Source organism: Motilimonas thetidivivens (assembly GCF_046452435.1).
GTDB lineage: Bacteria > Pseudomonadota > Gammaproteobacteria > Enterobacterales > CBDFNC01 > Motilimonas.
Genome location: NZ_JBKFDK010000009.1, coordinates 56,514 through 114,184, shown reverse-complemented (window position 1 = coordinate 114,184; position 57,671 = coordinate 56,514). Strand labels below are relative to the sequence as shown.

General features: G+C 44.3%; 54 protein-coding genes. 27 read left to right on the top strand and 27 right to left on the bottom strand.

The features are described 5' to 3' along the window. Window positions 1–240: 240 nt before the first annotated feature. Window positions 241–537 (bottom strand): hypothetical protein, encoded by a 297-nt coding sequence (locus tag ACK8OT_RS09105; protein WP_233070028.1) that lies wholly within the window; start codon window positions 535–537, stop codon window positions 241–243. Window positions 538–632: 95 nt separating this feature from the next. Next, window positions 633–1,556 (bottom strand): helix-turn-helix transcriptional regulator, encoded by a 924-nt coding sequence (locus tag ACK8OT_RS09100; protein WP_410196193.1) that lies wholly within the window; start codon window positions 1,554–1,556, stop codon window positions 633–635. 305 nt (window positions 1,557–1,861) lie between these two features. Between ACK8OT_RS09100 and ACK8OT_RS09095 the strand changes: the two genes are divergently transcribed. Next, window positions 1,862–2,272 carry a hypothetical protein gene (locus ACK8OT_RS09095; RefSeq protein ID WP_410196192.1) on the top strand — a complete coding sequence of 137 codons (411 nt, stop codon included), beginning with the start codon at window positions 1,862–1,864 and terminating at the stop codon, window positions 2,270–2,272. 144 nt (window positions 2,273–2,416) lie between these two features. Here the strand turns inward: ACK8OT_RS09095 and ACK8OT_RS09090 are convergent, their stop codons facing one another. From ACK8OT_RS09090 to ACK8OT_RS09080, 3 genes are all read right to left on the bottom strand, one after another. After that, entirely contained in the window at window positions 2,417–4,129 is a 1,713-nt protein-coding gene (locus ACK8OT_RS09090; protein ID WP_410196191.1) for an alpha/beta hydrolase family protein, read from the bottom strand. A gap of 452 nt (window positions 4,130–4,581) precedes the next feature. Continuing rightward, complete coding sequence (locus ACK8OT_RS09085; protein WP_410196190.1) at window positions 4,582–5,205, bottom strand: flavin reductase family protein; 624 nt, start codon at window positions 5,203–5,205, stop codon at window positions 4,582–4,584. Between the two features lie 149 nt (window positions 5,206–5,354). Further along, complete coding sequence (locus ACK8OT_RS09080; RefSeq protein WP_410196189.1) at window positions 5,355–6,197, bottom strand: 23S rRNA (adenine(2030)-N(6))-methyltransferase RlmJ; 843 nt, start codon at window positions 6,195–6,197, stop codon at window positions 5,355–5,357. Window positions 6,198–6,648: 451 nt separating this feature from the next. Here ACK8OT_RS09080 and ACK8OT_RS09075 point away from each other — a divergent pair, with 451 nt between their 5' ends. Beyond that, window positions 6,649–7,161 (top strand): hypothetical protein, encoded by a 513-nt coding sequence (locus ACK8OT_RS09075; RefSeq protein WP_410196188.1) that lies wholly within the window; start codon window positions 6,649–6,651, stop codon window positions 7,159–7,161. A gap of 146 nt (window positions 7,162–7,307) precedes the next feature. On the opposite strand, the gene ACK8OT_RS09070 is transcribed toward ACK8OT_RS09075, so the two are convergent. Together ACK8OT_RS09070 and ACK8OT_RS09065 are read right to left on the bottom strand one after the other, a co-directional pair. Further along, entirely contained in the window at window positions 7,308–7,697 is a 390-nt protein-coding gene (locus ACK8OT_RS09070) for a GFA family protein (RefSeq protein WP_410196187.1), read from the bottom strand. A 49-nt stretch (window positions 7,698–7,746) separates the two neighbouring features. Then, complete coding sequence (locus tag ACK8OT_RS09065; RefSeq protein WP_410196186.1) at window positions 7,747–8,196, bottom strand: hypothetical protein; 450 nt, start codon at window positions 8,194–8,196, stop codon at window positions 7,747–7,749. 145 nt (window positions 8,197–8,341) lie between these two features. Here ACK8OT_RS09065 and ACK8OT_RS09060 point away from each other — a divergent pair, with 145 nt between their 5' ends. The 3 genes from ACK8OT_RS09060 to ACK8OT_RS09050 all read left to right on the top strand — a co-directional run bounded on the left by ACK8OT_RS09060 (window position 8,342) and on the right by ACK8OT_RS09050 (window position 10,472). Next, on the top strand, window positions 8,342–8,731 hold the full coding sequence (locus tag ACK8OT_RS09060; RefSeq protein WP_410196185.1) for a transposase: 390 nt from the start codon (window positions 8,342–8,344) through the stop codon (window positions 8,729–8,731). Window positions 8,732–8,763: 32 nt separating this feature from the next. Beyond that, on the top strand, window positions 8,764–9,756 hold the full coding sequence (locus tag ACK8OT_RS09055) for a transposase (protein WP_410196184.1): 993 nt from the start codon (window positions 8,764–8,766) through the stop codon (window positions 9,754–9,756). Between the two features lie 242 nt (window positions 9,757–9,998). Then, complete coding sequence (locus ACK8OT_RS09050) at window positions 9,999–10,472, top strand: hypothetical protein (RefSeq protein WP_410196183.1); 474 nt, start codon at window positions 9,999–10,001, stop codon at window positions 10,470–10,472. 180 nt (window positions 10,473–10,652) lie between these two features. Here ACK8OT_RS09050 and ACK8OT_RS09045 read toward each other — a convergent pair whose 3' ends face one another. The 3 genes from ACK8OT_RS09045 to ACK8OT_RS09035 form a co-directional block, all read right to left on the bottom strand. Further along, on the bottom strand, window positions 10,653–10,919 hold the full coding sequence (locus ACK8OT_RS09045; RefSeq protein WP_410196182.1) for a hypothetical protein: 267 nt from the start codon (window positions 10,917–10,919) through the stop codon (window positions 10,653–10,655). Between the two features lie 163 nt (window positions 10,920–11,082). After that, window positions 11,083–11,610 carry a metal-dependent hydrolase gene (locus tag ACK8OT_RS09040; protein WP_410196181.1) on the bottom strand — a complete coding sequence of 176 codons (528 nt, stop codon included), beginning with the start codon at window positions 11,608–11,610 and terminating at the stop codon, window positions 11,083–11,085. 45 nt (window positions 11,611–11,655) lie between these two features. Next, the gene (locus tag ACK8OT_RS09035) at window positions 11,656–13,467 is read right to left on the bottom strand and encodes a M3 family oligoendopeptidase (RefSeq protein ID WP_410196180.1); all 1,812 of its coding nucleotides are present in this window, start codon (window positions 13,465–13,467) and stop codon (window positions 11,656–11,658) included. 262 nt (window positions 13,468–13,729) lie between these two features. On the opposite strand from ACK8OT_RS09035, the gene ACK8OT_RS09030 reads away from it, so the two are divergent. Next, window positions 13,730–14,419: an SDR family oxidoreductase gene (locus ACK8OT_RS09030; protein WP_410196179.1), complete on the top strand. Its 690-nt coding sequence runs from the start codon at window positions 13,730–13,732 to the stop codon at window positions 14,417–14,419. A 3-nt stretch (window positions 14,420–14,422) separates the two neighbouring features. On the opposite strand, the gene ACK8OT_RS09025 is transcribed toward ACK8OT_RS09030, so the two are convergent. Then, window positions 14,423–15,625, bottom strand: coding sequence for a putative manganese transporter (locus tag ACK8OT_RS09025; protein ID WP_410196178.1), 1,203 nt, complete (start codon window positions 15,623–15,625; stop codon window positions 14,423–14,425). 89 nt (window positions 15,626–15,714) lie between these two features. On the opposite strand from ACK8OT_RS09025, the gene ACK8OT_RS09020 reads away from it, so the two are divergent. Then, window positions 15,715–16,293: a pentapeptide repeat-containing protein gene (locus ACK8OT_RS09020; protein WP_410196177.1), complete on the top strand. Its 579-nt coding sequence runs from the start codon at window positions 15,715–15,717 to the stop codon at window positions 16,291–16,293. A gap of 198 nt (window positions 16,294–16,491) precedes the next feature. Then, window positions 16,492–17,460 (top strand): Wadjet anti-phage system protein JetD domain-containing protein, encoded by a 969-nt coding sequence (locus ACK8OT_RS09015; protein WP_410196176.1) that lies wholly within the window; start codon window positions 16,492–16,494, stop codon window positions 17,458–17,460. A gap of 3 nt (window positions 17,461–17,463) precedes the next feature. Here the strand turns inward: ACK8OT_RS09015 and ACK8OT_RS09010 are convergent, their stop codons facing one another. Together ACK8OT_RS09010 and ACK8OT_RS09005 are read right to left on the bottom strand one after the other, a co-directional pair. Further along, window positions 17,464–18,231 carry a hypothetical protein gene (locus tag ACK8OT_RS09010; protein ID WP_410196175.1) on the bottom strand — a complete coding sequence of 256 codons (768 nt, stop codon included), beginning with the start codon at window positions 18,229–18,231 and terminating at the stop codon, window positions 17,464–17,466. 65 nt (window positions 18,232–18,296) lie between these two features. Next, on the bottom strand, window positions 18,297–18,986 hold the full coding sequence (locus tag ACK8OT_RS09005; RefSeq protein ID WP_410196174.1) for a sensor histidine kinase: 690 nt from the start codon (window positions 18,984–18,986) through the stop codon (window positions 18,297–18,299). Window positions 18,987–19,118: 132 nt separating this feature from the next. Here ACK8OT_RS09005 and cysB point away from each other — a divergent pair, with 132 nt between their 5' ends. Beyond that, entirely contained in the window at window positions 19,119–20,093 is a 975-nt protein-coding gene (gene cysB / locus ACK8OT_RS09000; RefSeq protein ID WP_410196173.1) for an HTH-type transcriptional regulator CysB, read from the top strand. Window positions 20,094–20,128: 35 nt separating this feature from the next. Here the strand turns inward: cysB and ACK8OT_RS08995 are convergent, their stop codons facing one another. Beyond that, window positions 20,129–20,665, bottom strand: a complete 537-nt coding sequence (locus ACK8OT_RS08995; protein ID WP_410196172.1) for a CoA pyrophosphatase — start codon at window positions 20,663–20,665, stop codon at window positions 20,129–20,131. A gap of 15 nt (window positions 20,666–20,680) precedes the next feature. Next, window positions 20,681–22,117: an aminodeoxychorismate synthase component I gene (gene pabB, locus ACK8OT_RS08990; protein WP_410196171.1), complete on the bottom strand. Its 1,437-nt coding sequence runs from the start codon at window positions 22,115–22,117 to the stop codon at window positions 20,681–20,683. A 391-nt stretch (window positions 22,118–22,508) separates the two neighbouring features. Here pabB and ACK8OT_RS08985 point away from each other — a divergent pair, with 391 nt between their 5' ends. From ACK8OT_RS08985 to pssA, 5 genes are all read left to right on the top strand, one after another. Further along, entirely contained in the window at window positions 22,509–24,029 is a 1,521-nt protein-coding gene (locus tag ACK8OT_RS08985; RefSeq protein WP_410196170.1) for a fumarate hydratase, read from the top strand. A 245-nt stretch (window positions 24,030–24,274) separates the two neighbouring features. Next, window positions 24,275–25,465, top strand: a complete 1,191-nt coding sequence (locus tag ACK8OT_RS08980; protein WP_410196169.1) for an amino acid aminotransferase — start codon at window positions 24,275–24,277, stop codon at window positions 25,463–25,465. 583 nt (window positions 25,466–26,048) lie between these two features. Further along, complete coding sequence (locus tag ACK8OT_RS08975) at window positions 26,049–28,454, top strand: glycoside hydrolase family 94 protein (RefSeq protein WP_410196168.1); 2,406 nt, start codon at window positions 26,049–26,051, stop codon at window positions 28,452–28,454. A gap of 99 nt (window positions 28,455–28,553) precedes the next feature. Then, entirely contained in the window at window positions 28,554–29,966 is a 1,413-nt protein-coding gene (locus ACK8OT_RS08970) for a phosphoglucomutase/phosphomannomutase family protein (protein WP_410196167.1), read from the top strand. 225 nt (window positions 29,967–30,191) lie between these two features. Continuing rightward, window positions 30,192–31,550 (top strand): CDP-diacylglycerol--serine O-phosphatidyltransferase, encoded by a 1,359-nt coding sequence (gene pssA / locus ACK8OT_RS08965; protein WP_410196166.1) that lies wholly within the window; start codon window positions 30,192–30,194, stop codon window positions 31,548–31,550. A 60-nt stretch (window positions 31,551–31,610) separates the two neighbouring features. On the opposite strand, the gene ACK8OT_RS08960 is transcribed toward pssA, so the two are convergent. From ACK8OT_RS08960 to ACK8OT_RS08935, 6 genes are all read right to left on the bottom strand, one after another. Continuing rightward, on the bottom strand, window positions 31,611–32,810 hold the full coding sequence (locus ACK8OT_RS08960) for a Bcr/CflA family multidrug efflux MFS transporter (protein ID WP_410196165.1): 1,200 nt from the start codon (window positions 32,808–32,810) through the stop codon (window positions 31,611–31,613). 129 nt (window positions 32,811–32,939) lie between these two features. Then, on the bottom strand, window positions 32,940–33,698 hold the full coding sequence (locus tag ACK8OT_RS08955; protein WP_410196164.1) for an iron ABC transporter ATP-binding protein: 759 nt from the start codon (window positions 33,696–33,698) through the stop codon (window positions 32,940–32,942). A 2-nt stretch (window positions 33,699–33,700) separates the two neighbouring features. After that, window positions 33,701–34,651, bottom strand: coding sequence for an iron chelate uptake ABC transporter family permease subunit (locus ACK8OT_RS08950; protein WP_410196163.1), 951 nt, complete (start codon window positions 34,649–34,651; stop codon window positions 33,701–33,703). Next, window positions 34,644–35,591 carry an ABC transporter permease gene (locus ACK8OT_RS08945; RefSeq protein WP_410196162.1) on the bottom strand — a complete coding sequence of 316 codons (948 nt, stop codon included), beginning with the start codon at window positions 35,589–35,591 and terminating at the stop codon, window positions 34,644–34,646. Before ACK8OT_RS08945 ends, ACK8OT_RS08950 begins: the two co-directional genes overlap by 8 nt. 21 nt (window positions 35,592–35,612) lie before the next feature. Further along, entirely contained in the window at window positions 35,613–36,521 is a 909-nt protein-coding gene (locus ACK8OT_RS08940) for a siderophore ABC transporter substrate-binding protein (RefSeq protein WP_410196161.1), read from the bottom strand. 89 nt (window positions 36,522–36,610) lie between these two features. Further along, on the bottom strand, window positions 36,611–37,585 hold the full coding sequence (locus tag ACK8OT_RS08935) for a helix-turn-helix domain-containing protein (protein WP_410196160.1): 975 nt from the start codon (window positions 37,583–37,585) through the stop codon (window positions 36,611–36,613). 132 nt (window positions 37,586–37,717) lie between these two features. Here ACK8OT_RS08935 and ACK8OT_RS08930 point away from each other — a divergent pair, with 132 nt between their 5' ends. The 9 genes from ACK8OT_RS08930 to ACK8OT_RS08890 all read left to right on the top strand — a co-directional run bounded on the left by ACK8OT_RS08930 (window position 37,718) and on the right by ACK8OT_RS08890 (window position 45,810). Further along, on the top strand, window positions 37,718–39,748 hold the full coding sequence (locus ACK8OT_RS08930) for a TonB-dependent siderophore receptor (protein ID WP_410196159.1): 2,031 nt from the start codon (window positions 37,718–37,720) through the stop codon (window positions 39,746–39,748). Window positions 39,749–39,928: 180 nt separating this feature from the next. Continuing rightward, entirely contained in the window at window positions 39,929–40,231 is a 303-nt protein-coding gene (locus ACK8OT_RS08925) for a DUF2218 domain-containing protein (RefSeq protein WP_410196158.1), read from the top strand. A 161-nt stretch (window positions 40,232–40,392) separates the two neighbouring features. After that, window positions 40,393–40,560 carry a DUF3012 domain-containing protein gene (locus ACK8OT_RS08920; protein WP_410196157.1) on the top strand — a complete coding sequence of 56 codons (168 nt, stop codon included), beginning with the start codon at window positions 40,393–40,395 and terminating at the stop codon, window positions 40,558–40,560. Continuing rightward, window positions 40,557–41,114 (top strand): DUF1415 domain-containing protein, encoded by a 558-nt coding sequence (locus ACK8OT_RS08915; protein ID WP_410196156.1) that lies wholly within the window; start codon window positions 40,557–40,559, stop codon window positions 41,112–41,114. The genes ACK8OT_RS08920 and ACK8OT_RS08915 overlap by 4 nt, the downstream gene beginning before the upstream one ends. Window positions 41,115–41,119: 5 nt before the next feature. Next, window positions 41,120–41,413: an MliC family protein gene (locus ACK8OT_RS08910; protein ID WP_410196155.1), complete on the top strand. Its 294-nt coding sequence runs from the start codon at window positions 41,120–41,122 to the stop codon at window positions 41,411–41,413. A gap of 349 nt (window positions 41,414–41,762) precedes the next feature. Then, complete coding sequence (gene leuC, locus ACK8OT_RS08905) at window positions 41,763–43,166, top strand: 3-isopropylmalate dehydratase large subunit (RefSeq protein WP_410196154.1); 1,404 nt, start codon at window positions 41,763–41,765, stop codon at window positions 43,164–43,166. Between the two features lie 36 nt (window positions 43,167–43,202). Then, window positions 43,203–43,817, top strand: coding sequence for a 3-isopropylmalate dehydratase small subunit (gene leuD / locus ACK8OT_RS08900; protein WP_410196153.1), 615 nt, complete (start codon window positions 43,203–43,205; stop codon window positions 43,815–43,817). A gap of 115 nt (window positions 43,818–43,932) precedes the next feature. Beyond that, complete coding sequence (locus tag ACK8OT_RS08895; protein WP_410196152.1) at window positions 43,933–45,495, top strand: alpha-isopropylmalate synthase regulatory domain-containing protein; 1,563 nt, start codon at window positions 43,933–43,935, stop codon at window positions 45,493–45,495. Between the two features lie 108 nt (window positions 45,496–45,603). Then, window positions 45,604–45,810 (top strand): DUF3283 family protein, encoded by a 207-nt coding sequence (locus tag ACK8OT_RS08890; protein ID WP_410196151.1) that lies wholly within the window; start codon window positions 45,604–45,606, stop codon window positions 45,808–45,810. 31 nt (window positions 45,811–45,841) lie between these two features. On the opposite strand, the gene ACK8OT_RS08885 is transcribed toward ACK8OT_RS08890, so the two are convergent. Further along, on the bottom strand, window positions 45,842–47,116 hold the full coding sequence (locus tag ACK8OT_RS08885) for a hypothetical protein (RefSeq protein WP_410196150.1): 1,275 nt from the start codon (window positions 47,114–47,116) through the stop codon (window positions 45,842–45,844). 81 nt (window positions 47,117–47,197) lie between these two features. On the opposite strand from ACK8OT_RS08885, the gene ACK8OT_RS08880 reads away from it, so the two are divergent. Beyond that, window positions 47,198–47,464, top strand: a complete 267-nt coding sequence (locus ACK8OT_RS08880; protein WP_410196149.1) for a hypothetical protein — start codon at window positions 47,198–47,200, stop codon at window positions 47,462–47,464. Here the strand turns inward: ACK8OT_RS08880 and ACK8OT_RS08875 are convergent. Together ACK8OT_RS08875 and ACK8OT_RS08870 are read right to left on the bottom strand one after the other, a co-directional pair. Then, complete coding sequence (locus ACK8OT_RS08875) at window positions 47,461–47,997, bottom strand: DUF6942 family protein (RefSeq protein ID WP_410196148.1); 537 nt, start codon at window positions 47,995–47,997, stop codon at window positions 47,461–47,463. The two genes, ACK8OT_RS08880 and ACK8OT_RS08875, sit on opposite strands and share 4 nt — an antisense overlap. Window positions 47,998–48,138: 141 nt before the next feature. Beyond that, on the bottom strand, window positions 48,139–48,879 hold the full coding sequence (locus ACK8OT_RS08870; RefSeq protein ID WP_410196147.1) for a M48 family metallopeptidase: 741 nt from the start codon (window positions 48,877–48,879) through the stop codon (window positions 48,139–48,141). Between the two features lie 251 nt (window positions 48,880–49,130). Between ACK8OT_RS08870 and ACK8OT_RS08865 the strand changes: the two genes are divergently transcribed. After that, complete coding sequence (locus ACK8OT_RS08865) at window positions 49,131–52,604, top strand: acyl-[ACP]--phospholipid O-acyltransferase (RefSeq protein WP_410196146.1); 3,474 nt, start codon at window positions 49,131–49,133, stop codon at window positions 52,602–52,604. A 250-nt stretch (window positions 52,605–52,854) separates the two neighbouring features. Here the strand turns inward: ACK8OT_RS08865 and ACK8OT_RS08860 are convergent, their stop codons facing one another. Then, a complete protein-coding gene (locus tag ACK8OT_RS08860) occupies window positions 52,855–53,487 on the bottom strand; it encodes a CDP-alcohol phosphatidyltransferase family protein (protein ID WP_410196145.1) in 633 nt (210 codons plus the stop codon). Between the two features lie 183 nt (window positions 53,488–53,670). Between ACK8OT_RS08860 and ACK8OT_RS08855 the strand changes: the two genes are divergently transcribed. Beyond that, the gene (locus ACK8OT_RS08855) at window positions 53,671–53,820 is read left to right on the top strand and encodes a TIGR02808 family protein (RefSeq protein ID WP_410196144.1); all 150 of its coding nucleotides are present in this window, start codon (window positions 53,671–53,673) and stop codon (window positions 53,818–53,820) included. Window positions 53,821–53,847: 27 nt separating this feature from the next. Here the strand turns inward: ACK8OT_RS08855 and ACK8OT_RS08850 are convergent, their stop codons facing one another. Then, a complete protein-coding gene (locus ACK8OT_RS08850; RefSeq protein WP_410196143.1) occupies window positions 53,848–55,041 on the bottom strand; it encodes a class I SAM-dependent methyltransferase in 1,194 nt (397 codons plus the stop codon). Between the two features lie 138 nt (window positions 55,042–55,179). Here ACK8OT_RS08850 and yccX point away from each other — a divergent pair, with 138 nt between their 5' ends. After that, window positions 55,180–55,452 carry an acylphosphatase gene (gene yccX / locus ACK8OT_RS08845; RefSeq protein WP_410196142.1) on the top strand — a complete coding sequence of 91 codons (273 nt, stop codon included), beginning with the start codon at window positions 55,180–55,182 and terminating at the stop codon, window positions 55,450–55,452. Window positions 55,453–55,489: 37 nt separating this feature from the next. Here the strand turns inward: yccX and metG are convergent, their stop codons facing one another. Then, window positions 55,490–57,550 (bottom strand): methionine--tRNA ligase, encoded by a 2,061-nt coding sequence (metG, locus tag ACK8OT_RS08840; protein ID WP_410196141.1) that lies wholly within the window; start codon window positions 57,548–57,550, stop codon window positions 55,490–55,492. Between the last annotated feature and the right edge of the window lie 121 nt (window positions 57,551–57,671).

Here is a 57,671-nt window from a genome sequence, read left to right as displayed (position 1 = left end):
CAGTTTTAAATGTAAAGCAATAATTCAGTTGATTAAATAGATGATGGAGATAACTTTACTTTCGAATTTAAGTGGGGCATGAAAATATTGGTGTTGAAGTCAATGTCTAGCAGGGGGGGCATTTGGCCTGATTTATGATGGGTTTTAACTCTTTATCCATTTTAGAAAATAATTAACGGTACTATTTTAGTATTGCTAGAGCCAAGTTTTTTATTTTCTTGGCTCTACTGGTGATAATCCTTAGATGCGTTTAATCACCTTGAGCTTTACCGCTTTTTTTAGTGAGGAGTCACGTTTATTTCTGACCACACGTTTGGCAGCTTTTGCTTTCACCCCGGTTTTGACGAGTGAGTCATCATTGTCCATAAGTTCATCAGCGACATGTAATTTAACCAGTTTTTTCGTGGTTGAGTCATGATTATCCGAGATAATCTCATCAGCCACTTTTAATTTGACGGCTGTTTCAACAAGTCCATCAGCATGAACCATAGCCATAGGAGCGAATAGAAGCGTTAGCGCAATTAATTTAGCTTTCATAGGGTTACCTCGTTAAATTGTTTGGTGTTTAAGTATCAACGAGGTAAATAGTAAGTTAGCCAGCCTTATAAAACTTACCATTTCGTGCCACGAGATCAGGCGATAATGTTTTTCCGCCATTGTCGTGGGCTTGCGCCATGCTGTTTCTTAAATGCACGTGAGAAATGCGCCGTACAGGAATAGCCAAGTGATAATGCAATTCTTGTGATAGGAATGGAAGGGTCTGCGAGCATAGCCAGCGCTTGTTGTTGTAATGCTTGTTCCATCACCGCGCTATAAGTTTGGCCTTCTTCTGCCAAACGACGTTGTAAGCTACGAACGCTCATATCGAGTATTTTTGATGCCTGCGTAATGGGCAGGCGACCCATGGTTAGGTACGGGGTCAGTGCAAGTATCAATGACTCGGTAAAATTGCTGATGGTAGCAGGCTGTTTGAGCGTTTGAGCAGCAGTGAATGAAGGGGACAAAGGGCGAGTCAAAATAGGCTGCTCAATACTGCAAGCGGTTACACTTCTTGCTGAATACAGTTGCGTATTTTTCAGTAAAAGCAGTTTGCTGTGCTCAAGTGACAAATTTGACTGAAAAGCGATTTCTTTTGGTGACCAGTTTGCGGTTGTAAGGGCGCGGACTAACTCAATAATGAAGATAACTGAAAAATGTTCAGCGAGGATAAACCAATCTGCATTCGCCTTGCTTCGCTCTCTGACGAACCAGGTTTTACCTAGGACGGTCCTAAGGCTTAACCGGGTTTGTGTTGTATCTGCATTAATGGCCTCAATGACCTGGATTAACGCTTCTTCTACTGTTTGGGGATTATTTAGCTGTCTAATAAAATGTGGAATATACACATCTCGGCAAAGACGCCAGGTAAACACTGAAAAATGCGCTAATCCCATTTTCTCAACAAGTAGGGACAGAAGCTGTTGTAATGCAGATTTGGGTATGTATTGGTGCTGGGTTTGTAGCATGTCTTCGGGCAGCCCTGCTTTACGCAAGAAGGGGTAGACATCGATATCCATTTGACCTAATAAATCGACGAAGGGAATCGCATGATCTGCTTTGATTAAGGGTATTTGTTCCTTTGTCTTCATGATATACGCAGTATTATGTTTATCAGTTGATGTGCCGAGTATATCAAAATATCACTTGGTTGAGTTTGTCATCATTGACTTGTTGTCAATGGTTTTCACAAAGTTGTCATCATCCCACATGCACTGTAGACAGCCGGCTGTGAGACACCCCGCTGTGGCATCAAATGGTAAGTTTTATTCGTGGCTGTGCCATATCATGTTGCTCAAGTTAACCAGACACCTGAGGTGGAAAGATGAAAATAGTTAAGACAAGCATGATGAGTGGGGCGTATTTTTTGTTAGTTTTGTTGAGTTTTGATCACTTTTTTAGTTGGGTCGACATTGACAGTTTTGCTGCTGCTCTGTTGGCTGCCTTGATCATTAGTTTTACTTTACAAGCCTCTATCAAAGTCGAAAGCATCATGGCGGAAATGTTGTTAAAGCAAAAAGTATTGCCTTTATTGAAACGCGCCGTGAGCTCTTACATCATTTTAGTGGGCTCAAAATTTTTGGCGATGGGACTCATCGCGGTTGCATTAGCTGATCAGGTCGTTTTTGCTGGGCCGGCAGGCGGGGGATTGATCTTTTTGATTATCGTGTTTATTTCAATGGGTCTTGAATATGCGATAAAAAACTTCGCCAGTAATGAAACCAGCTACGCTTAAGCAGCTAGCGATGCGCTTGGTTTGCTTATGAGTTGTAAGCCTTCAGCAATTCCCTGACAAGCAAGTATCCAGAAGGCCAAACAACACTGATACAAAGGAACAGCCAAAGTCATGGCTGTTCCTTTGTTTAGCTTAGTCGTGGTTTTAACCGCGCCCACCTAAGCAAGTCGCCAGAAACTCATCGACTTTACTGGTTAGCCTACGCTGGTTTTGTGGATCGCCAAAGTTATGGCCAACGCCATCCATTTCCCAATATTGAACCGGCTTATTTAATTCCCGCATCTTAGCCACCATATTGCGTGACTGCTCCTTGGTAACTCTCACATCTTCGGTGCCTTGGATCACCAGCAGCGGCTTGGTGATTTTATCGATATGGTAAATCGGCGAAGCTTGGCGCATCTTTTCAAGATCGGCGGGTTTGTTCACATCACCAACAAAACTGCGCCAAATATCCATGCCTAAGGTCCATACTTGCGGCACCGAGTTGATAAACAACTCTAAATCAGAGATGCCAAAAATATCGACGCCGCAAGCAAATTTGTCGGGTGTTTTGGTTAAACCCACTAGGGTGGCATAGCCGCCGTAACTGGCGCCAACGATAGCAACATGCTTGGGATCTGTGACGCCTTTTGCTATGGCCCAATCGACCCCATCAATTAAATCTTGGTGCATCTTCAAGCTAAACTCACCAAATCCTGCCGATAAAAAGTCACGGCCATAGCCCAGTGAGCCACGGTAATTTATTTGCAACACGGCATAGCCACGGTTAGCGAGCAGCTGGACTTGCGGGTTAAATCCATAATAATCCCTTGCATGGGGGCCGCCGTGTACTAGCAATACGGTCGGTAAATGACGCGCAGGAATATTGGCTGGTGTGGTGAGGTACCCATGGATCGTTAAACCATCACTGCTGGTAAACTGAATTGGCTGCTGTTGGCTGAGCTGATTGGCCATATCCGTGCTATTACTGCTTTCTAGCAAGGTTGATTGTTTGGTCTTTGGCTCGAATAAATAAACCTGCCAAGCGTGGCTATTCGTCACCTCAACAATCATCACTTGTTCGTTTAAGTCACTGCTGACGACACGAACCGACTTGGTTTTGTCAGTTTGATAATGATCTAAAACAGCCTGATGGCGCTTATCTAACACGTGAACGCGCTGGTAATCAGGGTAGGAAACCGCATAAACTGGTTTTCGATTCTCATCATAAACATAGTTATCTATGTCGACCTTATCATCTTGGGCAAGAACGAATATGTCTTTAGACTCAAGATCCAATGCCCATAGGATTTGTTTATCGGATTTATGATTACTTAAGATAATTAAACGTTGTTGATTATGATCATAAACCACATGGTTGATAAACTCTCCTTTGTTTCCTTGGTATAGAACCTCGTTTGTTTTGGTTGATATGATTTGGTTGCCGTTTTTACTTCTGATCAACATAGCAAATGCATCACCTTCTGGCACCGATTCATCAATGATCCATTGTGATACCTTAGAGGCGTTTTTATATAATCGCGTGGTTTCTTTATTTTGTAAGTTTAACCGAAACAGATCGAATACCTGCGGGTCGCGATGGTTATAACTGATTAACATATGGTTGGGTGCATCTGGTAATGTACTTTCCACCTGTATGCGTACTTTTTGATGATCAAATAAGCGCTTAGGCCAAGCATCTGGGCGAGACAAATTATAAAGTAATAAAACCGAATCTTCGTTATGGTAACTTAAGTTGGCATAGAGTCGTTGACTGTCTGGTAGCCATTCAAACGGCCCCGCAGGTACATCCATGCTGGTAATGGTACTGCCGTTGATATCACGGTAATGAATGCTGTAAATCCAATCATTGTGCACAAACTTCTTACCAAGCCAGGCCAGTTTAGTGCCGTCGGGCGAGACTCGGTAGTTATATGTGCTGTTATTTGAACTCGTAAGCTCGGACCAAGACACTGAGCTTGGGAGGTTATGAGATGTTAAGGTGGGGTGTGTAGCTTTGCTTGTGGTATTACAGCCTGCGAGCAGCAAATAGACAAAAAATAGGCTTAAAAGTTTGATCAACTTGTGAACTTCCATGAATAAAATAAAGCCGCTTTTTTAAGGAATCTTGACTGATAATAAATTGATTTATTATTTGGATATTGATTTTCGTGGATCTGATCGACTTAGTTGCTATTAATAAATATTATTATAGATAAGTTAATTGGTTGCATGAGGCTAGCTTGCTCTTTAAAAGAGTCAGTGCAGCCCTTAGCAAGATTGCTTGCAATATATCGCAAAGTGGCTGCTATCATCTTTGGTGGGTTCTGCTACTTTGGCCTCACCGCTTTAAACACGCTGGCTAAATTGGCGTATTCTGCACCGCCAAGACGGGCAAGGGGATCAAGACTTAGGGCATCAATTTTAAGGCGCATATCGTCTTGCTCACTGATAATGCTTTCATCTAAATAGGCTTGTTTAACTTCAACAAACATCAGCTTCATTGGCAGCTCACCCATTTCAACTACCTTGTGTAACTTACAGGCAAAGGCGACCTTACATTGGGCAACGCGAGGCAGCGGCGAGCCTTCAAACTCAACCAGATCAAGATGCGACAGGGCATCAAGGTGTAACTCTGATTCTTCATTAGGCAAGGTAGCTGCAGATTCGGTGACCACATCGGCCAGCTGGCTGTCGGCAATATGGATCACCAAATCCTGATTTAGCTCCACATTGACCGCGGAGTCTTTGTACTCGCCAGAAGGCTTTTTACCCACCGCATACATCAAGATGGCCGGATTTGAACTGATGGCCGTGAAATAAGAAAAGGGCGCTAAATTATGCTGGCCTTGGGCATTTTTCGATAAAACCCAAGCGATAGGGCGCGGCACTATGGTTTGCGTTAGGGTGTGATAAATTTGGTTAGGAGATAACTGGGCAAAATCTAAAATCATGTTGGCTAAGCTTATTAGAGATAGAAAAGCCTTAGTCTAAGGGATTTAAGGGCCAAGCTAAACACACCAACGAGGCTATTTTAGCCAAAGCATCAGGGAATTAGTTAAGCTAACCCCCTGAGATAAGGTCTATGCGGCAATCGCCTAGTTTATTCCGCCACCAACTGTTCACTGCGATAAAAACCTTGGTTATTTTCACCTAATAACTCGGTGAGTAAAGGCAAGCAGGTATCCATTTCGGCTTTTAATTTCCATGGCGGGTTGATCACTATCATGCCGCTTGAGGTCATGCCGCGCTCTTTGGTGTCGGCTTTAATGCCCAGCTCAAACAATTGAATATTGCGAATACCGCTGTCGATTAAGGCTTGCTCCATATGACGAATGCGATAGCGCTCAACCACCGGATACCAAATGGCGTAAACCCCAGTAGCAAAGCGTTTATGCGCCGCTTTAACGGCATCGACTACCTTGTCATAATCTGATTTGATTTCGTAAGGTGGGTCGATCAGCACAAATCCACGGCGCTCTTTCGGTGGCATTTTAGCGATCAAGCCTTGAAAGCCATCGCCATGCTCAACTTGCACGCGGCGCTGGCGCGGAAAGCTTTGCTTAAGTAACTCGATTTCGGTGCTGTGTAGCTCAAACAGATTTAATCTGTCGTGCTCACTGAGTAAGGCCTTGGCAATCGAAGGTGAGCCGGGGTAATGAGTGAGATCGCCGCCCTCGTTGAAGTCTTTAATCAAGTCAACATAGTCTTGCAATGGCTCAGGTAAATCAGCTAGTTGCCATAACTTAGCGATGCCGGTTAAGTATTCTTGGGTTTTTTGTGCATGCTCGGAATTCAGCGCATAACCGCCCGGCCCACTGTGGGTATCCAGATACAAATATGGCTTAGGCTTGGCATTTAAATGGTGAAAAATGCGCACCGCAACCAAGTGTTTTAAGACATCGGCAAAATTGCCAGCATGATAGGAATGGCGATAGCTTAACAAGGCTCTGACTCAGACTAAAAATAATGGCCGCTATAATAGCCTGAGTTGGAGAGCAGGTCTATTTAGGATCACCGTGATTACTGTGTATGAGTAAAGTTTGAGGCAGCGGCAAAACAAAGACTAAGAGACTGACAACCCAGTGTTTATGGCATAAAGTAGCAGCTGCTAACGCATGCTATACCCAATCAACCTGGAGATGTTTGATTTCAGCAAGAATTTACAGGCGTTTAGGCAAGGCATTGATTGCAGGTAATGGCTTACCCGTTATCAAAATCAATAACGCGGCATAAACGCCTGTAAAACTTGCCCTTTGGGAGCACCACCATGCCTCGTATTGAAAACACGGTGGCGCTCTGAAACATGCAGCTTCAAGTTGATTGGGTATATAGATTAATAATCAAAAGGCCTGCCCCATCTTCACGATGACGCTATAGGTTAATGGAGGCCATGCATGGTCGCATACATCGAACAGTGTCAGTCATTATCATTGACAGCGAGAGTGTGTATTGCACTAAAAATATTTGAACGTTTTTGCCAACAACAATCGCTGCATCATTCAACCATTACCGAGTTTTGTGATTACTTATGGCAATGGCCACTCATCGACGATCCCGAACAGTTTGAGCCTTGGGAATCGTCTAGGCCTTATTTGGTTAACTTTGCGCTTGGTGACGCATCACATGCCGAAATGGATACTTTACTTTCTCAGGCAAATATTAGTGAGCATACATTTCGTGAAATTGTCGGCGGTATCGCTCAAATATTGTGGGGGAGCTTTTGGGGAGCGTGTGAAGACGAGGCTTCTTTAAACTGTTTGCACCAAGTTATTCTGCATTCATCGGTTACCGATTTACCCAACCTAACGCCATTTAGGTTTTCAAAATTTTGCGACAATAGTGGCTGGGGTTTTAAGCTCACCCCTGAAGATGTAACTTATTGGCGTTTATGCACTAATGTCGTATAACAAGCGACCACTGCCGATGGCGACGCCAACAAAAGTATGGCTAAAGCTAGGCGGGGAAATGGACAGCTAGCTTTGACATAAAGCGGCAGGGCTAAAGCACGCTGTTAATTAACATGAAAAGAGCTTGTTCCATTTTTTCATGAGTATTACTCGTATTCAGGGTACTCTGGTAAATTGCTATTTAACGAATACCAACTCGCTTTTTGAGAAACCCAAATATGACTTAGTTCTTTTGAATTAGGATCATCGTCCAATGAACCCAAACGCAAAATGATATGTTGAGTGCCATCTTTCTTTGCGTAGATTTGAGTTGCACAATTAAGACAGAAATATCGATTTTTTCCAGGTGAAGATTCATAACAACCTAATTTAACATCACCTAGCAACTTAAAGTCTGGATCTTTAACAGCTGCAACACTTGAGAATGCAGAGCCATGAGCTTTGCGACAAGTTTGACAGTGACAATGAACTATATCGCCAATTTCACCTGATATTTCATATTTAACGTTACCGCACAAACAACTTCCAGTTATCATTTAAACCTCAAAAAAGGATGGCTGTTCTGTTATTTTGATTGAGTTAGGGCTAATCACTGCTGGAGCCAACGAATATCCAGCGTTGTCCGCATGAGTGAACATCATAGGCAAAGTCCCAAAATACGGGATACGCAGGATGCCCCTTGCGAAAACCGAATGCTGCTACTAATCCCGCTTCGTCAATATTAATGCTAGAGAGAACTTTATATACCAAGGAAATTATCTCTTCGCGTTTCTCATCTAAGTTTTCCGGCCCATGACCTATTTTCCCTTTGTAGAGAATCATATCCATTATTTCGGTTCTGGCTTCTTGCGGGGACGATAACACTACATCTGACACTTGCGCGTCCTTAGACACAGCTACCTTTAGGATTTCCTCTAAACCAAGCTCAGGATCAAATGGTCCATATAGGTTTAGCCACACCTCATAGTTGATGCCATAGAGTAGTTGTTCGATTCTCCTGAACTCTGGGTGTCGATTATTGGTGACTATTTTCATGTGACCTTAACGATTCGAGAATAAGTGCCGATTGTGGCGTCTTTTTTGCTTACTTGTTGAAAAATAACAGGACATCCACCACTTTTTGCGCTAACTCACATCCTGAGCCATAGTTTAAAAACCACTTATGGAGCAGGATGTGGCCATGACTTTACCTCGCGGGCAGTTGATCTGCCCTGAATCAACACCGTACTATCATGTCACCAGTCGCTGTGTGCGCCGTGCCTTTTTATGTGGTATTGACCACTATACTCAGCAGAGTTACGAACATCGCAAGCCTTGGGTGATTGAAAAGCTAAAGCAACTGGCGAGCATTTTCACCATAGATGTCTGCGCTTACGCCATTATGAGCAATCATTACCATCTGATATTGCACATTAATTTGCCTGAAAACCGCAATCTATCAAATAGTGAAGTTGCAGCGCGTTGGCAACAGTTGTTTGCTATGCCCATGCTGGTGGATGATTGGTTAATGGAAAAAGAAAATAATAGGACATCCACCTCTTTTTGCGCTAACTCACATCCTGAGCCATAGTTTAAAAACCACTTATTGAGCAGGATGTGGCCATGACTTTACCTCGAGGGCAGTTGATCTGCCCTGAATCTACGCCATACTACCATGTCACCAGTCGCTGTGTGCGCCGTGCCTTTTTATGTGGTATGGACCATTACACCCAGCAGAGTTACGAGCATCGCAAGCCTTGGATGTTGGATAAACTAAAGCAACTGGCGGACATTTTCACCATCGATGTCTGCGCTTACGCCATTATGAGCAATCATTACCATTTGATATTGCATATTAATTTGTCTGAAAACCGCAATCTATCAGATAGTGAAGTTGCAGCGCGTTGGCAACAGTTGTTTGCTATGCCCATGCTGGTGGATGATTGGTTAATGGAAAAAAAGCAAACCAGTGCAGAGCAAGCGGTAGTGGCAGATTTGATAGCTGAATGGCGCAATCGCCTTAAAAACATAAGCTGGTTTATGCGCTGTTTAAATGAAGATATTGCGCGCAAGGCCAATCAAGAAGACAGCTGCAAAGGGCATTTTTGGGAGGGGCGCTTTAAAAGCCAAGCCTTACTGGATGAAAAGGCCTTGCTTACCTGTATGACTTACGTCGATTTAAATCCTATCCGCGCCGATATGTGCCAGCGCGTTGAACAGCAAGAATTTACCTCGATTTACGAGCGAATTCAGCAATATAAAGCGAAACAGAATGACCAGATTGTGAAGTCCGCGCTATTACCCTTTGAGCGCCAATTCGATACTCGCCAACCCCATGAAATCCCGTTCTATTTTGAAGAATACCTGCAACTGGTAGACTGGACAGGGCGTGCCATTCGAGAGGATAAGCGCGGCTATATTCCTGCCGATGAGCCCAAGTTATTACACGAGCTGGGTATTGAACAAGATAGCTGGTTGCAACTGGTCAGTCACTTTAGCCGAAGTTTTGGCAGTGCCGCCGGCAGTTGGGAGCATCTGACTGCCCATAGTAGAAAGGCTGGCCACTGCTGGACGCGAGGACAAACGGCATGTAATCGACTGAGTGGCGCTGGATAATACTAACTCACCGTATAGCCACACTATCTGCTCAGCTCTATATGCTGGTGCAGTCATGCCAAATTTCTATTGATCCGCTTAGAATTTAGCATTTCAGTTCAAAACAAACCGACAGTCGCTGTAGTTGTCGCAAATTTTCAAACAAGATTTGGTTTATGTTGTGGTGGCCTATAAAATTGCTGGGTTATTTAGGTGGATGTCCCAGCTTTTGCCAGCTTTTGCTTTTCAAGATTAGAAAATAAATGTCTGATTTAACTTGCTACATAAACAAAAAAAAGGGGGACAATGGGAGTTACCTCTATATAGAGTCCTCCTTCTCCCTGAGCTTTAAAGCGCGATTTCCTTTAGTGGGAACACACTTAGAAATCCTATCCTTAGATGACTTGGTCGTTGGTGAAGTTGATGGAACTTTTATTAAGTGGTTTGGAAAGGAAATTCAAAAGAAAAGAAAGGGCTTATTAGAGTGGTACTGGCTGCTTCCTGGGCAGCCAGAAAAACGACTAGCTCCGGAGGGGTTTGATAAATATTCGCTTAATGGTGAAGTCGTTGCTTCCTTTGAAGAGCAATGTCATGACGATCGAACTCTTTGTGATATGTTTACTTTAAAACCTTTACCTCCGAGATTTATTAAACTTCGTTATGATGAAAGTAAACTCAGCGAGCTCACTGCATTTAGTTTATTGCTAGTTAGTATTAGTCGACTTTTCAATAGCTAGATAGCTGGCTACAGCTATGACAAGAAGGGGCCGCGCACCCAGGGCAAACGCATGAATATTTTTTGAGCGCTTAGTGGTGTTTTCTTAGACGAATATCTGCCGCAAGGACGCGGCAGTTAAGCAAAATAATAGGACATCCACCTCTTTTTACGCTAACTCACATCCGCCAGCTTTAAGTCATTACTTTTTAAACGGTGCTTTAATCAGTTCATAGACACCTATCATTGACTGGATGAGAGAGCCATAATTATCGAGTGCTTCTAGTTGTGGCTGTGATGCTATTTTCAGTGCTTCTTCTGCTGTGGCGGCTTGAATATAGTGGTTGTTCGCTACTTCGAAGTCTTGAGCAAGTAATTGCTCTTTCTCTTCAGCAAAGGTGGCCGCTCCTGTGTCTAAGTAGGTTAATGTCTCGGTATTGCTGTGCTTGAAAAACTGAAATGATGGCATGCTCTGGAAACCTTTAATTGATTGGTACTGTCTAAATTATCTATAAGTCAATAACTTATCAAGTATGCATTTTTTTGCAAACGGTTTCGGCAATGCTTGGCGGTTAATTTCCATAAAAACAATATCTTAATTACACCATGTATTGGTGGTAAAGAGGGCTGTTTTATTGTGGATGACTTGTTTCTTTAAATTGCTTTTGTCGGCGTCGTTGCCACCAAGCCACCACAAAAAACACCGCTCCCCCGATCAAACCAGAATATAAGCACAATTGATGCAGGGCAGGGTTGCTCAGTAGGTTTAACAGTGGGTTGGTTAGGCTGACGGGGTAAAATGGCTCGACGTCATGGTGCATGATGGCGTCTAGCAAGACGTGAGTAGCGCAGCCAATGGCCGCGCTGAAAAACGCCACAGGCCAAGAAATGTGGGTGGCCATAAAACGGTTGATTCCCAGCCATTTAAGTCCCCACTGCGCGAGGTGTTTGCCTGATAAGGCGGCGACGACGGAGAGTAGCGCCGCGCCAACAAAGGTATGGCTAAAGCCATGCAAATGCCCTTCACCTGTGATCATCACTAGCAAAGGCTGAATGTCCATGATGATCTGTGCCCAGCCAAACACCATTAAGCTGAAGCTGCCTTGCAGCACGGCTTTAATGGCGATACCGGGTCCCATATGAAATGGCGTAAAGGGCATTGCTTTCCTTATCTATTGTCGGCGTCTAATCTAATTTGTCGCGTTTTATTGCGCCAGCGTTTGCGCAAACTGCTCTATGTCTTTGGCTATTAAGTCTAAGCTTTGTTGCCAAAAATCGGCTTGGCGGATGTCCATGCCAAGGTGTTTTTGCACCAAATCTTCGGCGGTCATTGCACCTGTGTCAGCAAGTAGGGCTTTATAGTCAGCGTAAAATTCATTGCCTTTGGCGGCGCGCTGGGCGTAAACGCCTTTGCTGAATAGGTAACCAAACAGATAAGGGTAATTGTAAAAACTCACCGAGCCAATACTAAAATGCAGTTTGCTTGCCCAAAACATCGGGTTGGTCTCATCCATGGCATCGCCATACCACTGCGCCCACGTGTCGGACATTAATTGGCGCAGTTGCTCGGCGGATAGCTCTCCGTCTTGGCGCTGCTGGTAAAAGGCTTGCTCAAATTCAAAGCGCACTGGGATGTTAATTAACAAAGCTAAGGCCGATTGCGCTTCTTCCCACAGCATTTGTAATTTGGCTTGTTTGTCGCTGGCTTTGGCCAGCAGTGCATCGCGCACCACGTTTTCGGCAAAGATGGAGGCGGTTTCAGCCAAGGTCATTGGGTAACTTGATAGGGCGCGAGGCTGATCTTTAAGTACCCAGTTATGAAACGCATGGCCAAGCTCGTGGGCTAAGGTGATCACATCCGACATGCTGTTGCCCCAAGTCATAAATACCAGTGGGGTGCGGCTGTTGGCAAACTGGGTACAATATGCGCCCATGCGCTTGTTGGCGGCTGGGGCGGCGTCAATTAGCTGGTTTTCAACCATGTAATCAACAAATTCGGCCATTTCTGGATCGATACCGGCAAAGGCTTCCTTGATGATCTCTATGCCTTGCTCAAAGCTGTATTGTTCGCTTACCTGTGCATTTGCAGTGGGCATAGCCGCAAGCTCTTGCCATGGTTTTAGGCTGGTTTGGCCATAGCAAGACGCCATGAGTTTACCGGCGCGTTGGCCAAGTTCACGATTTTGTTTGGTCACTTCAATCAGGGTGCTAAGGGTTTGTGCTTCGATGCGGCTGTCAAATAATGATGGATCTAAAAAGTGCACCGGCGCTGCACCATTAGCCACGGCCACGTCGCTGCGTTTGGCGTATTCGGTTAATCTGTCGCCTGCTAAGGCATTAAGTATGGCGGCAAAGCTTTGTTCATGTTGGGTCATGGCTTGATTAATGGCGCGCCAAGCGGCTTCGTGGCGCACGGTATCACCGCCGTATAAGATACTGGCGGCTTGCGACAGGCCCATGGTTTCTTGGCTGCCATCGGCTAAGGTGAGCGTGACTTGAATGCTGCCGGTTAGATTGTCGTATAAACGTGACCAAGCGTTGCGACCATTAACTTGCATTGCGCTCAGTAATTGCTCTTCTTTTACGCTTAAACTACTGGCTTGTTTTAGGCGCGCACGTTGATAGTTAAAGGCAAAATGAGCCAAGCTGCCGGTGAGTTCATTGCCCGCTAACACCTGCGCTAATTGCTCATCGGTGCCATGAATTAGGGCGTGACGAAACGGGCTAAATTGCTGTTGTAGGTTTGAATATAAGCCGTCCATTTGCACATCCAGCGCTTTTGCTGCTTCGTTACTGGCATCAACCGAGGTAAGGCAATTAGCAAAGCTCATTAGGGTGCTAAGGCTAATACCGATGGCTTCGGCGGCGACCAAGGCTTGCTGTAAGTGTTCGATATTGCTTGGATCTAACTCGGTTAAGGCTTGAATGCGTTGTTTGATTTCTTTGATGTCGCTAGCAATAGCAGGATCGTTAAGGCCGTGATAGGCAAGGGAGAGATCCCAAGTAGGTGCGGTCATGAAAGTGCCTCTAGTTAAAATAAATAAGAAAAATCATAAAAGCTTGGCTCTGATATGAGCATATTTTACACAGCAATGACAAGGCGTATAACTTAGGCTTGTGTGACGAGGCATGAGGTTAGCCCTAGGGGTTCAGATCCCAATACCTTTTGTGGCCACGGAACCATGATGGTGAGGGTTTTATTTTGCTCACTTTTTGTATCATGATGATTTTAGGTTATATTGATGCTAAATCATGGTGGATGACAGATAGGGAAGTCACGTGGAAACGTATTTGATTACAGGTGCAAACCGAGGCATAGGTTTTGCTTTAGTGCAGCAATGTTTAGCCAATGGCCATCGCGTGATTGCCACGTATCGTGACCAAAGCGCAGCTAATGCGCTGTTTGAATTGGCAGGTGAATCTTGCTTACTTGAGCTGGTTCAAGCAGAGCTAGATAGTGAAACTGGCATCAACAAGCTGGCTAACGAGATAGCGGATAAACCGCTCGATGTGCTTATCAATAATGCGGGGATCATGGGACCAGAGCAGCAAGATCTTAACGGTTTAGACAGTGAAGGCTGGTTAGCCACCTTTGCTATCAACACCATCGCGCCTTTTCATGTTAGCCGTTTATTGCTGCCAAATTTATTGCATTCGGCTCGTCCGCGGATCATTACCATTTCCAGCCAAATGGGCTCGCTGGCGCGCGAAAGCACGGGCTCGTATGCTTATCGCAGCTCAAAAGCCGCGGTGAATAAAGTCATGCAAGTGATGGCTACCGAGCTGGCTGAGCAAGGGGTGATAGTTTGTCCTATGCATCCCGGCTGGGTGCAAACGGATATGGGGGGAATGGAGGCCGATATTAGCGCGCAGCAAAGTGCGGCTGGCATTATTCGTTTTGTCGAAGGTGTATCGCTAGCTGAGTCTGGGCGTTTTTGGACCTGGCAAGGTGAAGAGCATCCTTGGTAAGGATTAATGTTCAAATAGCCAATAGTAGCCGTAGCCAAATATCAGTGCTGGCAGAGCCGAGTAGAAGGTGGCTGCCAATGCCGCCTTAGGCGCCATGGCCAACGCTGGAAACAATGCATCACCATCGTTGGCTAAGCCATTGGCAATTTGTGTTGACAGGGGCAGCGCACCGCTCAGGTATAATCCCGTGACTAGCATTTGCGGGCCACAGCCCGGTAATAAGCCGATGGTTAATCCAACGAAAGGCAACCAAGCCCCCCAACCATTTAAAGCCGCAGCGACATTGATTTGGCTGTAGTGATTGAGCACTTCAAAACTGACAAAGGCCACCACCACCCACGCACTGATGAAATGGGTATCTTTAGCCACTTTTTGCATTGGATGTTGGCATTGGGCTTTGCAGTCTTCACTGACGCTGGATTGATAATCATCGACGGGTTTGCCTAGTGCCCACAGGGTTAAGGTGATTAAGGTCAAGCCAGCGCCCAGCCACTCTATAGTAAGCTCGGGGAGAGCTAACAGCCGGTTAATATCTAACTGAAATGAAAGCAGTAAGGCCACGAGAGCGCAGGGCACAATCAGAATTTGCCAGAACATGCCTTGCGCCGTGATGGTGTGGTGTTGCCAAGATGAGATTGCGCTGGGCTTGGCGTTTGAAAGGAGCTGACGCTGGGGATGAGTTGGACGTAAAAAGTCATCTTGGTGGAGCAAGTTAACCAATAGTCCGGTTAAGGCGCCAGCAAATACCCCAAGGGCCATCATGGCAAGGCCGACTTGCGGTGCGCTGGCCAGCAGCAGAAAAGCGGCATCGCCCATGGTGGCGGTAAGCACAGCCACCATGGCAGCAAAGCCAACTTTGCCTTGAATAAATTGGCTACTAACAATAATGGCACCGCCGCAACCGGGCAGTGCGCCAAGTAAGGCGGCAAAGAGTATTTGGCTGACTTTCGAGCCTTGGTAAAGCTTGCTGATAGCATGCTGGCCGTCAAAAAAGTTTGCAAGGGCGTGGTAAATGGCAAGTGTTGCGGCCACATAACAGGTCACAGCCCAAAAGGTATCCGCCATGCTGTTGATGACCACAAAGCGCAGCTCGTCAACGCTTAGTAAAGCAAGTAGGCTAAGGGGAATAATTAAGCGGCGATGGGATAGGCTAAATTGACTGTGTCTTTTCGCATTTTTTAATATCAGTAAGTTAGAAACTGCCATCGCGTTTGTTCCCTTATCATTATCATGGTGATTGTTTTTATAATATGCAAATGATAATTATTATCAAGTAAATTTTGGAGATCGACATTATGCAAGGGCATCATCAAGATGAAACCTTTGAGCAGGGACTCGATAAGGTCATTGAACAGCAGTGTTTTCAGGCATGTGTATTTCGCGGCCTAGACTTGTCCGATGGACAATGGCGTCATTGCCAGTTTATTGATTGTCAGTTTATAGGCTGTAATTTAAGTAACTTGAATTTGCTTGGTAGCCAATTTGAGCGGGTGCAGTTTGAGCAATGTAAAATGATAGGCATTGATTGGACCTTGGCCAAATGGCTTGATTATGTGTTTGAAGCCACCGTGTGCTTTAACGATTGCCGCTTATGTGACAGCTCATTTTTTGGTTTAGAGCTGGATGATCTGCAACTCACTAACTGCATTGCGCATCGAGTTGATTTTCGAGAAGGGCGTTTTGTAAGCGCCGATTTTAGCGGCAGTGATTTTGCCAATAGTTTGTTTAATCGCACCAATTTAAGTCGAAGTGACTTTTCAGATGCGTTGAATTACCACATGGACTTAACGGCGAATACCTTAACTAAGGCCAAATTTAGTCGCGCACAGGCGTTGTGTTTATTGGCGTTTGCCGATATTCAATTGCTGGATTAGCTTGTTTAACTCTTGTTGTTTTGGCAACAATTTCATGAAGATGTTCACGTTGTTCGTGGCAATAACTTGGGTTAATTTGCGGCTCAGGTATGATGGATAAATGATCTATTTGTCGCCCATATTATCATCTTAGCTAGCTGATAAAGGGCCCATTGTTTGGTTGACGCGCGGTGTCGCAACACGGATGTAAGACAACTTATGGCAGGCATTTTCGATGATGAGCATGTCCAATATGCCGCTCGTCAATTATTACTGGGACATGAAGTTAACCTTTCTGCTAAACGTTTATCGGCCTTAAAAGGCTTATTAACAGATAATCATTTTACCTTATCTAAAGGGCAGCGCTATTGGCTGAATCCTCAAGGCAAGGCTTTTATTACGCGGCAACTTGAAAATGCGACCCCACCTGTTTGTCATGATCCCGAAGCCGATATTCAAAGCTTAAACATTCATTTGCCAAGTATGGTGAACCGCCATGTTATTCAAGCCTTACTAAAGAAAGATGCTAAGCAAGGTCTTGATCAAGCTGATTTGGCGTTGTTAGAAGATACCCAAGTGACCCCCACCCGTGATGATACCCTAAGGCTACGCAGCGCTCATGGCTTTAGTCTTTATCTTAGTCAGGGGCATTTGCTTGATTTATCGAGTTTTTTTAGCGTTTCTAATGAATGTGTATTGGCTGAGCGTTTAGTCTCGCAAGTGACTAAGCTATTGCCCGGTGAAACCAGTTTTACCCATGTGATCACGGTTGAAAACTTAGGCGCATTTATTGAGATAGAATTAAAACCTCAGTGCCTATTTGTTTACGCGCCGGGCCATCACACAGAGCTGGCGGAGCACATTGTCAAAACCTTACCTGCCAATGTCACTTGGGTGCATTTTGGCGATCTAGACCAAACCGGAATTGATATCGGGCTACGCCTTGCTGAAAAATTAAATCGCCCCTATAAACCCTTATTGCCCAGAAACTTGGCTGAAATTAGTCGCTACTATGGGCGAGCGTTGCAAAATGAACAGCAAACCGAGCAGGGTCAGCTCAGCACCAGTAAACGGGGCAAAGTAGGTTGGAAGATTGAAACCTTAGGGCCTGAGCTAGCGGCGCGTTTAGCGCCGCTGATTGAAAAGGATAGATGGTTAGAGCAAGAAGTGATTGTGTTGTGTTTGTAGCTGTTACCACTTTTTCTTAGGCTGAAATAACACGTCTAAATCGTCGGCTTCTTTTTCTTGGCGCTGTTTTAAATCTGAATCACTGTCTGATTTAAGTTGAGAATTTAACTCTGCCTTCATCTGTTGCATTTGCTCGAGTTTGGCTTGCAAGTAGGCATCACGATCGGGCACGGCCGATAAGGTTTGAATGGCTTTATCTAGTAATTGTTTTACCGTGCCAAATTGGCGGTTCATCTTAGCGGTTTGGGCGCGGGAGATGGCGTTTTCTAGGTTAATCTTTAATTGCATTAATTCAAGGCGACGGTTTTCCATGACATAAACCGGGGTTTCAACCTTGCCTTTAGAATGCTCTGAGCGCACGATAGCGCGGATCTTTTTGATCACTTGTAGCATTAACAGAGCTTGCTTGTCATTGTCAGGAGCACGGTAGGCATCGCTTTCAGGTGCTTGGTAGTTTTGCTGTATTTTGCTGATTTGGCCCGTGATATCGTTTAATCGTTGCTTCGCTGGCGCCAAGCTGGGATCAACCTGCACGATGGCTTGTAACGCGTTTAAAATCCGATGATGCAATATTAACAGCAGCTCTTTACTAAATGGCAGTCGAGAGGCTTGCAGCAGCATCTCATCGGTTTCTTCAATGACCGCTTTTTGTTTCACTATGGTAGCGCGTTTTTGCGCTTCCATCTTTTGACGGTATTGTTGCAGTATGTTGTAACCGATGATCAAAAAAAGTAGAACAGCGGCCAGTATTAATATTAATGGAAGAACCATAGTACCCTCAGGTCGAGATTAAAATGCGAATCGCCGAATATTTGAAATATTACAGTCATATATCATTACGGTAAGGTTAGCATAAACTGACTGCCGCCTAGCTCGCCGCCATTTTTCAAGGAAATGTGACCTGTATTGTTTTTTATCTCATGTGCAGCTGCAATTTTCTTCGCAAAGAATAATCCTAAGCCTGTTCGACCTCGTGTTACATCAAATCCAGCTAATGTATCCTCACCAATTTTAAGCATTTCATCGGGATAACCTGGGCCGTTATCTTCAATCAGAATTTCAAGCTGCATATTATGGATGCGTGCGCTGACTTGAACTTTATCCTTAGTATAGCGCAGGGCATTCACTAAAATATCGTTAATTAAATAGGCGATTAATTCGCCATCCATAAACCAAGCGAGATCGGGGTCTACATTAAGGGAAATATCGACATTTTTATTATGATAGAAAGTTTGGTTGCGCCCGACTTGTTCTTCTAAAATGTCATAGACGAAGTGCTCTGATATGTTGATGGGAAGTTGTTCACGCTCATAACGGTATAATGCCAATATTTGCATTAAACTGCTGTTGAGACGGGAGGCTTCATAATGCAAGGTGGCAATTTGCTGGCGTTTTTCTGGCGAGTCGCTAGCGCTGTCTGCGGCTAAGGTGTCGATGGATTGAAGCACCATAAATAAAGAATTTTTCATATCGTGGACTGCAGTTGCTAGTACAGCAGCAAAGTCTAAGTTGTCAGTTTGGGACATAAAAATTCCATAAATTTAACCGAAATCAATTAGTTTCAGCTTACCTTTTGACTTGAATGGGGTAAAGTAAAACTGTTTGTTGTTTATTCTGTTAAAATTTAGCAGAAGATTATCATATTAGATGGTGAATTAATGAAACTGCAGCAGCTCAGATATATCGTTGAAGTGCTCAATCATAGTTTAAATGTTTCCGCTACGGCTGAAAGCTTGTACACCTCGCAACCTGGGATCAGTAAGCAAGTTCGTATGCTGGAAGATGAACTTGGAGTGCAAATTTTTGAGCGCAGCGGTAAGCATCTCACTCAGGTGACACCCGCAGGTAAAGATATCATCCGTATTGCCTCAGAAATCTTAGGCAAGGTTGAAAGTATCAAATCTGTGGCTAGCCAGCACACCCATCCTGATGAAGGCACGTTAAATATTTCCACCACACATACTCAAGCGCGTTATGCCTTGCCCGATGTGATCAAAGGCTTCATCAAGCGTTATCCTAAGGTGTCGCTACACATGCACCAAGGTACGCCTGCGCAAATCAGTGAAGCCGTGGCCAAAGGGACTGCCGATTTCGCGATTGCTACCGAAGCCCTGCATCTTTATCACGACTTGGTTATGTTGCCTTGTTATCACTGGAACCGCAGTGTCGTGGTGCCGAGAAATCATCCATTAGCCAGTAAAAAACACATTACCGTGCAAGATGTGGCGCAATACTCACTGGTTACTTATGTGTTTGGTTTTACAGGGCGCTCTGAGCTTGACGCGGCTTTTAACGCTGCCGGACTTACACCTAAGATAGTGTTTACCGCGACCGATGCCGACGTGATTAAAACCTATGTGCGTTTAGGGATAGGTGTGGGTGTGATTGCCACCATGGCGATTGATAAGGTGCAAGATAATGATCTTGTAGCCCTTGATGCCAGTCATCTGTTTGAGTCTAGCACAACCAGCATAGGATTTCGCAAAGGCACCTTTTTACGTGGCTATATGTATGATTTTATGGAGCGTTTTGCCCCGCATTTAACGCGTGATGTGGTTGACCGCGCGATCATGTTGAAATCCAATATTGAAGTGGAAAACATGTTTAAGGATATCGAGTTACCACTTAAGTAGCTTTACTGGCGGCTTTAGTGACAGCTTTAGTGACATTAGTACAATTGTTGGTATAGGTTATCTAAAATCGCAGCCGTGGCCCCCCATATTAACCGGTTGCGATAGGGGATAAATACCAAGTTCAATTGTTTGCCTCTGATATTGGTTTGCCAATAATGCCGTCGCTTGATTTGTTTGAGCGGCATTAAAAAGACGTCATGTACTTCATTATTGTCGATTTGTAAGCGATAGCCCGATGTTAACTTAGCCACTATCGGCGTAATGCTAAATCCAGTGCCGGTATGAAATTGGGGCAGGGCACCGATGACATTAACAAATTGCGATTCGAGACCGACTTCTTCATGGCTTTCTCGTAATGCGGTATGAATAAGATCCCTATCTGTTTGCTCAACCTTACCCCCCGGAAATGCAATTTGGCCACGGTGGTGGCGTAAATGAAAAGCGCGCTGCGTTAATAACACATGCCACTGTTGTTGGTGATATTGCAGGCCCACTAATACCGATGCCGCACGTCCTGTGCTGGCATAATTGGCAATTTGCTTGGGGGGATGCAATATAAAACGATGTAGCATCTGTGTCGTCTCTAATCAGTCGTCTGCTTGATCAGTATGGGCTAATATGGGCAAAATTTTAGCTACTTTATCGTATGTTTCTTGATATTCAGCCTGCGCGTCAGAGTCCGCCACTAAGCCTCCTCCAGCCCAACAATAAATTTGCTGCTGATAGCAAACTAGGGTGCGTATGGCGATGTTGGTATCCATATTCCCGTTAGCACTGATGTAACCTAAACTGCCACAATAGAAACCACGACGATGAGGCTCCAGCTCTTCTATCACTTCCATTGCTCTGATTTTAGGTGCGCCAGTAATCGAGCCACCCGGAAAACAGACTCGCAGTAAATCTTCGGCTTCATAAGGTGGCGCTAATTCCCCGGTAATGGTGCTAACTAAATGATGCACTGCGGGGTAGCTTTCAACGGCAAACAGTTGTGGTACTTTTACCGTGCCGGGCAAACAAACGCGCCCGATGTCATTGCGCAGCAAGTCCACTATCATCAAGTTTTCGGCGCGATCTTTTTCCGCGCTCGCTAAGGCTTGCTTCATCGCCTCATCAGCATCCGCTTCTTGGCAGCGTGGCCGAGTGCCTTTTATCGGCTTGGTTTCGACTTGGTTTTGTTCGAGCTTTAAAAAACGTTCAGGGGAAATTGACATGATCACCCCTTGCTCTAAGCGCATAAAGCATGAAAATGGCGCGCGGTTAGCGTGCATTAGTCGTGTAAAGGCTTGATATTCATCACCCACATAGTTAGCTTGAAAACGCTGCGCTAGGTTGACTTGATAGCAATCGCCGCTTTGCAAATAGGCCTGAACTTGATTGAATTTTTTGCCATATTCGCTCTGGCTCATGTTTGATTGCCACTGGCTAGTTAGCTCAAAATGGGTTTGGTCGGTGGTCATGGTGGCCAGCTGGATCAACCATTGCAAACGCTCATTGGCATAGCTCTCACTGGCTTGTGGAGTATCTCGATGACAGACCAAGTGGACTTGTTCCTGCTGGTGGTCAATGATCAAGGCCCAGTCATAGATACCGACAGCCATATCAGGCAGGGGAATATCAGCCTCGGCTTGCTCGGGTAATTGCTCAAAGCGGCGGCCAAGATCATAACTAAAGCACCCCATGGCGCCGCCTGTAAACGGCAACTCGTTATGCTCTGAATTGGTTGAAAGCAAGCAATAAGGAGGCAAGAAGGGCTGTGGCAAACATTTTTTGCGCCAGATTTTCACGAGTTCAAGGGGGTCTTGGTTGGTGGTATAACAACTTTGACGCGTTTCTACTTGGCTGGTATCAGCATAGGTTTGAATTTTAACTATCGGCTCGGCGCAAATAATTTGATAGCGGTTATGCTGACTAGCAGGCGCCTGACCGCCAAGAATAATGCTCCAAGGCTGTGTTGATAGTACATTTTTTATACGATCAAGGTCGTATTTAGAGAAAGACAAGTTTTTTTTAACAACTAACGACATCTTTTTTCAAACCATACCAGAGTTTTTAACACACTTGCTGGATGCAAGGTTCGCGCAAGAGTATCATATACCCAAGTTACCTCAAGCTGCTTGTTCAGCGAGAATTTGTAGGCTGTTAAGCGCGACGCTGATTTGAGACATAGTCGTTCTACGTTGAAAATCAGCAACAAAGCATAACAGCCTACAAAACTCGCCCGATGGGAGCCTCTCATTATGTTCATTTTTTCGTTAAAAAGCCTTGTAAGGGATAACCATTACTGCGTCTTTTTGCCTCAAACTGAACAAAATGAGGGGCTCTGAAACCTGCATCTTGAGGTATCTTGGGTATATGGGGATAACAATAAAGCGAATAATGCTCCCCAGTGGAACAAGGAACAGTGAGGCAATTTATATGTCAGTGATAAAAAAAGAACACCTGATAGAAAGTGTGGCTGATGCGCTGCAATTCATCTCTTATTACCACCCCCTTGATTTTATTCAGGCACTCGAAAAAGCCTATAACAAAGAGCAAAGCCAAGCGGCGAAAGATGCCATGGCGCAAATCTTAATTAACTCGCGCATGTCAGCTGAAGGCCATCGTCCTATTTGTCAGGACACGGGTATCGTGACTGCGTTTGTGAAGATAGGCATGAACGTGCAATGGGAAACGGACATGACGGTACAAGAAATGGTCGACGAAGGTATTCGCCGAGCCTATAACAATGCCGACAACCCATTACGCGCGTCAATTGTGGCTGATCCTGCTGGTGCACGTAAAAACACTAAGGACAATACCCCAGGTGTGGTACACATTGAAATGGTACCGGGCGATAAAGTCGAAGTTATGATCGCGGCCAAAGGGGGCGGCTCTGAAAACAAATCTAAGATGGTCATGCTCAATCCATCTGATGATATTGCTGATTGGGTAGAAAAAACCGTGCCATTGATGGGCGCAGGTTGGTGTCCACCGGGCATGCTAGGCATAGGGATAGGTGGCACGGCGGAGAAAGCCGCAGTGATGGCCAAAGAATCATTAATGGATCCCGTTGATATTCATGAGCTGCGTGAGCGCGGTGCACAAACAACCGATGAAAAACTGCGCTTAGAAATCATGGATCGGGTAAACAATCTTGGTATTGGTGCGCAAGGCCTAGGTGGTCTGACAACGGTACTGGATATTAAGATAAAGAGCTGCCCAACTCACGCAGCTTCTAAACCTGTTGTTATGATCCCTAACTGTGCAGCCACTCGCCATACTCATTTCACCTTAGATGGCTCGGGCCCTGCTGTGCTAAAAGCACCGCGTTTAGAAGATTGGCCTGAAGTGACCTTTGAAGTGGGTGAAAATGCGCGCCGAGTCAATGTTGACACCTTAACTCAAGCCGAAATGCAAGAGTGGAAAATGGGTGAGACGGTATTGCTATCAGGTAAAATTTTAACCGGACGTGATGCTGCCCATAAACGCATTAAAGAGTTAATTGACTCAGGTGAAGGGCTACCTGAAGGGGTGGATTTTAATGGTCGCTTTATTTACTACGTAGGCCCAGTGGATGCGGTGGGCGATGAAGTGGTAGGCCCTGCTGGCCCGACTACTTCTACACGGATGGATAAATTCACTGACTTTATGTTAGAAAAGACCGGCCTGATGGGCATGATAGGTAAAGCCGAGCGCGGCCCTGCGACGGTGGAATCGATTAAAAACCACAAAGCCGTGTACTTAATGGCTGTCGGCGGTGCTGCATATTTAGTCGCTAAGGCAATCAAGCAAGCTCGCGTGGTTGCGTTTGAAGATCTGGGTATGGAAGCGATTTACGAATTTGAAGTGGAAGATATGCCAGTAACGGTTGCAGTTGATTCAACGGGCGCGAATGCTCACGATCAAGGCCCGGCTATTTGGCGTGCTAATATAGCCGATGCAAATGCATTAAAATAATAAATTTGAGAATACTTATGCAAAGCTGGCCTCGAGCCAGCTTTTTTTTGCTTACTTTTTGAGTCCGTCTGCTTATTTCAAAATGTTACCGTCTTGTTATCGCTGTTTGATGATTTAGATTTTTTGGCTGAAAAACCCAAAAAAGCAGTAAATTTACACCAAATTGTGACATTCTTCTTTGTACAACTAAGGTGCAATGGTATAACGAGCACTGTAACTTTTAGTCATTTTATTGAGGGAATATAATGTTTGAGAAGGTCGTAGAAGCTGCTGCTGATCCAATTCTTGGCTTAACTGAAGCGTTCAAAAAAGATGAGCGTCAAGACAAAATCAACCTAGGCGTGGGTATTTATAAAAACGAAGCTGGCCAAACGCCAATTCTTGACACTGTTAAGAAAGCTGAAGCGCGTTTACTTGCCTCTGAAACGACTAAGAGCTACCTGAGTATTGAAGGTAACGCGGCTTACGGTAAAGCTGTGCAAGTTTTACTGTTTGGTAAAGACAGCGATATCGTTGTTAATAACCGTGCATTCACAGCACAAGCGCCAGGTGGTACAGGTGCACTTCGCACTGCAGCTGATTTTGCTGTTAAACACCTACCATCAAATAAAATTTGGGTAAGCAACCCAACTTGGGCTAACCACGGCAACGTGTTTAAAACAGCTGGCCTAGAAGTCGTTAATTACGATTACTACAATGCACAGACTCGCGATTTAGATTTTGACGCTATGCTAACTTCTTTAGCAGGCGCACAAGCGGGCGACCTAGTATTATTCCACGGCTGTTGTCACAACCCAACGGGTATCGACCCAACACTAGAGCAATGGGAAGTATTGGCTAAGCTATGTGCTGACAAAGGTTTATTGCCATTGTTTGACTTTGCTTACCAAGGTTTTGCTAAAGGCGTTGAAGAAGATGCACAAGGCTTACGTATTTTTGCTCAATACAACAAAGAGCTACTGATTGCTAACTCATTCTCGAAAAACTTTGGTTTGTACAATGAGCGTGTTGGTGCAGTAACCTTAGTTGCAGCAGACAGCAAAACAGCTGAAGTGGCATTTAGCCAAGTAAAAAGCGGTATTCGTGCTAACTACTCAAACCCACCAGCACACGGTGCAGCTGTGGTAACGACTATCCTAAATGATGCTGAGCTATACGCGCAGTGGGATAAAGAAGTAGCAGAGATGCGCGACCGTATTCAAGAAATGCGTACGCTGTTTGTCCAAACCCTAAAAGACAAAGGCGTTGAGGGTGACTTTAGCTTTATCGAGCGTCAAAACGGTATGTTCTCTTTCTCTGGTTTAACCCCTGAGCAAGTGGCTAAACTAAAAGAAGAGCACGCAATTTATATCGTTGGCTCAGGCCGTATTTCTGTTGCGGGTATGACCAAATCGAATATGGAAGCGCTATGTGAAGGTATCGCTAAGGTACTTTAAGCTCGCTTTAGATTGAAAAAACGCTGCTATTGTGCAGCGTTTTTTTTGCCTAGAGTTTATCCAAAAGTAGCGTAAACGTAACTGGATGTAGCTGGCATGTAATGATTAATTGAGGGCTGGCACGTCAATTTCGTTAAATACGTCAAGAATATCAGTTTGAGTGACTATTTGTTAATCAATTAATAGTTTTTTCAAACGACGCAAAGAAATAAAATTCTTTAAATACATGGGGTTGTAATTGTTGTTTGTCGAGTAGGTGACAGCAATCACACTATCAAGTGAGAGCCCTGTTGAAAGCCCATTTGCGCTTTGTTTCAGCGCTGCAATATGGTAAAAAACACAGCGTTACAAAAGGATATTTTCACAGGGAAGCTATCTAGGTTGTTGGGCCTTGTGAATACCAGCTTTGATTACTGATATTAAGAAAGCTGTTATTTCACTGTGTTTTGATTTGGACACAAATTTAAAGCAGCCACTATGATACAAAGTGATTTTTAACTTTTAGTTTTATTTTTTTGCGAGTATCACATTTTGGTATTTTGGAAGCACCAAAATACGCAACATAAGTAAGGATGGAAAATAAATGAAATACGGTTTTTTTGATGATGCAAATCGAGAGTACGTGATCACACGTCCGGATACGCCGGCACCGTGGACCAACTACTTAGGTACTGAAAAATTCTGTACCGTAATCTCTAACAATGCGGGTGGTTACTCTTTCTATAACTCTCCTGAGTACAACCGTGTGACTAAATTCCGTCCAAACGCGTCATTTGACCGTCCTGGACACTACGTTTACCTACGTGATGATGAGACAGGTGACTACTGGTCAATCTCTTGGCAACCAGTGGCTAAGAGCCTAGATGAAGCCAAATACGAAGTTCGTCACGGTCTTTCTTACTCTAAATTCAAGTGTGAATACAACGGCATCACTGCAACTAAGACATTGTTCGTACCAAAAGGCGAAGATGCTGAAGTTTGGGATGTGGTTATTGAGAACACTGGCGACAAGCCGCGCACTATCTCTGCCTTCTCTTTTGTTGAGTTTTCTTTCTCTCACATTAAATCTGATAACCAAAACCATCAGATGTCTTTGTACTCAGCTGGTACAGCATACGAAGATGGCGTGATTGAGTACGACTTGTACTACAACACAGATGATTTCGAAGGTTTCTACTACCTAGCTTCAACCTTTGACCCTGATTCTTACGACGGTCAACGCGATGCATTCTTAGGCGCTTACCGTGACGAAGCTAACCCAATTGCGGTTGAAAATGGTAAGTGTTCAAACAGCGCACAAACTTGTTACAACCACTGTGGTTCTCTACACAAGCAGTTTGTTATCCAACCAGGTGAAAAAGTACGTTTTGCTTACATCCTAGGTATCGGTAAAGGTAACGGCGCTAAACTACGTGCTAAATACCAAGACTTAGCAAACGTAGACGCAGCATTCCAAGGCATCCTAGATCACTGGAATGAGCGTTGTGAGAAGTTCCAAGTTAAGTCACCAAACAAAGGCTTAGACACCATGATCAACGCTTGGACACTATACCAAGCTGAAACCTGTGTTGTTTGGTCTCGTTTTGCTTCTTTCATCGAAGTGGGCGGCCGTACTGGTCTTGGTTACCGTGATACTGCGCAAGACGCAATCTCTGTACCACACGCTAACCCGAAAATGACCCGTAAGCGTATTGTTGACTTACTACGTGGTCAGGTTAAAGAAGGTTACGGTCTACACTTATTCGATCCAGATTGGTTCGATCCAGAGAGAAAAGACGTTAAACCATCTAAATCGCCAACGGTTGTACCAACGCCATCTGATGATGACAAGATCCACGGTATCGAAGATACGTGTTCAGATGACCACCTATGGATCGTTCCAACCATTTGTAACTATGTATTAGAGTCTGGTGAGCACAGCTTCTTTGACGAAGTGATCCCATACGCAAATGGCGGCGAAGCCACTGTTTACGAACACATGAAAGCAGCATTAGATTTCTCTGCTGAATATGTTGGTCAAACCGGTATCTGTAAAGGTCTACGCGCTGACTGGAACGACTGTCTAAACCTAGGTGGTGGTGAATCTGCCATGGTGTCTTTCCTACACTATTGGGCACTAGATGAGTTCATCAAACTAGCTAAGCATCTTGGCAAAGACGAAGACGTTGCTAAATACACAGCAATGGCACAAGGCGTTCAAAAAGCGTGTGAAGAGCACCTATGGGACGAAGAGGGTGGCTGGTACATCCGTGGTCTAACTAAAGACGGCGACAAGATCGGTACAGCGCAACAAAAAGAAGGCCGTGTACACTTAGAGTCTAATACTCTAGCGGTACTTTCTGGTGCGGTTTCTCAAGAGCGCGGTGAGCGTGCAATGGACAGCGTTGACGAGCACCTGTACTCGCAATACGGTCTACACTTAAATGCTCCTTCATTTGCTACACCAAATGACGACATTGGTTTCGTAACTCGCGTATACCAAGGTGTTAAAGAAAACGGTGCTATCTTCTCTCATCCAAACCCATGGGCTTGGGTAGCTGAGACTAAGCTGGGTCGTGGTGATAAAGCGATGAAGTTTTACGATGCACTAAACCCGTACAACCAAAACGACAACGTTGATCATCGTAAAGTTGAGCCATACTCTTACGTACAGTTCATTATGGGTCGTGACCATCAAGATCACGGTCGTGCTAACCACCCATGGTTAACAGGTACTGCGGGTTGGGCATACTACGCGGTAACTAACTTCATCTTAGGTATCAGCTGCGGTTACAACGGTCTAGAAATCAACCCATGTATCCCAACTGATTGGCCTGGTTTTGAAGTACAACGTCAATGGCGTGGTGCACAATACAACATCAAGGTTGAGAACCCGAACGGCGTGAGCAAAGGCGTTGTGTCTATCACCCTAAACGGTGAAGCAGTAGAAGGTTCGATCCCTGTTCAAGCTGAAGGCAGCGTGAACGAAGTAGTTGTGGTAATGGGCTAAGTTTTAACTCAGCCTCAATCATAATGCGATTTTTTAAGGGGCGGGCAGGTTTGCAAGCCCCTTTTTTATTTTTTAAATATTTAGAGTGTAGGGATAGTCATGATTAAATTTGGTACAGGCGGCTGGCGCGCCTTCATTGGTGAAGAGTTCACTAAAGATAATGTACGTCTAGTTGGCCAAGCATTAGCAAATATCATTAACAACGAAAATGTTGCTGATAAAGGTTTTGTGATCGGTTTTGACCGTCGTTTTTTATCTAAGAAAGCAGGCTCTTGGTTAGCCGAAGTTATTGCAGCTAACGGTATTACCGTGAGCTTTATCGACAAGTATGTACCGACCCCAGTGGTGATGTTCAAATGTCGTGATATGGGCTGTCAATACAGTGCCTGTGTTACTGCTTCGCATAACCCAGCCGATTACAACGGTATCAAGGTGTTTATCGAAGGTGGCCGCGATGCAGACGAAGTGATCACGCAAAAAATTGAAGCGCAAATTGCTAACCTAACTCAAGCTGACGTTAAATCGATTGATTTAGAAGATGCGATTGCACAAGGTAAAGTGGTTGTTATCAACCCAATGAATGAGTTCGTTGATTCTATTCTGAACTACCTAGATGTTGATGCAATCAAGAACGCGAACTTGAAAGTGCTGATCGACCCTATGTTCGGTGTGGCGAAAAACGCACTGCAAACCGTACTGATTTCTGCTCGTTGTGAAGTAGACGTGATCAACGACGGCGAAAACCCAGGTTTTGGTGGCTTAATGCCTAGCCCAAGTGCAGCAACCCTATACCGTTTGAAGCACTTAGTGGCTCATGAAGGTTATGATATCGGTATTGGTACCGATGGTGATGCTGACCGCCTTGGTATTATCGATGAAAAAGGTAACTTTATTCACCCGAATGAAGTATTGCTACTGCTTTACTACTACCTGCTTAAGTACAAAGGCCTTAAAGGCTCTGTGGTACGTAATATTGCAACGACCCATCTTCTAGACAAAATTGCAGCCGATCACGGCGAGCAAAGCTTTGAAGTGCCAGTAGGCTTTAAACACATCAGCTCTCAAATGGAAGCCGATGACTCGCTGATTGGCGGTGAAAGCTCGGGCGGTTTAACAATTCGTGGCCACATCAAGGGTAAAGATGGTGTGTTTGCTTCTAGCTTGTTAGTTGAAATGATCTGTGTAACAGGCAAGAAACTGGGTGAGCTACTGCAAGAAATCTATGCTCGTTACGGTTATGCTTACACTGCCGAAGGTGATTGCACCTTTAAACCTTCGCAAAAAGAAGAGCTTTACAAGCGCATCTATGAAGACAAAGAGCTACCCGATTTCGCTTACGAAATTGATAAGGTAAGCTACGAAGACGGCGCTAAGGTTTACTTCAAGAATGGTGGCTGGGTTATTGCACGCTTCTCTGGTACTGAGCCGCTATTACGTATCTTTGCCGAGATGGAAGATAAGCCAACAGCCGAAGCTGTGGTTGCTCAAGTTAAAGCTTTCTTAAACGTTTAAGTTTTATTAAATCTTTAATTGATAAAAAAAGCCCCTGATGGGGCTTTTTTTATGCAAACAATGGCTTTGTGGCGCAAAACTGCAATTAACCCATGTCTTTACTGCAATGGCAGGATATTATAGCTGCACAACTTCAAGAAGTGATTGAGCCGCAGCTAGAAGTTGTTTCTGTGTTTATTTGATATAGTGGCTACGCATTTTCTGATTGAACAAAAGAATATAAGCATGATGGATAGAGTGAATAAAAGTTTAGCATATATTGCTGCCCAACCTTTTCTAACTACGGATATTGAACATATCCAGTTTTTGTATCATGCCAGTGAATTTAGACAATCTATCTTAGATTGTATTGCCAATGCTAAACAGCGTATTTACCTCACCGCGTTATACCTTGAAGACGACGAAGCCGGCCGTGAAATATGGTTAGCCCTTGATCAAGCCAAAAAGAACAATCCCGACTTAGATGTGGTGGTGCTGGTTGACTATCACCGTGCACAACGGGGGTTGATTGGGCAAGCGGCTGACTCAACCAACGCTACTTTCTATCAGCAATATGCTCTTGAGCATCAAAGCCAATTCAACATCTATGGTATTCCGGTAAAAAATCGTGAGCTGTTTGGTGTGCTTCACCTGAAGGGTTTTGTGTTTGATGACACCGTGTTGTATAGCGGAGCTAGCCTGAATAATATCTATCTGCATAAGCAAGATCGTTACCGTTACGATCGCTATTGTTTAATTACGCACGCCGCGTTAGCAGATAGTTTTGTGCAATACATAAACCAATTGATCAGCGAAGACTTTGGTGTCGTACCCCTGAATATTGCGCCAGTGCCGAGTGTTGCAGAAATGAAAGCCCAGCATCGTCAGCTGCGCAGGCATTTAAAAACGGCTCAATATCATTACCATGGACAAACTTTGTCATCACAGGATGAGCAAATTGGGTTGCTGCCGCTGGTTGGCTTTGGCGCGCGTGGCAATAAGTTAAACCAAATGATCCGCCATATTTTTCACAGCACGCAACGTGAGCTGGTGCTGTTTACGCCTTATTTTAACTTTCCTGCTGCGTTGTCGCGTGACATCACGGCTATGTTAAAACGCGGCGTTAAGATCACCCTAGTCGTTGGGGATAAAACCGCTAATGATTTTTATATTCCTCCTTCGGAGCCATTTAAAACCATTGCCGGTTTGCCCTATTTATATGAGCTTAATTTAAGAAAATTCGCGAAACGTCACAGTCGATATTTAGCTTCGGGCTCGTTGAATATTCATTTATGGCGTCATGAAAACAATAGCTTTCACCTTAAAGGGATCTATTCCGACAAGCAAACTATGTTACTGACGGGCAATAATTTAAACCCACGGGCTTGGCGATTGGATCTTGAAAATGGCATTTTGTTGCAAGATAAAAGTGGGGTCTTGGCCGAGATGCAGGCCAAGGAGCTGGCGTTGATTATGGCTAATACCAGCCAAATTACTCATTATGAGCAAATCGAATCCCTTGATGATTACCCGTTACAGGTTCGTAAGCTACTCAGTCGAATGCGGGTATTTCGTGCGGATAACATGGTTAAGCGGATCTTGTAATAAGATGGCTGTATGCGTGGTCGCTAGCGCCTGTCCACGCAATAGGGTTTAATCAGCCGCTTATACGCCTGAGCTAAACGTATTTCGGACCAAAGTAAGGTAGCTCACAATAGCTAAAATCGCTGACACCGTCATGCCGATAGCAAGGGTGCTTGCATTGTCACTGTGAAATAAGCTGACAAGAAGCCCAGCCAATGCGCCCATGCCAAATCGCAACGTACCACTTAACGCCGTTGCAGTTCCTGCGATATCGCTAAAGTCATTTAAAATACCTGTCATACAATTCGAGCCTATCAGGGACATCACGCCGACAAAGCTGACCACAGCGCCGACGATGATCCAACGATTACTCACATCAAACAAGGCGATAGACAGCATCATTAAGCTTGCTAGTCCGAGTAAGGTTAAACCTGTGGTTAACATAAAACGGTAGCCCTTCTTGGTTACAAAGCGACCATTGATGGCGGTAAATATCATCATAAAGATAATGTTTAGACCAAAGTAATAGCCGTATTCTTCACTGGGGATCCCTAAGTATTCGATATAGACATAAGGAGAGGTGGTCAAAAAGATAAACATGCCCGAAAACGAAAAGCCACTGGTTAAGATAAACCCCAGTGCGCGTCGATGTGATAGCACTTTAAAGTAATTTTTAAGTACGTTAGCAAAGCGGAGCGGAACCCGCTTTTCTTTGGCGAGGGTTTCGGGGATCAAGTAAACCACTGCGATAACCGTGAGCACGCCGGCAATGGCTAAGAGATAAAAGATCGCTTGCCAACCAAACCAGAGCTCAATATATCCGCCCACCAAGGGAGCGACGAGAGGAGCGAGTGTCATAATAAGGATCACAAATGACATCATTTTGGCGAACATGTCATGGGAATAGATATCACGTAATAATGCACCGACAATCACCGCCGCTGCGCCACCGCCAATGGCTTGAATAAAGCGCAGTTTCATCAGTAGTTCAACGTCTTTGACAAAATAAACCCAAACATTGCTGACGATGAAAATAAAGAGGCCAGAAAGCAAAACGTTCTTGCGACCATAACTGTCAGAAATGGGGCCGTAGATCAGTTGGCCAAAGGCAAAACCAAACAGAAAAATACTTAAGGTCATTTGCACTTGGTTAATCTCAGTATGTAGCGCATCGGCAATACTCGGGATTGCAGGTAAATACATATCGACAGCCAAGGGCGTGAGGCCAGCTAAAGATGCTAGGATAATGATAAATACTAAATCAGGCTGTTGAGTTTTCATGAAATACTAGTTTTGTGTTTTGAGGTGGCCAAGATAGTCAATATCCGTGGCCATGTCTATGGTGCATCCAAACAAACTCTCGCTGAACGAGCATCTTGAGCATGATTGGATATAAGTGAGAAGCTGATGTTAGATTATATAGCAGCAGATGCGTTTATCCTTGACCGTGACGATTTCAAAAGGGGTTTCATAAATTGCAGCTAACACATCGGCTTGAAACACTTCATTAACGCTACCATCAGCCACGACTTTGCCCTGCTTAAGTGCCAGAATGTGATCGCAATAACAAGCGGCAAAGTTGATATCATGGATCACCAACACCACGGCTTTGTTCATGTCGTGGGCCATTTTTTGCAGCACGTGCATAATTTGTAACGAATGCTTGATATCTAAGTTATTGAGGGGCTCATCAAGGTAAACATAGTCGGTGTCTTGGGCCAGTACCATCGCTATAAACGCCATTTGCCGTTGTCCACCGCTGAGCTCATCGAGGTATTTGTGTTTTAGCTCGATCAAATCTAAATAGGTGAGGGCTGAATTGATCACTTGATTATCTTGTTCTGTTAGTCGACCGTGACTGTACGGAAATCGGCCAAAAGCAACCAACTCTTGTACGGTGAAACGCATGGTTAAGGTATTCGCTTGGCGCAATACAGCTAAGCGTTTGGCCAACTGCCTTGTATCCCACTGAGCGATTTCTTTGCCATCTATGATAACGTTGCCGTTATCTCGGCTAGTTAGGCGAGCAGCCATGGCCAACAAAGTACTTTTACCCGCGCCATTCGGGCCAATAATGGCGGTGACTTTGCCTCGTTCAAATTGACCATCGGCAGCGTCGACTACCTTTTTGTCGCGATAGAATTTAGACAGTTGATTTAGTTGGATCATAGTTAGGCGACTCGGTTGCGAAGCAATAAGTAGATAAAGTAACAGCCCCCAAGCAAATTAATTAGCACGCTGAGGGTGGTAGAAAAAGTAAACACGTGCTCAACGATCCATTGGCCTAGTAGTAGGGAGCAAACCGCGATCAGCGCGCAGCCAAGTAATTGTACTTTATGCTGATAACTTTGCAGTAAAGCCCTACTCAAGTTAGTGACCAATAAACCAAAAAACATAATAGGACCTACCAGCGCGGTAGCGATGGCAATGCCAATGGCACTCAGGATGAAAATAAACTGGGTTAGCCGAGCAACATCAATCCCCAGACTGGTGGCGTTGTCCTGCTCTAGCAGTAACACATCTAAGTTTGGGTGTAAGCGAAACAATAACCAACTAACCCCCAATAATAGCGGACTGCAAAGATAGACCAAGTCAGTTTTAACATTATTAAAACTGGCAAAGAGTTTTGCTTGCACCATGGCAAAGGTCGTGGGATCCATTAGTAAAGATAAGAAAGAAGAAATACTGGCAAATAGCTGACCAAAAACCAAACCAACTAAAAGCAAGGTAATCAAATTACGGCGTGGACGGTTAAAGTAGAATCGGTACAGCAGCACGGCAAACGCCACCATGGTTGAGGTTGCAATGGCAAAATTGATGTAGGGATCCACCACTAGGCTACTCAAGCTACCAAAGATTAATACCAACAAGACTTGAGTGGTCACGTACAAGGCATCAAACCCCATAATACTGGGGGTGAGAATACGGTTTTGGGTGATGGTTTGAAACACAAATGATGCCTGAGCGATGGCCACGCCAGCGAACATGATCGCAAGAACGCGGGGAATGCGTTTGGACAAAAAATACGCGTAGTTATCAGTATTAAGACCAAGCGCCACCGATAGTATCAATAAACCAAGGGCGACAGCGCTTAACAGCCATAGTCGAGTACTATCACGCATATGGTTTATCCTTGTTATTATCCCTTAATAATAAAAAGATAAAAACGCCACCGGCGAGAATACTCATAATAATGGCAATGGGCATATCGTAGGGGAAAATGATAATACGGCTGATTAAATCACAGCTTAATACCAGTAGTGCCCCATAAATCGCGGTTAAAGGGATATTCTTTTTCAAGTTATCGCCGTAAAACAGGCTGACTAAATTCGGGATAACCAAGCCAAGGAAAGGCAGCTGGCCCACTATCATCACCACACTGGCTGACATAATGGCTACCAATATCACCCCCAGAGTCAAGATCTGGTGATAGTTTAAACCAAGGTTAATGGCAAACTCTTTACCCATGGCCGTCGCAGAAATCCAAGTCGCAAACACATAGCTCAACAGCACCATAGGCACAGCAATGAATAACAGCTCAAAATCACCGCGTATAATATGCGAGAAGTTGGCAACCGTCCACGTGTTTAGGCTTTGTAACACATCGTATTTATAAGCAAGGAAGGTGGTCAGAGCTTCAACAACATTGCCAAAAATGATCCCGATTAATGGGACAAACACCATGTTTTTAAAGTGAATACGCTGAATTAGGTAGATGAACCCTAGGGTGCCGATAATCGCGCAGCTAAACACGAACCCGAGCTGACTGAACTCGCCAAAAAACACTAGGCTTAGTACATAGCCAAGCATGGCACATTCGATGGTGCCCGTGGTAGAAGGAGCAGCAAAACGGTTTTGGCTGATTTGCTGCATCACTAAACCGGCAATGCTCAAGCCGGCACCAGCCAATAGAATAGCCAATAATCTAGGTAACCGGCTGCTAAACAATAACTCTAAAGCAAATGGATCGCCTTGCAGCAGCTGGCGTAAATTTAAATTGGCTGCACCAATAAACAAAGAGGCAGTGCTAAGCACCGCCAAGATGAGTAATAATTTTTTCACCGTTAACCTCAACCAACCTTGTTATAACTTGATAGCTCGTTTGATATCTCTCACCATCATTTCGGTTGCGGTTACGCCTGACATGGCTAAATACCAAGAGTCTACGTCTAAATAGGTGATTTGATCTTGCTGATAGGCAGGGGTTGCTTTAACCAGTGGATTATCCAAAGATTGGCGCAAACTTTGACTTTTTTTGTTGTGTAAGCTGTTTCGATCGAGCACTAAGATATGGCTGGGTTTAGCTTGCAACACAAATTCATAAGAAATGACATCGCCATGTGGGTTGGCACTGTCGTTAGTCACACTTTGTTTAAAGCCAAATTCATTATAAATCACACCAAAGCGTGAGCTGGCGCCGAATGTGCTGATATTGTCGCCGATGCTGAGTAAGGTTAGCGCATCATTACTATTGCGTTGGTTGTATTGCTTAATCGTGCTGATCTGGTAATCAAGCGCGGCGATTTTTTGTTCAACCTTATCTGTTATGTTGAATATTTTTCCGATGTTACGCCACTGTTGTTGGGTACCTTGCCAGTAATTTTGTCCCTCAGCGATGGCATATACAACAGTGGGGGCAATTTCAGTTAGTTCATCATATTTAGCCACCCCGCGTGGCCCGACTAAAATAAGATCTGGCTTTTGCGTATAAATGGCCTCCATATCGGGCTCAAATAAACTTCCCGCAGAAGGGTAATTATCTTTGCCGTATTGGGCTAAGTATGCGGGCAAGTGAGAGGAGTTGGCGACAGCAACGGGTTTGATACCAAAGTAATTTAAGGTATCTAGCGGGCCAAACCCAATCACCACCACGCGTTTCGGCGTTTGGCTTAGGTTGGTGATACCCATGTAATGCTCAACTTGTATTTGTTGAGCAAAACACGAGCTGATTGAGAAGGCGATGAGTAAAAAAATGGTGCGAAAAACTTTCATGGTTAAATGATTCTGAGAGTGATTATCATATTCATCTGAAATATACAGATTCTCATCTATTGATTCAACAACAAAGTTTGAAGGCCGATTCAACATTTATCCTCTGCCATATCAAGTTGATATGGTGCAAAACCAAATTCCTTACGAAAGGCATGGGTAAAATTTGACGGGTAAAGGTAACCTGCTTCATAGGCCGCTTCGGTAATGGACACGAGGCCCTGTTGTAAGTGCTGGCGAGCAATATTCAATCGACGATGGCGGATATAGCCGTTCACCGTCATGTCTAATTGTTGCTTGAAGCGTCGTTGCAAATTGGAAATGCTCATGGCAAACGCCTCGGCAATGCTTGCTAATGTCAGATTTTGATCTAAATGGTTTTCGATATAACTGATGATATCTTCGATGCGTTGATCCTTATAACTGGCTAAGCCATCTTCGATATGATTGGCTTTACTTTGATGAAAGTTATCTGGCAGCTGAATACAAGCATGATGGATCAGCTGGGCGATTAGGCTTTCAAGCTCAATTTTTTCTGCAAAATTATGTGGTTGAAGAGATGCTACCTTGCTTGTCAGGGAGATCAAATTGGGATTGATATCCAGATCGTAAAATGCCTGATGATGTTGTAAGAAAGCGTAATGATGACAATTATCAGTGAGTCGCGCAGCCAGCCATTTAGGCTTAATTAGGACATTAATTTTATTTACTACGTTATGTTTGCTTAATGTCCGGCGAAAGTTGGTCGGTTTGGTTAGATTGACCACAACGCCTTTTGGTCCTTCATTTGCATTTAGCTCAAATTTCAGATTGTCATAGCTAAAACTTAAACGCCCAGATAGTAAAATGGTGATAAGTAAAGCCGGTGGGGTGGGAGCAACGATGTCGGAGTCTACCAGCTCGGTACATAGCCCACCGTGCACATAGATGCCTTGGTCATATTGATATGACATTAACTCGCCTTGCGCAAGCTCGATGGAATTAGCTTGCCCCTGGCTGACGATGATTTGGTTTTCTTCCACCGAGATAGTTTTAGTTAAGGCCACCTTAATTTTGTTGCTTGCCAATTTTGACCTCTTTGTCATTTGCTCATTATTCACAGCATGTCTGCGTTTTTGCATAACTCAATCATCTTTGTAATGGGGAGTGATATAATTACTATACATGATAATCATTATCATTAATATTTAGAGGTGTAGATGAAAAACGCTCCGAGCTGTTCACACAAGTTTTTCCATTCAAGGCTATCTTGCATTGGCATCGCAGTCGGCGCTGCGCTAGCTTTGCCTGCTCATGCTGAGCAGGGCGAGTCGGTATCCGCGGAAAAAATGGTGATTTGGGGAACTAAGGTTTCAAGCAATGCAGAATCCTTGTTAACTGAGGATATGTCGCTAAAACAAGCAGATCATATGTCGGATCTATTACGCGATGTACCAGGTGTAGACGTGGGCGGCACCCATTCGGTAAATCAAAGGATCACCATTCGAGGTTTGAGTGAAACCGAGCTAGACATACGATTAGACGGTGCTTCACAACACGCTAATATGTTTCATCACATCGGAAACTTAACCTTAAACCCAGACATTTTGAAATCAGCAGATATTCAGGTAGGGAATAACTCGGTGATGCAAAGCGGGCTTGGCGGTTCGGTATATTTTGAAACCAAAGATGCACGTGATTTGATTGCCCCAGGTGAGGTGTTTGGCTCACGAGTGTATGGAGGCTATGCCAGCAATGACAGTCAACAGGGCTCGTTAACCTTATATGGTGTATTGACCGAGCAAGTCGATACCATGGTCTATGGTCAATATGTTTCGCGTGGCGATTTTAAAAACGGCCATGGCGAGAAAACCTTTGGTGTGGCAGGTGATGTCTTTAACGTATTGGGTAAGTTAGGCTATGAAATTAGCGATACACATCGTTTAGAGCTGTCATACGATATTTACCGTGATAGTGGGGATTATAGTCCTCGCCCCGATATGTCTGGTGGCGCTAATACAAACTTATCTAAGGAGCAGTTGCTCCCAACCGATTATGATCGTGATACCGTGACCTTGAATTATCAGCTGCGCGGTGATCAGCATAATGGCAACGTGACGCTTTATCACAGTCAGACCGAAATTATTCGCGATGAATCTGTGATCACTTCACGTTGGCCAGCTAATCGATTATCGAAGAACTCGGCCAAAAACCAGAATTTGGGTGCCAATGCGCAATTTCAAACAAACTTAACCTTAGGTGATTTTGCAAATACGTTAACCTACGGGGTGGATTACATCGACAGGACCTCTTCCAGTAAGTATGGCGGTAGTCAATTTATGAAAGAGTCGACCATTTCAACGGCCGCCTATTTAGAAGATAAGTTCGTAGTTAGTGAACAGTTTTATGTCACGGTTGGGCTGAGGTACGACAATTATCAGCGCAAAGCCGAAACGGGCAATAAAAGTTTTGATGAGTTGACTTGGGCGTTAGCCGCTGATTGGCAATTGACCAAGGAATGGGCGCTGTTTGCCAGTAGTCGGTCTTTATTTAAAGGCCCAGAGCTATTGGAATCATTTATTGCTTACCAAGATGTGGCTTTTTTAGATCAAAATATAAAAGCGGAAACAGGCTTAAATAGCCAAGCTGGCCTTCGCTTTGACAAACAATGGGATAAGCATGTTTTTAGTGCCAATGTTAGCTTTTTTAAAACAGACATAGACGATTACATAGTAGAAAAACATTTCTATCAAAGTACACCAAGTAGCTACCTCATTTACAACTTAGGCGATGTTGAAATTAAAGGTTTTGAGGCGAGCGCGTTTTACAGTTATGCCCAGTTCAACAGTAAATTGTCTTATGCGAGGTCCGATGCAAAAAACAAAACCTTAGGTGGACCTGTTCCCAATGGCATTGGTCGAAGTATCGACATGGGAGACAGCATAGCTTTGACCTTGGATTATCAGGCTGATCAGATAGATAGCGTGTTTGGTTGGACATCAATGGTGGTTCTAGAAGAAGACAATGTGTTTGATGGTCAGCCGGTGAAGGAAGGTTATAATGTTCATAATTTTTATGCTCAATGGCTGCCCGCCAATGTCGATGGCCTGTCGTTGACCTTTGGCATCGATAATATTTTTGATGAATTCTATACCTCTCATGCTTCTCGTTCAGGAACTGCTCGTGGCTATGTTCTTGATGATTATGAGCCGGGTAGAAACTTCAAATTATCAGCCGCTTACCAATTTTAACTAGCTGTATAGCCCAAGTGAGTCGCTTGGGCTTGCATTCCCTTTCAACCTTAAGTTTTAGTAGTGTTGACGACATTTGCTTATTAAATCCTATTTTTATTGTTAAAACGACGCCCTAAGTTGCTGTTTTCAACGTTTACCTTCAATTGCAACACCTTAATTATCAGCAGGAATAATGAGATGAATAGCTTTAGTACTTGGCTAAAAATTGACAGTCCATATGCACAGAAATACTTAACTACACTGTGTCGACATTTTGCTCGAAAAGTGCCCGCTACTTGGAACGAAAATACAGGCACGGTGGATTTTGCCATGGGACAGGCGAAATTTTCGTGTAGTCAAGATTCGCTGCTCATTCATTGCTATGCATCGCTGCCCGCTGAGATGGAGCAACTTCAGGCGGTTATTTCATCTCATTTGCAAATGTTTGCAAGGCGCGAGCCTGTTATCATTAATTGGCAAGTGAGTGGAATGGATGATTAATTAGGGTATTTGGTATCCCTCGAAGTTATCACTAACGTCAAGGGAATGGCAACGTTTAGCAATATGCTGACAGAAATGGAAATTTTATTAGCACCTATTAAGCATATGGAGATTTTGTAGTAAGCTCTGATTATTGTTAATGCTTAATGACAGAGGATACAATGAAATTAATTAAATACTTAGGATTAGGTGCAATCGTTCTTTTTTTGACGGCTTGCCAACCAGAAGTGGGCTCTGAAAAATGGTGTCAGCAAATTAAAGACAAAACTGCAGGTGACATTACTGCCAATGAAGCGGCAGATTATGCTAAGCATTGTGTTTTTAAATGATCGTCACTGATAAGGCTGTCGCAGACCAAATCTGGCAGTGGTTAGAGCAAGTCGTGATTGGGCTGAATTTATGCCCTTTTGCCAATAAGCCACACCGCAATAAGCAAATTGCGGTTTGGGTAAGTGATGCAGTAACCCCAACCGATTTGTTAGCTGATTTAGGTGAAGCTTTTACGCATCTTGATGTGACCGCTGCCGAACAGCTTGACACCATCTTGTTTGTTACGCCCAAGATGTTGGCCGATTTTTATGATTTTAATGACGCCTTAGATTGGGCTGATGCCTTAATTGAACAACAAGGCTGGTACGGCGTTTATCAAATTGCCAGCTTTCATCCTGATTATCAATTTGCTGAAACTGAACCAGAAGATGCAGCAAATCTCACTAATCGAGCCCCATTTCCTGTGTTTCATCTGATTAGAGAAGAGAGCATGAACAGAGCTCTGGACAGTTACCCTGATCATGCCTTGATCCCCGAACGGAATATTGCCCGTGTTACGGCATTAAGTGACACAGAAAGAAAACAATTATTTTCATATTTATTTAAGGATTGAATTAAATGAAAACCCTAGTATTAGCAGCGGGAATTGTTGCGTTATTTGGTTTATCGGCGTGCTCTAAAGGGCCTCAAGGTGATAAATACGTTTGCCAAGGCAACGTTGAATTTTATGTCGATGTTAAACAGGATAAGGCCACCTTGTATATTCATGGCGATGCCAAGGAGCTAACCTCGGTACCAGCAGGATCGGGCGCTAAATTTGTAAGCGATGAGCACATGTTTTGGTCACATCAAAACACCGCCATGCTAGGCGAGGGGCAAAATTTACATAAAGAGTGTAAAAAACAAGCATAAATTTACCAATTATTGAATAAAACCACCTTAAAAATTAATAAATATTCACAAGAGGTGGTTTTTTGTGATATAGATAAAGCTTCTGCACTATTTATAATTTCAAGTATCAAGTGTTGAAGATTTTAATATACTTAGTGTTAAATTCTATTTTTTAAGGTGCTTGTCCGTCAGGGTTAGCATTTTAATCTGTGAAATTGGCTCGGCAGGTTATTTCTTGCTTGAGCCAATTCTGGTGATCATTTAATATTGCGATTTTCAGCTGATCCACCGACATGATAGGCAGATAAGAATTGCATTGTCAGCGGTTGATTTGCGTAGTAACGCAAAGTGAAGAGTGGTAAGGGAAGCAATGAATAAAACGATGTATGAAAAGATATGGGACAGTCATTTAGTTCATGAGCCAGAAGGCGGTACGCCTCTGCTTTACGTGGACAGACAGCTCATGCACGAAGTAACAAGCCCACAAGCCTTTGAAGGCATGAAGCTTAAGAATCGTAAAATCCGTAACCCACACAGTGTGCTTGCTACTATGGATCACTGTGTGCCAACCAAGAAAGAAGCACGTGCCGTTCTTACTGACCCGATTGCGAAAAAGCAAATCGAGACCATGGCTGCTAACTGTAAAGAGCACGGCTTAAATCTATACGACATGGAAAGCCCAAATAACGGCGTAATCCACATCGTTGTACCTGAGCATGGTTTCGTCCATCCAGGTATGGTGGCATGTTGTGGTGATAGCCATACAGCTACCCATGGTGCATTTGGTGCACTGGCATTTGGTATCGGTACTTCTGAAGTTGAACACGTTATGGCAACCCAGACGTTACAACAAAAGAAATCGAAAACCATGTTGGTTAAGGTTGACGGTAAACTATCTAAATTTGCTACCGCAAAAGATATCGCACTGGCAGTCATTGGTAAAATTGGTACCGCAGGTGGTACAGGTTATGTTATTGAATTTGCTGGTGAAGCGGTTCGTAATCTAACCATGGAAGGGCGCATGACCCTATGTAACATGGCGATTGAAGGTGGCGCACGCGCAGGCCTAATCGCACCAGACCAAACGACGTTTGATTACCTAGAAGGCAAAGAATTTGCACCAAAAGGTGAAGATTGGGATGCCGCGGTAACTTACTGGAAGTCGCTTGTTACTGACGAAGGTGCACAATTTGATGCGATAGTTGAACTACAAGCCGAAGACATAGCTCCACAAGTGACTTGGGGTACTTCACCAGAGCAAGTTATTAACGTAAATGCACCGGTGCCAGGCCCAGATGATTTTGACGACAAGATCAAAAAGCAAGCAGCTGCATCAGCGCTTAAATACATGGGCTTAGAAGCGGGTCAGTCATTAACTGATGTTAAGTTAGACATTATCTTTATCGGCTCTTGTACTAACGGTCGTATTGAAGATTTTCGCGCGGCAGCAGAGCTGTTAAAAGGTAAAAAAGTTGCTCCAGGTGTGCAAGCGATTGCGGTACCAGGTTCATACTTAGTGAAAAACCAAGCGGAAGAAGAAGGTTTAGATAAAATCTTTATCGAAGCAGGTTGGGAGTGGCGTGAGCCAAGCTGTTCTATGTGTCTAGCGATGAATGGTGACCAATTAGCACCAGGCCAGCGCAGTGCATCGACTTCTAACCGTAACTTTGAAGGACGTCAAGGTAAAGGCGGTCGTACGCACCTACTTTCACCTGCGATGGCGGCAGCTGCATCTGTAGCGGGTACCTTTGTTGACATCCGTGATTGGGACTAATCCTTAATCGCCTCACTAAGTTGTTTGGAGTAATAAATGCAACCATATAAAAAACACACTAGTATTGCGGCATTAATGGATCGCAGTAACGTAGACACTGACCAAATCATTCCTAAGCAATTCTTGAAAAAAGTTGAGCGTACTGGTTTCGGTATCCACTTATTTCACGATTGGCGCTACTTGGATGACGGTATTACACCTAATCCAGAATTTGAACTAAACAAGCCCGCTTTCCAAGGCGCAAAAATCTTGGTAGCCGGTGACAACTTTGGTTGTGGTTCATCGCGTGAACACGCGCCATGGGCGATTGAAGATTACGGTTTTAACACGGTGATTTCGACGAGCTTTGCTGATATCTTTTTCAGCAACTGTTTCAAAAATGGCATCATTCCAATTAAGGTAACCCCGGCTGAGCTGGATGCGCTAATGGATGAGATCCGTGCTAATGAAGGTGTTGAATTTACCGTTGATTTAGAAGCTGAGAAATTGACTACACCGGGCGGTATTGAAATCAAAATCGAAATCGATGCATTCCGTAAGCAAAGTCTACTAGAAGGCCTAGATGACATCGCTTGGTCACTTAAGCATGAAGACAAGATCACAGCTTTCGAAGAAAAGCATAAGCAACAACTACCTTGGCTTTGGAAATAACTTAGGTTATTTGCTGACGTTACCTAAGGTAGCTTGAATCAAGGCGCGGCATTCGCCGCGTTTTTTTTTACACTCTTTTTGTGTAAAGTTTTACGTGAGACAAGGATAAATCAGCATGGCAGAAAGCTCGGCAAAGAAGGTACAGTCAACCCGCCGTGTGCTCTTGATGGACACGACCCTGCGCGATGGTGAACAGACTCAGTCTGTTGCGTTTCCTCCGACAGAAAAAGTCAGTATTGCTAAAGCATTGCTGCAAAAATTAAAAATTGACCGTTTGGAAGTGGCTTCTGCGCGTGTTTCTGATGGTGAAAAAGAAGCGGTCAAAAAGCTGAATGATTGGGCGAGAGCAGAAGGTCTGGTCGACCGCATTGAAGTCTTAGGCTTTGTTGATCACACATTAAGCGTTGACTGGATCAAAGATACCGGTGGCCAAGTATTGAACTTGCTGGCTAAAGGCAGTTTAAAGCATTGTAGCGAGCAGCTAAAAAAGACATTAGATCAACATGTTGCAGACGTTATTCAAACCGTTGACTATGCCTTAAGCCAAGGTTTAAAAGTTAATCTATATCTTGAAGACTGGTCAAATGGTTACCTAGATAGCCCAGATTATGTTTACCAAATGGTGGATAAGCTACGCCACACTGGCATAGAGCACTTTATGTTGCCTGACACCTTAGGTGTGATGTCGCCAGATGAGGTGTTTAATAGCTTAAGTGACATGATTGCGCGTTTCCCAGATACCAAGTTTGATTTTCATCCCCATAATGATTACGGTCTGGCAACGGCCAATGCCATGTTTGCTGCTAAAGCAGGCATCAGCGCCATTCATTGTACCGTTAACTGCTTGGGTGAGCGCGCCGGTAACGCATCATTAGCCGAAGTCGCTGTTGTGCTTAAAGACAAGCTAGGCTATCAAATTGGCATAGATGAGAATCAAATTCATCATATTAGCCAACTGGTTGAGAATTTCTCAGGTAAGCGTATCGCAGATAACACACCGATTGTCGGTGCCGATGTGTTTACTCAAACCAGCGGTATCCATGCCGATGGCGACAAAAAAGGCGGGCTTTATATGTCCGCGTTAACCCCTGAGCGTTTTAACCGCTTGCGCAGCTATGCGCTGGGTAAAATGAGTGGTAAAGCCTCATTGGCGAAAAACCTCGAAGCCATGGACATAGAGCTAAGTGAAGAGCAGCAGCGCATGTTACTCAAGCGCATTGTTAAGCTTGGCGATCAAAAAGCAACCATTACACCGGAAGATCTGCCGTTCTTAGTCGCTGATTTGTTAGAGCGTAAAGACTACAATCATGTTGAACTACTGAATTGCTCAATCACATCCGGTATGGATTTAGAATCTGTGGTCAGTATTCGGGTATCGGTTAACGGTAACATCCATAAAGCAGCGGGCAGTGGTAATGGTGGTTTTGATGCCTTTATTGGTGCCATGAAGCAAGTCTTGGCTAAAGAAGCGCAATTTGAGTTTCCTGAGCTAGTGGACTATGAACTTAGGATCCCACCGGGCGGTCAAACCAGTGCACTTACGGAATGTATTGTGACTTGGCGCGATGAAGGCAGGCTGTTACGCACTCGGGGTGTTAACACCAACCAAGTACTGGCAGGCATTGGTGCCACCTTACGTATGATCAATATTAAGCTACATAATAAGCAGTTAAACTAAGTAGTTTAAATAACTAGCTAAACTACGCATTAACCTAGCTAGGTTTAACTCTGCTATTGAGATCAGCTAAAATCGCCTTCGGGCGATTTTTTTATGAAGGAATAAATCATGACCAGTTATAACTTAGCGTTATTACCCAGTGACGAAAAGCAAGCTATCGAGATCGATAAGCAAGCGGCCTACGATGTTTGGAAAGTCAAAAATGGTGAAGAGCCCGAGTTTTATTTGGAGCAGCAAAAAGCTAAGTTTAGCGATCCTAACCAGCTTGAAATCTACACCCAAGCTGTAGAAAACTATAAGGCATTGACCAAATAGTACGTCATTAAGCTAGGCATGTATTGATTGCTTAGTTGTCACTTTTGACGTTAGCGACTGGATCGCCAATGTTGTGCTTCTTTTTGGGTCTCTGGCGGATCTTAGTCAACAATCTAATTTTGGTTTTTAGAATGGTTTGATTTAAATAGCGTTGATCAAATTGTAACAGCCAATGTTTGAGCCGTAAGCGCCACGCCTTGGCTAACTTGTTATGAATGATTTTGGCTAGCTGGTCGTACTGCTTTAGCGCTAAAGCTTGTTCTATCCCTTGATAAAACTCTATTTCAAGTATATTACTCAGCTCAATTTGCTCTACTTGTCCCGCCGTAACGCCACTATCTTCAAAGCTGGTGGCTTGTTCTAAGTAACCACAGGCCAATAGCTCAAGCTTAGTACGAATACATTTCTCACACTTGCCACAATTTGTATATTGACCGCTTGGTGGGTTATGGCAAACACGTAAGCGACTAACTGCATCAGGGAAGCCCTGAAAAAATTGGTATTTTTCAAGGCGTGTATAGGCTTCCAGTAAACCTTGGCTGGTTAAAAAACTGCTGCTGAAATATTTGTTTAGCAAAGGGTGTGAGCCACGCGGTATGTAATTTTGAATTTGGTTATCCAATGAAATGGTAAATTCACGGGTATCCGCAGAGAGTGCATGGGCTATGCCCGCCATCATAGGGCCAAAATGATAATCGGCATAAAATCGCCAATGGCTATAAAGTTGTCTTACATTGGTACTCACAGGCACCAAATCACAGCCATGTTGTTGCACTAGCTCAGTCAGGGCGGTGACTGTATCTTGATAGGTCTGGTGGGCAGCGGGTTTATTGGGATCGCCTAAGTCCATGCCATAGACAAAAAAAGCATGGCTAAAGCGGCGGGGGTGCTGCGCTGGATAAATTTGCACACTGCGGCAAAAATTAGCCATCGAGTCGACGCCACCGGATAAAAATAAAGCCGCCTTGGCTGGTGCTGGTAATAACACTTGATATGATAGTGCCGAGAGTGTTGGCAATGTGTCATGCCCATACCAAAGCTGGTATAGCTTTAACATACTGGTGGCATTCGCTAAGCTATCGGGACAGAGTGCTCCATCAATATGCAGGCGTTGCTCTTGAGTCACCAATGCGATGGGCAAGAGTGCGAACAAAAAAGGCTCATAGCAAAGGCGAACATGGTGCTGGCATGCAAGGGGAACCCGAAAGTAAACATGATATGCTTTGCTTTGTTGCTCAAATTGCACCTTAGCGGTTAATTGGCAAAAATCTGCATCAGTTGTTTTTTCCAATTGACTGATCAGCATAGCGAGCCTTTTTGTAAAATTTTGCTAAAAGTATAGCTGAAGCAGCTAACTACTGCGTTAATTATTAAGATATGAGGGTTTATGAATCTATCAGAGTTAAATGAAATCACCGATTGTGAATACGACAAAGAGCACCTATGCAGCGCCAATACTTATCCAAAATTTGACCGCATTTTGCACTGTGTAACCAGTCAAGATGAGCCAGTTGATGCATGGCAGCTTCACGGTATTCATTACGCCGATGAAGAAGAAGTGGCAATGGGGGAAGCTGAGCAGGTCGGAGAAATCATTTATCACAGTATGATATTGATCCACTACTGCCCATTCTGCGGTGAAAAACTGGCCTAACTGGCTTTATTTTCAAGAGTGTTGATTATCTCTACCAAGCGGTCAATTTTTTGATTAGATAATTGGCGATAGTCAAAATAGGGACAAACAATCAGGCGCTCGTTGGGCAACAGAGCAAAATCGGCATCTAACCAGATTAATTGCGCTAACCGATTAGCGTCGGTGAGTACTTGGCTGGCATAGGTTTTGCCCATGATGATATGAATTGCCTTTGAGTTAGCAGTAAAGGATGGCGCACTAAACAACAGTGCTGTGCTTGAGCCATTTTGTAACAAGCTGTTATCTCGACAGTCTTGCCATGTTGTCGGCTTTAATGTCGAGGTTAAATAGGGCTCACCTAACTGATGTAACAATTTGGCATAAACATTAAAAACCTTACGCCAACCATTGCCGCACGCTTGATTAATGGCCGCTATATCACCGGTATGTAAAGGACGAAAATCAACCATATCGAGGTAATCAGCCGTGTTTGGACGATTACCTATGTAGACAGCTAAGCGAAATTGCGCACAGCCAAAGCCGGTGAGTTGCATGATGAGCCTTGTTCTTTTTAAACAGAGGCAAAAGTAAATCATGAACAGATGGGGATTGCCAATAAAAAGCCGGCCATAAAGGCCGGCAAACGCTTAGATTGCAGTCTTTTGCGTTAAACGGTTATTAAGCGGTTACAAAGGCTATAAAGCTTGCTCGATGCGTTTAGCACGCTTTGATGGAGCAGGGTGGGTTGAAGTAATACTGTCAACATCACCTAGGCTTGCCAGTTTATTGAAACTTGATACCAAGGCTTTTGGATCGTAGCCATGCTTTTTCATAAATTTCAGTGAATAATCATCTGAGCCTAACTCATCCGATTGTGAGAATTGGGCTTTCAGTACTTGATCCGCTAAATCAGCCAGTTGAGATTTAGCTAAACTTCCTGCCACACCACCTTGAGAAGCAACCCCTTTTCGGGCCGCACTGGTCGCATAGGCTTTTTGGAACTGGGTTTTACTGTGCTGTAATTTCACGTGGCCTATTTCATGACCGATCACCGCAATCAGCTCCTGATCCGTCATCATGTCCATCAAACCTGAATAGACCCGCACGCTACCATCAGGTAGTGCGAAAGCATTCACGTTATCATCCACATACACTTTGAAGTTCAGCTTTAGTCCGTCTTCATTCAGGTGTTTTTGGGTTAATTTGGCAAGGCGTTTGGCATAGTCTGAATTGGCGGCCGCTACCTTGCTTTGTGCGTCATAGGCTTGGGCAGATTCACGTCCAAGTTGGGTTATTTCGGCGTCAGAAAGGGTTGCGGCTTTGCCCGCATCTTTGGCTGCATCGACAAGATCGTTATTAATGCTTAAATCAAAGGCTAATGCAGGGGTCGTTGCGAGGGCTAAACCTAATAAGGATAAAGAAAAAAACTTACGCATATCAAATACTCATAACAAATAAATCAGCTACACAGTAACAGTGGTGTAACACATGTGCAATATTGATATTGTTAATTTTTTTACTTTTAATTATTTCTTCTGAGCAAAATGGTTAGTTGTTATAGGTGCTTAGGTCGTATATCAAAATATTGTTTGTTTATGGGTGCTATTTCTTAGGGAACTTAATAAACTTAGCTCCTCACAAGGAGCAGGCTGCAACTTGATTGCGGGTCTAAATTTAAGGGTTGGATATGAAACAAATATGGCGCTACGCAGGTGCTTTGCCTTATTTACTGGCGGTTTTTCTAAATGCATTTGTGGATCTCGGGCACAAAATAATCATTCAAAATACTGTATTTAAGGTGTACGACGGACAGCAACAAATCATCCTGACGGCCATTGTTAACGCCCTCATTTTACTTCCTTTTATTTTGCTTTTATCTCCAGCGGGCTTCTTGTCCGATCGGTACCCGAAAAATAGGGTAATGCGAGGGGCGGCTTGGGCCGCGGTTTTCCTAACCATTGCCATTACAGTGTGTTATTACCTTGGCTTGTTTTGGCCTGCTTTTGCCATGACCTTTTTATTGGCGGTGCAATCGGCGTTGTATTCGCCGGCTAAATTCGGCTATATCAAGCCCTTATTTGGTAAAGAACAATTGGCTCATGCCAATGGCATTGTGCAAGCGGTTTCTATTGTTGCTATTTTGGCCGGCACCTTAGTGTATTCACTATTGTTTGAAACTTTATATCAAGAGCAAGCCACCACCCCAGCGGAAATTTTATTGTTGATAGCCCCCCTAGGCTGGATATTAATTGCTAATTCATTGATTGAACTGGTGATGGTTTATCGCTTACCTCAACTTGAAAAAGACGAAAGTAAACGCAACTTTGATTGGGCAGCTTATCGCAAGGGTAAGTTAATGAAAGAAAGCCTAGAGCCATTAAAGTCTCGCGAGGTGATCCGGCTTTCAATCATTGGTCTCGCCATGTTTTGGGCCATAGGTCAAATGCTGCTCGCGGCTTTTCCTGCCTATGCTAAAACCTATTTTGATGTGACCAATACCTTAGTGATCCAAGGCACCATCGCCACCACAGGCTTAGGTATTGCGCTTGGTTCATGGTTAGCGGGTCGGTGGTCAAAAGCCCATATCGAGACCGGCTTAGTGCCGTTAGGGGCTATCGGTATCGCTGTGTCTTTGTGGTTGCTGCCACAAATGGCATCATCGATAAGTCAGGCTTTATGTTTTCTGGTGGTTGGGATCATGGGCGGTATTTTCATTGTACCGCTCAATGCCTTGATTCAATTTCATGCCGGTGAGCATGAAATGGGTAAGGTCTTAGCGGTCAATAACTGGGTACAAAATGTAGCCATGGCCAGCTTTTTGCTGATCACGGCTTTGGCCGCGGTTTATGGTCTGGATAGCCGCTTTTTATTAGGCTTTACGGCTGTGGTAGCGGTACTAGGCGGTTTATATACCATCTTCAAACTCCCGCAAAGTTTGCTGCGTATATTGGTTCGTTGGGTATTGTCGCAGCGTTACAATATCACGGTACAAGGCATGAAGAATGTCCCCGGCGAAGGCGGGGTGTTACTCCTAGGTAACCATATTAGCTGGATTGATTGGGCTATTTTACAAATTGCGTGTCCGCGGCCAATTCGCTTTGTCATGCTCAAAGCCATCTATCAGCGCTGGTACTTAAAGTGGTTTTTCGACTTGGTCGGTTGCGTGCCGATTGAATCGGGTGCTTCTAGCATTAAGTCACTTAATATCATTGCTGAGCTTTTGGATGCGGGTGAAACGGTGGCACTGTTCCCTGAAGGAACCATAAGCCGCACTGGGCATTTGGCCGAGTTTAGACGTGGGTTTGAAAAGGCTTGTGCAAATTGTGAAAGCGAAATCAAAATAGTGCCATTTTACTTAAGAGGTTTGTGGGGCAGTGAATTTAGCCGCTCTTCAGATCATCTTAAAAAAACGTCTAGCCAAGGGATCACGCGCGAGCTGATTGTTGCTTTTGGTCCAACATTGGCAAAATCAACGTCGGCGGATGTGGTTAAGCGCCGCGTGTTTGATTTGTCTATTAGTTCTTGGCAAAGCTATGCCGATACCTTGCCACCTTTAAGTCATGCTTGGATCAATACGGTAAAACGTATTGGCAATCAAACCATTATGAGTGATGCCTTAAGCGGTGATTTAACGGCCTATCGCGCATTAACCGGGGCCATTTGTATGTCTCGCCGCGTCCGTAAGCAAGCCAAAGGATCTAATGTTGGGGTATTAATGCCAACTAGTGCGCCTGGGGTGTTAGTTAACATGGCCATTTTGTTGGCGGGTAAGAGTATCGTTAATCTCAATTACACCAGCAGTAAAGAGGCGCTAAAAGCCGCATTGCAACAAGCTGAGATAGATACCGTTTATACCTCAAAACGGTTTTTGAAAAAGCTGGAGCAGCGCGGGATTGACTTAGCTGACGTGCTCGAGCAAATTGAAGTTGTGATCCTAGAAGACCTGAGTCGCACTATTTCACAGCGTGAAAAAATAGCCACCTTAACTTTAGTCAAATTGATGCCAGCGGCCTTATTGCGCAAACTCGTCTGCAGCAATACGTCGGCACAGGATATTGCGGCCATTATGTTTTCAAGTGGCAGTGAAGGCCAGCCAAAAGGCGTGATGCTCAGCCACAAAAACATCATGGCTAACCTTAAACAGATAGCCGAAGTGCTAAACACCCAAGATAGTGACGTAGTGATGGCATCGCTGCCCCTGTTTCATGCATTTGGTTTAACCGTAACGCAATTTATGCCCTTGATTGAGGGATTGCCTTTAGTGTGTCACAGCGACCCGACCGATGCGGTTGGTGTGGGCAAGGCGGTTGCTAAGCACAGAGCCACCATAATGTTTGGTACCTCTACCTTCTTGAGTATGTATACGCGCAGTAAAAAAGTGCATCCACTCATGTTTAGCTCACTGCGCATTGTGGTGGCCGGCGCTGAACGCTTGAGTAATGAAGTAAGACAAAACTTTGAAGCTAAATTCAAGCTCCAGCTATTAGAAGGTTACGGCACCACGGAAACAACGCCTGTGGCCAGCGTTAACTTACCTGACCAGCTTGATACACAATGGTGGCAAGTGCAGCTGGGTGGCAAATTAGGCACAGTGGGAATGCCTTTACCGGGAACCAGCTTCAAAGTGGTTGACCCAGTCAGTTTTGAAGAATTAGAAACGGAACAGGCTGGTATGGTGCTCATAGGCGGCGCGCAAGTAATGTTAGGTTATCTAGCCAACCCTGAGAAAACGGCCGAAGTGATCAAGCAGATTGATGGGGTACGCTGGTATGTTACGGGCGACAAGGGTCAACTCGATAAAGACGGCTTTTTAACCATTATTGACCGTTATTCTCGCTTTGCTAAGTTAGGGGGAGAAATGGTGAGTTTAAGTGCGGTTGAACAAGCTATTGCGCCGCATCTAGAGGACGCGGATCCAGCTTTTGTTGCGGTGGCATTACCCGATGCGAAAAAGGGCGAGAAGGTGGCTATTTTGTATGAAGGCGAATGGGATCTGGATACGTTGAAAGGCAAGTTACGCAGTTCAGCCATTAACCCTTTGATGATGCCATCACTTTGGTTAGGTGTTGATAACATACCTAAACTAGGCTCAGGTAAGACAGACTTTAATCAAGTTAAGAAGCTAGCTAATGAGCTTTCGCTGGCTGAGTTGCCTGGCTAAATTTAAGACAAAAAAATGCAACGCGATTTTTGGGTAAGGAGCCAAAAGTTGCGTTGCAATTTGCGGTGTAGATGGCGTTAAACTCGTTATCCTAACCTGATCATCAAGCCAAGATTTAGCAAAGAGCCCATTCTTTTTATTGTTATTAACATGGAACGCTTTAGAGCAGATTAATGCGCATGTTGCGTTAAATCAATTTTTAGGTAATAAAACCGTTAACTGTGCCTTGTTTCTTGTTGCTATCTGTGACTTAGCTAACGCTTGTAGAGGATGCAAGCGGCTTTAAGGTTAGATAACCCGAATACAAACGAATAAATCCTGTCATAAAACATAAGCTTGCGAATATTAATGCCAATGGGTAAAAATATTCAGGTAATAAACAACAGAGCACCAAGAAGACGATGGTTTCTGTGCCTTCGGTTATGCCACCTAAGTAATAAAATCCCTTGTTCGGATAGTGAAGTTTGGTTAATTGGTGCTTTTCGGCCAATATGGCAAAGGCTAAAAAGGTGGAGCCTGTGGTCATAAAGCTTAGAATGAGTACGCAGGCAATCAGGGCATTGTTTAGCGGATCTACAAACGCAAAACCCACCACCATGGCCGAGTAAAAAATAAAATCACAGCAAATATCCAGATAAGCCCCCGCACTAGTACTGCCTTTTAGCCGTGCTAAGGCACCGTCTAAGCCATCACAAATGCGATTGAGCAGTAACAACAGCAAAGCGAGCGGGTATTGGTTTATCGCAACGAATGCGGCAGCACTTAGCCCACAACCGAAGCCAAACAGGGTGACTTGATTTGCGGTTAGTTGAGTCTTAGCCAGTTGTTGCGCGCTCCACTGAGTAGGTTTTGCAAGTTGCCTTAATGCCCACTTATCTAACATGTTGGATTCCTTTTACATCGCATTCCAGTTGTTGCCAAACTGTAATGGATTTTAATTAGGCCTTGATTGTACTGGATATTAGCCTACCCCTTTAGGGATGTTTGCCAGTTAGTTTGACTTACTACAAGCTTTTCTTTATTTGCCTGCATATACTAAAAACAACAAAGTAATAGGAGAGTAGCAATGAGTACGATGGAGTCAATTATTTGGCATATTTTGGGTTATGGGGTGATGCCCGTTATCTTTGCTGCAGGATTTGTGGGGGTGTTTTTTGTTTCTTTGTGGATCTTAAAACTGACAGGGGCAAAGACATTACCACGGCAACAAAATTAAGGCCCGTAATGGGCCTTAAAGATTGATTTAATACACCTTCAAGACTAATCCCTTAAGGTAAAAACCTTCGGGGTAGTTGGTTTTGATGGGGTGATCACCTGCTTGAGATAAGCGTTCAACTATGTAGGCATCTTTTCCTGCATCCACCGCCGCATCGGCAATGACTTTTTGAAATAGCTCACTGGAAATTAAGCCAGAGCAGGAAAAGGTCAATAAGGTACCGCCTTTATTCAGTAACTGCATCGCTATCATATTGATGTCTTTGTAACCGCGACACGCCTTCACTACCTGAGATTTATTCTCGGCGAATTTCGGCGGATCTAAGATGATGGTGTCAAAGGTAACACCCGTATCACGATAACGGCGTAGCAGAGCAAACACGTCTTCATTGATATATTCGGCTTTGGTTAAGTCCAAATTATTCAGTGCCGCGTTTTCCTTAGCCGTGGTGAGCGCCAGATCAGATACATCCACGTTTTGAACATTTTTAGCGCCGCCTTTTAACGCATAAACGCCAAAGGTTCCGGTGTAACAAAAACAGTTAAGCACGCTTTTGTCTTTGACGTATTTAGCCGCAATGGCGCGATTGTCTCTTTGGTCTAGATAAAAGCCGGTTTTATGGCCATTAACTACATCCACCTTGATCTTAACGCCATTATTTTCACTGATCACTATGTCTTCATCAGGCAGTGAGCCGGCAAGCAAACCTTGGCTAAGGGGTAAGCCCTCTTTTTTGCGCACCGCAACGTCTGAGCGTTCATAGACGGCGCAATCAGGATATAGGGTTTGCAGTGCTTGCACTATGTTCGCTTTTTGGTATTCAGCACCCGCCGATAACAATTGACAGACCAGCACTTGGTTATAGCGGTCGATGGTGATGCCCGGTAAACCATCGGCTTCTCCAGCAACTAAGCGATAGCCGGTGAGACCTTGGCGCTCAATGAGTTCATCGCGCAGCTGCTGTGCTTGGCTAATTCTGTCGATAAAAAATTGGCCATCAATGGTTTGCTCAGGATCGAAGCTCCATACTCGCGCACGGATCTGGGAATTATTAGACCAAGCGGCTTTGGCTAGCCAGTTGCCTTGAAAGTCTACAATGTCAACGGTTTCACCTGATTCTGCTTTACCTTGAGTAGATTTGATTGCACCGGAAAACACCCAAGGATGGCGGCGTTTAAGGGACTTTTCTTTGCCTTTGGCGAGCGTGATAGTTAATGACATGGATTAGCCTCGAAAAAATTTGCCCAATTCTACGACTTGGCTAACCTTTTTAATAGGCAAAATAGCAATAAACTGTGTTCAAGATGCAGGAAAATACCGCGTTAATTGCATAAACTTAGATAAAACAGAGGAGGGTGTATGACTAAAATCGGTGTTCATGTGTTGGTTTCAGGCGTGGTACAAAATGTCGGCTTTCGTTTCTTCACCGTGCGTGAGGCGGAGCGCTTAGGTGTTGTGGGGCATGCGCGTAATCTTGAAACAGGCGAGGTGGAAGTGGAAGCTTATGGTGAGCCAGAAGCGATCAAGAGTTTATTAGCATGGTTAGAGCACGGACCTAAAACGGCTCAGGTAGAACACTTAGTGGCCAAGGAAATTCCGGTTAAGCATTTAATTTCTTTTACCTCAGACTAAAACAGCCAGCAAGAGCTGGCTGTTTAGAATTAAGGGTTTACATAATGCGCATGCCGGGCACCGCACCTTGATCTGGACTGAGAACGTAGAGTTCATCCCCGCCTGGACCGGCTGCCAGTACCATACCTTCAGACATGCCAAACTTCATCTTTCTTGGCGCTAGGTTTGCCACCATCACGGTTAGCTTGCCTTCGAGTTGCTCTGGCTCATAAGCAGACTTGATACCCGCAAATACTTGGCGTGTTTCACCGCCAATATCTAGGGTTAGTTTAAGTAGTTTCTTTGCTTCCTTGACGCTTTCTGCTTTTACTATCTTAGCCACGCGCAAATCCACTTTAGCAAAGTCATCAAAACTAATTTGCTCGGCAATAGGCTCTTTTTCTAATTCCGATTGGCTCGCTTTTGCTGCTTTGGCTTGCGCTTCAAGTTTTGCCTTATTGGCCGCCTCAAAGCTGGCTTTTTCTTCGGCAATCATGGCTTCCACTTGTTTTGGATCGACGCGTTGGAACAAGGCCTTAAATGTAGAAATTTGATGGCCAACCAGTGGCGTTTGAATGCCATCCCAAGTTAAGGTTTCATTTAAGAAGCCTTCGGCGCGCTCGGCCAGTTTAGGCATAACGGGTTTTAAGTAGCCCATCAAAATGCGGAACAGGTTAATGCCCACCGAGCACACGGCTTGTACTTGCTGCTCTGCGCCTTCTTGTTTGGCTAATACCCAAGGGGCTTTTTCGTCAACATAGCGGTTTGCCACATCAGCAAGCGCCATGATTTCACGTACGGCTTTACCAAATTCACGGGTTTCGTAGGCATTGGCTATGGTCTCGGCTTTATCAACAAATTGCTGATATAACTCAGGCTCTGCAAATTCAGCGGCTAACATGCCGTCAAATTTATTGCTGATAAAGCCTGCGATACGTGAAGCTAGGTTAACCAGTTTATTGACCACATCGGCGTTAACACGTTGCACGAAATCATCTAGGTTAAGATCTAAATCATCCACGCGGCTCGATAGTTTAGCCGTGTAGTAGTAACGTAAACATTCTGGCTCTAGGTATTTCAAGTAAGTTGCTGCGTTAATGAAGGTGCCTTTCGATTTAGACATCTTCTCACCGTTGACGGTGACATAACCATGCACGTTTACTGCGGTTGGCTTTCTAAAGCCCGCACCTTCTAGCATGCCCGGCCAAAACAGACAGTGGAAGTTAACGATATCCTTACCAATGAAGTGATACAGCTCGGCATCGCTCTTGGTGCTCCAGTAATCGTCAAAGTTTAAGCCTTCGGTGCGATCACATAAGTTTTTAAATGAGCCCATGTAACCAATTGGGGCATCTAGCCAAACGTAGAAGAATTTGCCCGCTTCGCCGGGAATTTCAAAACCGAAATACGGCGCATCACGGGTGATATCCCATTGTTTAAGACCGGTTTCAAACCATTCTTCTAGTTTGTTAGCAACTTCATCTTGTACCGCATCTGAGCGTACCCAGCCTTGTAGCATTTCGGTAAATTGCGGTAAATCGAAGAAGAAATGCTCGGTGTCTTTCATTACCGGTGTGGCACCTGAAACGGTAGAGCGAGGATCAATTAACTCCGTTGAACCATAAGTCGCGCCACACGAGTCACAGTTGTCGCCATATTGATCAGGCGCTTTACACTTAGGACAAATACCACGCACAAAACGCTCAGGTAAGAACATTTCTTTTTCTGGATCATACAGCTGTGAGATAGTGCGGCTGCTGATGTAGCCCTTGCTTTTAAGCTGCTGATAGATGTAACCCGATAATTCACGGTTTTCTTCACTGTGGGTGCTGTGGTAGTTATCGAAGCTGATATTAAATCCGGCGAAATCACGTTGGTGATCTTCACTGACTTGGGCAATCATGGCTTCAGGCTCAATACCTAGCTCTTGCGCTTTTAACATCACTGGTGTGCCATGGGCGTCATCGGCGCAAATAAAGTGCACTTGATTGTCACGCATTCGTTGGTAACGTACCCAAACATCCGCTTGGATATGCTCTAGCATGTGACCGAGGTGAATGGAGCCGTTTGCATAAGGCAAGGCGCAGGTGACTAAAATTTTGCGAGCTTGATTGGCCATATTTTCCAGTTCTTTTTAACAGTGATAATTCTTGGGCGAATGTTACCTAATAGCGCTTATAAATCCCAGTGATGACATGAAAATACCAATAAATTTGCTACACTGGCGCAAAATTGCAGCA

What these genes read in the sequence shown, in the direction of transcription:
- ACK8OT_RS09105 (WP_233070028.1), bottom strand. Translation starts at nt 537, where the DNA reads ATGAAAGCTAAATTAATTGCGCTAACGCTTCTATTCGCTCCTATGGCT.
- ACK8OT_RS09100 (WP_410196193.1), bottom strand. Translation starts at nt 1,556, where the DNA reads ATGGATATCGATGTCTACCCCTTCTTGCGTAAAGCAGGGCTGCCCGAA.
- ACK8OT_RS09095 (WP_410196192.1), top strand. Translation starts at nt 1,862, where the DNA reads ATGAAAATAGTTAAGACAAGCATGATGAGTGGGGCGTATTTTTTGTTA.
- ACK8OT_RS09085 (WP_410196190.1), bottom strand. Translation starts at nt 5,205, where the DNA reads ATGATTTTAGATTTTGCCCAGTTATCTCCTAACCAAATTTATCACACC.
- ACK8OT_RS09075 (WP_410196188.1), top strand. Translation starts at nt 6,649, where the DNA reads ATGGTCGCATACATCGAACAGTGTCAGTCATTATCATTGACAGCGAGA.
- ACK8OT_RS09070 (WP_410196187.1), bottom strand. Translation starts at nt 7,697, where the DNA reads ATGATAACTGGAAGTTGTTTGTGCGGTAACGTTAAATATGAAATATCA.
- ACK8OT_RS09065 (WP_410196186.1), bottom strand. Translation starts at nt 8,196, where the DNA reads ATGAAAATAGTCACCAATAATCGACACCCAGAGTTCAGGAGAATCGAA.
- ACK8OT_RS09060 (WP_410196185.1), top strand. Translation starts at nt 8,342, where the DNA reads ATGACTTTACCTCGCGGGCAGTTGATCTGCCCTGAATCAACACCGTAC.
- ACK8OT_RS09055 (WP_410196184.1), top strand. Translation starts at nt 8,764, where the DNA reads ATGACTTTACCTCGAGGGCAGTTGATCTGCCCTGAATCTACGCCATAC.
- ACK8OT_RS09050 (WP_410196183.1), top strand. Translation starts at nt 9,999, where the DNA reads ATGTCTGATTTAACTTGCTACATAAACAAAAAAAAGGGGGACAATGGG.
- ACK8OT_RS09045 (WP_410196182.1), bottom strand. Translation starts at nt 10,919, where the DNA reads ATGCCATCATTTCAGTTTTTCAAGCACAGCAATACCGAGACATTAACC.
- ACK8OT_RS09040 (WP_410196181.1), bottom strand. Translation starts at nt 11,610, where the DNA reads ATGCCCTTTACGCCATTTCATATGGGACCCGGTATCGCCATTAAAGCC.
- ACK8OT_RS09035 (WP_410196180.1), bottom strand. Translation starts at nt 13,467, where the DNA reads ATGACCGCACCTACTTGGGATCTCTCCCTTGCCTATCACGGCCTTAAC.
- ACK8OT_RS09025 (WP_410196178.1), bottom strand. Translation starts at nt 15,625, where the DNA reads ATGGCAGTTTCTAACTTACTGATATTAAAAAATGCGAAAAGACACAGT.
- ACK8OT_RS09020 (WP_410196177.1), top strand. Translation starts at nt 15,715, where the DNA reads ATGCAAGGGCATCATCAAGATGAAACCTTTGAGCAGGGACTCGATAAG.
- ACK8OT_RS09015 (WP_410196176.1), top strand. Translation starts at nt 16,492, where the DNA reads ATGGCAGGCATTTTCGATGATGAGCATGTCCAATATGCCGCTCGTCAA.
- ACK8OT_RS09010 (WP_410196175.1), bottom strand. Translation starts at nt 18,231, where the DNA reads ATGGTTCTTCCATTAATATTAATACTGGCCGCTGTTCTACTTTTTTTG.
- ACK8OT_RS09005 (WP_410196174.1), bottom strand. Translation starts at nt 18,986, where the DNA reads ATGTCCCAAACTGACAACTTAGACTTTGCTGCTGTACTAGCAACTGCA.
- cysB (WP_410196173.1), top strand. Translation starts at nt 19,119, where the DNA reads ATGAAACTGCAGCAGCTCAGATATATCGTTGAAGTGCTCAATCATAGT.
- ACK8OT_RS08995 (WP_410196172.1), bottom strand. Translation starts at nt 20,665, where the DNA reads ATGCTACATCGTTTTATATTGCATCCCCCCAAGCAAATTGCCAATTAT.
- pabB (WP_410196171.1), bottom strand. Translation starts at nt 22,117, where the DNA reads ATGTCGTTAGTTGTTAAAAAAAACTTGTCTTTCTCTAAATACGACCTT.
- ACK8OT_RS08985 (WP_410196170.1), top strand. Translation starts at nt 22,509, where the DNA reads ATGTCAGTGATAAAAAAAGAACACCTGATAGAAAGTGTGGCTGATGCG.
- ACK8OT_RS08980 (WP_410196169.1), top strand. Translation starts at nt 24,275, where the DNA reads ATGTTTGAGAAGGTCGTAGAAGCTGCTGCTGATCCAATTCTTGGCTTA.
- ACK8OT_RS08975 (WP_410196168.1), top strand. Translation starts at nt 26,049, where the DNA reads ATGAAATACGGTTTTTTTGATGATGCAAATCGAGAGTACGTGATCACA.
- ACK8OT_RS08970 (WP_410196167.1), top strand. Translation starts at nt 28,554, where the DNA reads ATGATTAAATTTGGTACAGGCGGCTGGCGCGCCTTCATTGGTGAAGAG.
- pssA (WP_410196166.1), top strand. Translation starts at nt 30,192, where the DNA reads ATGATGGATAGAGTGAATAAAAGTTTAGCATATATTGCTGCCCAACCT.
- ACK8OT_RS08960 (WP_410196165.1), bottom strand. Translation starts at nt 32,810, where the DNA reads ATGAAAACTCAACAGCCTGATTTAGTATTTATCATTATCCTAGCATCT.
- ACK8OT_RS08955 (WP_410196164.1), bottom strand. Translation starts at nt 33,698, where the DNA reads ATGATCCAACTAAATCAACTGTCTAAATTCTATCGCGACAAAAAGGTA.
- ACK8OT_RS08950 (WP_410196163.1), bottom strand. Translation starts at nt 34,651, where the DNA reads ATGCGTGATAGTACTCGACTATGGCTGTTAAGCGCTGTCGCCCTTGGT.
- ACK8OT_RS08940 (WP_410196161.1), bottom strand. Translation starts at nt 36,521, where the DNA reads ATGAAAGTTTTTCGCACCATTTTTTTACTCATCGCCTTCTCAATCAGC.
- ACK8OT_RS08930 (WP_410196159.1), top strand. Translation starts at nt 37,718, where the DNA reads ATGAAAAACGCTCCGAGCTGTTCACACAAGTTTTTCCATTCAAGGCTA.
- ACK8OT_RS08925 (WP_410196158.1), top strand. Translation starts at nt 39,929, where the DNA reads ATGAATAGCTTTAGTACTTGGCTAAAAATTGACAGTCCATATGCACAG.
- ACK8OT_RS08920 (WP_410196157.1), top strand. Translation starts at nt 40,393, where the DNA reads ATGAAATTAATTAAATACTTAGGATTAGGTGCAATCGTTCTTTTTTTG.
- ACK8OT_RS08915 (WP_410196156.1), top strand. Translation starts at nt 40,557, where the DNA reads ATGATCGTCACTGATAAGGCTGTCGCAGACCAAATCTGGCAGTGGTTA.
- ACK8OT_RS08910 (WP_410196155.1), top strand. Translation starts at nt 41,120, where the DNA reads ATGAAAACCCTAGTATTAGCAGCGGGAATTGTTGCGTTATTTGGTTTA.
- leuC (WP_410196154.1), top strand. Translation starts at nt 41,763, where the DNA reads ATGAATAAAACGATGTATGAAAAGATATGGGACAGTCATTTAGTTCAT.
- leuD (WP_410196153.1), top strand. Translation starts at nt 43,203, where the DNA reads ATGCAACCATATAAAAAACACACTAGTATTGCGGCATTAATGGATCGC.
- ACK8OT_RS08895 (WP_410196152.1), top strand. Translation starts at nt 43,933, where the DNA reads ATGGCAGAAAGCTCGGCAAAGAAGGTACAGTCAACCCGCCGTGTGCTC.
- ACK8OT_RS08890 (WP_410196151.1), top strand. Translation starts at nt 45,604, where the DNA reads ATGACCAGTTATAACTTAGCGTTATTACCCAGTGACGAAAAGCAAGCT.
- ACK8OT_RS08885 (WP_410196150.1), bottom strand. Translation starts at nt 47,116, where the DNA reads ATGCTGATCAGTCAATTGGAAAAAACAACTGATGCAGATTTTTGCCAA.
- ACK8OT_RS08880 (WP_410196149.1), top strand. Translation starts at nt 47,198, where the DNA reads ATGAATCTATCAGAGTTAAATGAAATCACCGATTGTGAATACGACAAA.
- ACK8OT_RS08875 (WP_410196148.1), bottom strand. Translation starts at nt 47,997, where the DNA reads ATGCAACTCACCGGCTTTGGCTGTGCGCAATTTCGCTTAGCTGTCTAC.
- ACK8OT_RS08870 (WP_410196147.1), bottom strand. Translation starts at nt 48,879, where the DNA reads ATGCGTAAGTTTTTTTCTTTATCCTTATTAGGTTTAGCCCTCGCAACG.
- ACK8OT_RS08865 (WP_410196146.1), top strand. Translation starts at nt 49,131, where the DNA reads ATGAAACAAATATGGCGCTACGCAGGTGCTTTGCCTTATTTACTGGCG.
- ACK8OT_RS08860 (WP_410196145.1), bottom strand. Translation starts at nt 53,487, where the DNA reads ATGTTAGATAAGTGGGCATTAAGGCAACTTGCAAAACCTACTCAGTGG.
- ACK8OT_RS08855 (WP_410196144.1), top strand. Translation starts at nt 53,671, where the DNA reads ATGAGTACGATGGAGTCAATTATTTGGCATATTTTGGGTTATGGGGTG.
- ACK8OT_RS08850 (WP_410196143.1), bottom strand. Translation starts at nt 55,041, where the DNA reads ATGTCATTAACTATCACGCTCGCCAAAGGCAAAGAAAAGTCCCTTAAA.
- yccX (WP_410196142.1), top strand. Translation starts at nt 55,180, where the DNA reads ATGACTAAAATCGGTGTTCATGTGTTGGTTTCAGGCGTGGTACAAAAT.
- metG (WP_410196141.1), bottom strand. Translation starts at nt 57,550, where the DNA reads ATGGCCAATCAAGCTCGCAAAATTTTAGTCACCTGCGCCTTGCCTTAT.